Origin of the sequence: Bacillus sp. RIT 809, assembly GCF_016892495.1 — a bacterium.
Classification (GTDB): domain Bacteria; phylum Bacillota; class Bacilli; order Bacillales; family Bacillaceae_G; genus Bacillus_A; species Bacillus_A cereus_U.
This window is the reverse complement of record NZ_JAFEMR010000017.1, coordinates 57,288-114,958: the sequence shown is the minus strand read 5'-3', so window position 1 is coordinate 114,958 and position 57,671 is coordinate 57,288. Positions and strand designations below refer to the sequence as shown.

Below are 57,671 nucleotides of genomic sequence, written 5' to 3'. Positions count from 1 at the left end.
TTGTCTTTCCGATAATTTACGTATCGGACTTTCAAAATCAATTTCGAAATCTTGAACTTGATCATACGTAGGAATTAAACGAGCTATTAGTTTTCCACGCTTGCCACTATGACTCCCAGTACTTTCAATATCTGAGAAGTTATCTATCTAAGATTTTAAAATATCTCCAAAACGAAAAATTTATATCTCTACAGTTATTTATGAGAATTCAGCTCATTTTTTCGTTTTTCAGATGAGTGTATTTCTTAACTTGATAGCGATGTAGCGGCTCCCCTTTTAGAATAGTAGAGTATAAACATGAAAAAACTCCTAACAAATTTTGTTATGAGTTTTTTAAAATACATGATATTTTATTTGTCAATATTTCTTCAATCTTCATTATTGATTTTTATTGTGCCTGTTCTAGCACTAACCTTTAAAATATTTAACAGATTATCAGGTGTCTTGATTTCCAATTCATATTCAAATTTAGATTGTGCTAAGTTGTCATCTTCTAATTCGAATTCTTTTTTCACATTAATAATTTCTCCATTTGTATGAGCTAAAGAAATTTCACGAACTTGTTTCTCTGTGTAGTTTTCATTCTTTTTTGCATAATTGTAACCCATACCATAATATCCACCAACAATAGCAATACCACTTACTAAAATAGCAATTACACTTATAATTATTTTCTTTTTATGTTTTAACATTTTCATCCACTCCTTAATGATTAATCATCTATTCCAAATCTTACTTCAAGTGCATTTTCTGCTTGCTCTAATTGATCTTCAAGTATATCTTGTTCTCTTTCTTGTATTTGATATTGTTCAACAGTTATCGTTCCAGCATAATAATCTGCTTCTAGCTGATCATCAGATAGATCTATCTTGTCATCTAATTGGTCAATTTCTTTTTTTGCTGCTAAGTACGTATTTAAGTTATCTTCTTTTGCTCCAACTGGTTTCGTATTATTTGCCTTTTCTACAATAGATGTGACTTCGTTTTTGAAATCTTGTGTTTGCTTAGTATCATTCATAGCAGGCCCTGTTTTGTGTGGTTCTTGTTGTAGTTGAGCACCTTCTTTTTGTGATGTATCGTTTTCTACTTTCAGTTGTTGTACTTCTGTATCGTTATCAGCTTGAGTCGAACAAGCTGTTAAGAATAAACAAGACATTGCTCCAATCATCATCCATTTTCCCATTATGTTCTCCTCCCTTTACATGTGCACCTGATCCATGTCTTTATATTACTGAACAAACATTAAAGGAAGATTAATGTGCAAAAAATAAAATGATATAATTAAATAGTTTCTAATCTTTCTTTAATGTTTTGAAATTATAGTGATACATATAAATAAGAAGAAAAGGAGAATGTTAATGCGAGTTCTTATTGTCGAAGATGAACAAGACTTACAAAATATATTAGTAAAACGATTAAATGCAGAATATTATAGTGTCGATGGATGTGGGAATGGAGAAGATGCATTAGATTATATAAGCATGGCTACCTACGATTTGATTGTGCTTGACATTATGATTCCCGGAATAGATGGTTTACAAGTACTACAAAGATTACGCGCGGACAATAATACAACACCTGTCTTGCTTCTTACAGCTAAAGATACAATTGATGATCGCGTAACAGGACTCGACTTAGGTGCGGACGATTATTTAGTAAAGCCCTTTGCTTTTGATGAGCTGTTAGCAAGAATTCGAGTGTTGATGCGAAGAAAAACAGGAAATACATCTAATGTGTTTGAAATCGCTGACCTAGTGGTGGATTGCAATATGCATAAAGTAACAAGGGGCGACCGAGTTATCAATCTTTCCAGTAAAGAATTTGCTATTTTAGAATATATGATTCGTAATAAAGAAGTTGTGTTGACACGAGATAAAATTGAGCAACATGTGTGGAATTACGACTATGAAGGTGGCTCGAATATTATTGATGTTTACGTCCGCTATCTTCGCAAAAAAATTGATAGCCAGTTTGAAACGAAGTTAATTCATACAGTACGAGGAACTGGTTACGTATTGCGAGTAGAATCATGAAAAGACTATCAATAAAAATGAGAGTGACCCTATGGTATACGGGGCTAGTTGTAATTATTATGGCACTCGTGTTAGCTTTTATTTTAACTTCTTCAGATAAAGTTGTGCTCTTTAATATGAAAAATCAATTGAAGAGCACAGTAAAAGAAAGCATTGAAGATATCGAATATAAGCATGGACAGTTAAAGATTGACGATGAATTTGAAGCCTTAGAAGATGGAGTAAATATCATCATTTATAGTAAACAAGGTGAGCTGCTGGCAGGACATAATCCAACAACCTTTAATAAAAAGGTATCGCTTAAATCCGATGAAATACAAACCATTAAAGACGGTAATAAAGAATGGATAGTATATGATTTTCTCCATAATGTAGGCGGCGATGAGCAAGTCTGGGTTCGTGGAATAATGACCATGAATCAATTATCATCAACCATGAATACAATTATTGTGGTAACACTCATCTCATTTCCATTGCTTATTCTCATTGCAGCAGCGGGAGGATATTTTATTACGCAAAGAGCGTTTCGACCTGTGCAACAAATGAGTGATTCAGCCAGTAAAATTGGTGATGGTAAAGACCTTTCGAAGAGAATTAATTTACAAGGTTCATCGAAAGACGAAATGTATCATTTAGCACAAACCTTTGACAAAATGTTTGAGCGATTGGAGACATCATTCGAAAGTGAAAAACAATTTACATCTGACGCATCTCATGAATTAAGAACACCAACATCTGTTATTATTTCGCAATGCGAATACGCTTTATCGCAGAGGAATAATCCGACAGAAATGGAAGAATCGTTAGAAGTAATTTTAAGGCAATCGCGTAAAATGTCCGCGTTAATCTCGCAACTCTTATTATTAGCACGAGTTGACCAAGAAAAGCATAATACTTTTCAATTTGAATGTATCAATATGAGTGAATTAACGGAAATCGTTGTAGAAGAGCTTTCATTAATGGTTCAAGAAGCTTCGATTAATATAACAACAAATATAGAGGAAGACCTGTTTATTAGAGCAGATCAAACATTGATGATGCGTTTATTAATGAATTTACTAACGAATGCGATTGCTTATAGCAAAGCGAACGGCACTGTGAATATGCAACTGTTCCGGGATGAAACCAACATAATAGGTAAAGTCTCCGATAATGGCATAGGCATCAGCGAGCAACATATTGTGAAAATATGGGACCGCTTCTATCGAGTTGACGCAGCACGAACATCTTCAAACAATGGAAATACAGGTTTAGGATTGTCGATGGTAAAATGGATTATAGAACTACACGGAGGAGAAATTACCGTTGAAAGTGAATTAGGAGAAGGCAGTACTTTTACATTTAAACTACCTATTGAAAACCGAGCATAATGTATGCTCGGTTTTAGCTTTAGAATACAGATTGATTAAAAAGCGCTCTTCACTCCTTATTTAAAAGTAAATACAAAAACTCCATTTTGAAAAAAAGCGATCAAAATGGAGTTACTCTTTTTAGCTATATATGAGATTTTATAAAACCATCTACTTAAATCTATTTTCCAAGTATACCATTCAACAATCTGAAATATTCTAATCAACACAATCACTCAATTAACTAAAAAAGTCGGTTAATTGCATAACGCTTTTCTAACTTTTCTTGCGAAAGTTAGTGGATCATCAACGTCTTCGATATTAACGTAAATCAAATTTGGATTATCACATAACCACTCATTGTGTATAGACGAAACTATTATTCCTTGTTTACTAATTGTAGCAACAAATTCAGTAACTTCCTTTTGCAAGAGTGCTACCCGCCCTAGACATAATGCCCGTCCAGTTTTATTATCTCGTGATTCGAATGAGAAGGAAGTTGTTACTCTAAAACGTTTTCCCAAGATTGTTGCTTGTATTTCATCCCGATTTATTGTTGCCACGCATTTTCCACCGGCGAATCCTTCTTGACCGCCGATGATTCTTGCAAACTGTTGACAAATTGATTCCTCATTAATCGCCATACCTTCAATCATCCCCCCTTTTACTGTTAGGTTATGAATTCATACATAGGTCTGAAACGGTAATGAATCTATTCAGTTACAAAAAAGATGATGGCAATCTAACGAAATCTGTTAGCCAAATTATTCTTGATCCTATGAATTGCTACCAGAGTTTAAATGATGCAGAATTTTTTTGTTATGAAGTGTTTTTCCTTTTTAGCTTGAGGGGTATGGGGTGCTACTCCATCGCTATTAAGTTAAGAAACACATTCTTCCCCAAATGTTCAGTTACAAAATGTCTTAGACTATATTTAGTTGGTATAACTAGATTCCTCTATTCTTGTTTTCTAAATGTAACACTGAAAAGATTTAACCTTATCATTGGAGGGCACATAGATACATGACAATTGTTTAAACTAGATCATGAACTATGAAACAAATTTTTATAAGTAAAACCCCAGAAATCCAACGGTCTCTGGGGCTTTATTATATATTTAGCTCTTTTTGCTTTTTATTTTGTTTATATCTATAGAGCAATTTTCGACTTATGAGAGAAATCAGTAATAAAATCAGTACTAGTACGAAAAGTTGCATATATGATAAATTAAAATATTTAGCACCTGTAACAAGTAAAAGTGTAGAAATCGTACCTTTTACAATGAAAAAAATAATAATCCATAATCCGCCTTTTTTCCAGTTCATTTTTATTTTACCCTTTCCTACGTTTAAATTCTTGAAAAATTTAGTGATGGTTCTTGAATGTGACACCTTAATAGAAATCTATTATATTAATAAAAAAATAGACTTTTTCACAAAAATCATGTCCAATTACATGTGACGACTTCATAATAAATGAAAATGATATTCAGTGTCAATTTTATTGACTATTTGAATACCTATTTTTCATCTCAATCTCTTTCCAATTTGTTTCTTATAGGCAATGAATTCTTATCTTCAAACGAAAAACACCTCCATTAAATTTGCATACTTAGTATGCAAATTCAGGAGGTGTTTTTTCATATACCACTATTCAGGTTTACTTCAATCATGATTTCCTGCTTTTCTATAAATCTTTTAGTACACGATAACTGGATCATAAGTGTTCAAATTATCATACACAGTTTTTGCAACATTAGGAAGAAGGTTAACACACCCGCCTGATCCCCCTGTTAAATAGGCATTATTTGCCCAGTTTGTTCGCCAGCCGGCATCATGGAACCCTTGACCGCTATTTGTGAATGGAACCCAGTAATCTACTTTAACTGCATAATCAGCTTTACCTACTGCGCTGCCTTTCAGCGTGTATGGTGTTCGTTTATATAGGACGTACCACACACCTGGTGATGTATCTTCACTCGTGCTATGTTTACCAGTTACTACATTTGTTGTAACTACTAATTTTCCATCTTTGTAAATCCAAATTTGTTGCTCTGCAATTGAAACTTCCGCATACGTGTCTCCGATGCCATTATTCGATGTTGTTTTATAACCGATACCTTCCTTCTCCCAACCATTTCCATGAATATTAGAAGCAGATAGCGATTTTTCACCCTTTTCAAAAGCTTGTTGAACTTGTTTTGTTTCTTTTTCAACATCTAGTGCCCAGCCATAGCCTTGCCCTTTTACTGATATGACCGAACCAGAATGAGTTTTAAATGCGAAATCTTTATTTAACGTTGATTTAGCATTATTAATTTCAGCAATCTTATTCTTAATGTCGCTCGCATCGATTGTAACTTTCATATCCTTTGACATAGAGGCATTTTGAATTAAATCTTTTGCTTTTAAAGGATAAACTTCATTCTGCACTTTATACTCAACGGATTGCCCAAGAAGATTTTGTAGTGCTTCCTCCTCTTTTTTGACAATCGGATCGTCTTCTTTAATAGGCTTTATGTATGTAGACTTCAGATGAATTTCACTTTTATACTTCTGCTTGTCGTAATCTTTCAGTAGACTAGTAACGTCATACTGTTTTCCATCAACGCTCTTCGAAATAACAACTTTTCCTTGTTCAAGCTTCGCCATAGCATCTTGAGGCGCTTTTAATTTTTCATTCATAGAGATGAGCTTTTCTTCTACAAGTTTTTTCATCGTTTCACTACGATACTGATCCGCCTCGTCCGGTAGCAATGAATAATTTTTTTCCTTTGCGGAAGGGAAAAATGTCCACTGGCTTTTTAATAGTTTCTTAACTTGAGGCACATCTTTTTCCGTAAGTTCCGTTTTTGTATCTTTTTCATCTAAAATTTGTTGTTGATCGACATAGACTTTGTTTGCTAATCCAGATGTTTTTAATTGCTGTATTGCCTGATCAGCGCTCAGACCACCGACTTTTGTGTCGTTAATCGTAACATTCGAATTGAAGTGAGTTGCCTGATAATAACTCATTCCCCCAATGAGAAGTGCAATTATACCAACACCCGCTGCGATAAACTTCCAATTTGTAAAACGTTTGCTTGATCTTACTCGTTTTCTATCAACTTCTTCAACTGATTCATTTACTGTATTGTTGTTCATCAATCTTTCCCCCGTATACATTAACGTCCATCGATTTTAAACCAAAACCATTGACTAGTGTACCTTATTTTTCCTGAAATTTCATTATTTTTGACCAAATTTTATCGCATTTAATTGATCAAATTTGACTTTTCAATAGAACGACACATCAAGATGGTAGATAAAGTGAAACTTTAAATCGTGTTACTATTCATCTATTAACAAAAGAACAAACAAAGAAAAGGTTGAAGGAACACGCAAAAGAAGAAAAAAGGTATTACTAGCAAAGAACGAATTGTTACTATTCCCAATTTACGGAAAATTTGATATGATATTTTTATAAATAGAATATTTTACATTTTAGGAGGATGAAATGGAGAAAAAAACAGATTTTTCGTTGTCACTTTTGTTTTTTTGGATTAAAGGGTTTGTTTCAGTTGATTCAAGATTTGTAAAAGTATCAACAGGAAACACTATATTAGGATTTATTCCTGCTGGAAAAGATAATCAAAGCATTCCTTTGAAAAATATTAGTTCTACAATGATTTCTTCTCAGTATAGAATAAAACCTATTATATTAGGATTGATTATTCTTCTTATTTCCTTTAATACCCTAGGAAATAACTTTATATTCGGACTCATTTTACTATTAATCGGAATTGGTATTTTAGGTAGTGGTATGCAAAATGTATTGATTATTCAAAGGGCTGGATCGGATTATATTTTTTCAGTGCCATTCTTTGAAAAAGCTAAATTGGAAACTATTCAAGATTGTATTGCTGAAGCATTAGCTTATGATACAGATAAAACTGATTTAAATTTATTTTTCAATAAAAAATAAAAAAGACGATAGGATTTCCTATCGTCTTTTTTCACACTTACGCAAACAGAGACGTATTCGCATATAAAGCTGGTGAGCCACCTGAATGTACGAATAAAATGTTGTCTTCTTTATTAAATTTACCTTTTCTAATTAAGTCAATTAGTCCTGCTACTGCTTTACCTGTATAAACTGGATCAAGTAAAATACCTTCTGTTTTCGCAAGTAACTGAACTGCTTCTACCATTTCCGCTGTCGGTAACGCGTAACCTGGTCCTACATATTCATCAAAACATGTAACAGCTTCATGCGAAATAGAGTTTGGAATACCAACGTGAGCTGAAGTTTCATCTACAAGTTTTGCTACTTTCTCTTCTTGCTCCGCTTTTCCTCTACTTACGTTGATTCCGATTACAGGAATTTTGCTTTGCGTTCCGGAAAAACCAGTAATTAAACCAGCATGCATACCAGCGCTACCACTTACACAAACAACTGAACTGAAATCAATTCCTTGTTCAAATGATTGAGCCATAATTTCTTGCGCACAAGCAATATATCCCATTGCGCCAGTAGGGTTCGATCCACCAACTGGAATGACATATGGTGTATTTCCTTTTTCACTTACTGCTTTCGCTACTTTATGCATCTCTTCCATAAGGTCTGTTCCATTTGGCACAACAATTACGTTTTCAGCACCTAATAAATGATATAAGAAGTAGTTTCCGTTAAAGTCTGGCTTTTCTTCTGGCTCAAGCCCTTCTTCTAACACAAGAATACATTTCATTTTTTCTTTTACCGCAGCTGCAAGTGTGAGACGACAATGGTTTGATTGAATACCACCAGCTGTAATTAACGTATCTGCACCTTTTGCCTGTGCATCCGCAACTAGAAACTCTAACTTTCTCGTCTTATTACCACCAGCTGTTAAACCAAGTAAATCATCTCGCTTAAAATAAATAGTCGGCCCACCAAGTGCTTCAGAAAAATTGTTTAATTTTTCAATTGGTGTATATGATTCTGTATATTTTTTTCTCGGAAATTTAGCTAAATTCATCAATAACGCTCCTTTTATACTCTTTCACAGTAAATGTAACCATACTATTATTACATGGAAAAATGATGAAGTCACCTTTCCTGATTAAAAATGTAGGGAATTTCGAATACGGTGAATGAAATTATACGAACGATTTTTTCAATATATCGTTCATTACTTGCAACATATCAACGATTTTTCAAATATATCGATCGTAACTTGAAATATATCAACGATTTTCTTAATATATCGATTTGCCGACAAAAAATCACAAACAGAAAGACTTTCTCATCAATCAAAAAAGAACCCACATATTTAAATGCGGGCTCTCTCCAATCACCTATTTGCTGAAAAACGAAGAAGCTGTGTTAATCCCGGCTCTAAATTCATTTCTCCTTTATGACGAACATATACGATTTTATCTCCATCAAATTTTGGAGTGTCCCCTGGATTATACGTATGCCACTCATTCGTTCCTTCTATAGAGTACTCCATATATTCAGTTGCACCGGCAATTACGTTTTTACTATCATCAGCTGTTACATTTGGTGCCATTTGCGCAATTTTTGAATCACTAATTAATAATTTCTTAATATCCTTATCACGTTTATAATCGTAAGCCGTTACGACAACATCGTTACCGTATGCTTTCACTTGCAGTCCTTGTTTAAATGAATATCCATCTGGAGCATTCTTCTCGCCACCATTTGGTCCAGCTGACATCCAGCCTGTTTCAATTCCGCCCGTATTTACAACCGTAAATCCTTTTTCATCTCCGCCTTCAATTTTCTTTTTACCAGCCCAATCTGGTAAGTTTAAATCCCAATGCGTATGACTTGTGAAGAAAACAACTTGCGGATAGTCCTTTAATATATCGTACAATTTATCAATGTTTAAATAATCTTGTAAATACGGATTTTGTCTTGATCCAGATACCGTATCCGGTAAAACGTGATGAGAGAAAATGAAAATTGGTTTATTTTTATCTTTTTGACTATACTCTTCTAAATTTTGTTTTAACCATCCTAATTGCTCATCACTCATATATACCTCATCCCACATTTTCGAATCGTGGTATTTCATATATTTTTCAGTTCCTAAAAATAAAAGCGGATAACCGTCTAACTCTTTTTTATGATATACCTTATCTTGTCCGCTAAATTTTAAATATCGATTAAACAATGTTTCTTCCGTTACACCATTTGGCCATGTATTTTGAGAGAGTTTCCCATCAGCTGTCCATTTACCAGCGTAAAATTCATGATTCCCAACAGTTGACCATACATTTTCCGGATGCTTATTCTTGTTTAACACACGCTTTACATCATCATATTGTGACTGCTGTCCAGTTGGCGTTATATCCCCATTCATAATAAGCGCTCTAGAAAGTGGCGTTACTTTATTCATATCTTTTAATACGTGATCAAAATCCCCTAAATCCCCTTGAATGTCACTAATAACATTAAACATCGTAGCTGTTTTTCTTACTCGCTCTTTCTCTTCCGCGTGCATTGTAAATGTCGGTAATAATACCGCCATAACAGCTAATGAAGCAACTGCCTTTTTCATACAATTTCTCCCCCTAATAATAGAATGTATAAACTGACATGTTCTGTGTTCTCTTAGTTGCTTGTCCAATTCATATTATAAGGAGGGATTGTAAAGATAGATGGAGTAAAAATTTAAGTGTTTTTTAAGAGATTTTGTCTTTTTTACAATACCCATTCAACAATTGGCACCAATTGTTCTATTTACCTATTAATATTAAATGAGTGTAAAATCACACGATAAATCGCTTAGTTTGATACGTTGTGTTTTAATCTATTTTACATAATCTCAATAAAATACTTTACCTTTTCAAATTCTCTTCATTTAATTCGAACAACTCTGGTAAAATAAAACGCCCATCTTTTCTAATTAGTACATCATCGAACCAAACTTCACCCCCGCCATACTCCGGTCTTTGAATGTTTACTAAATCCCAATGTATCGCTGATTTATTCCCGTTGTCTGCACCTTTTAATGAATCTCCAATCGCTAGGTGAAAACTACCATTTATTTTTTCATCAAATAACGTATTATTCATCGGATGTAGTATGTAGGGGTTAAAAGCCAGCGCAAACTCTCCAATATATCTTGCTCCCTCATCCGTATCAAGAATTCGATTCATTCGCTCTGTATCATTTGCATATGCCTCTATTATTTTCCCCTGTTTAACATGTAACTTTACATTTTGAAACGCATAACCTTGTTGAACAGATACTGTGTTAAACGTTATTACTCCATTTACAGAATCTTTAACAGGTGCTGTATATATTTCGCCATCCGGGATATTATCCGTACCATCCCCCTTTAAAACACCTATTCCTTCAATAGAAAACTCCAAATCCGTACCTTCCCCAATAATCCTCACTTGTTTTGTCTTTTCCATTAATTCTTTTAACGGCTCCATAGCTTTGGACATTTTCTTGTAATCTAACGTACATACATCATAATAAAATTTTTCATAAGCCTCAGTACTCATATTTGCTTCTTGCGCAGAAGCCGCATTCGGAATGCGAGTTGTCACCCATCTCGTTTTATACACTGCTTCACTATGTGCTTTTCCAAATATCTTTTGATATAACTTCATTTTTTCTGCCGGTACATCTGCTAATTCATATGCATTTCTAGGACTACGGAGATTAATATAAACTTGCATTTTACTTAATCGATAACTCTCCCAATCTGCAAATAACTTAAATTGTTCTTCAGATCCTGATAGAATTAATTGCCTTGTAACAGAAACATCGCGCATTGATACATGCGCATATCCCCCTGCTTTTTCCACAGACTTAATAATTTCACGAACTACTGCGGGATCTATTTCAGTAACACTTTGAATTAACACATGATCACCAGGCTGCACTTTAGTCGAATGATTGACTAGTACATCCGCTAATTTCGATAGTTCTCGCTTCATTACGCTCTCGTCCCTTCACTATCGTTTCAATAGCTTAATAAAAAATAAAAGGCTCTTTTCGTAAAGATTGTTGCTTATAATTAAAATAAAGGTTAATTTTCTTAATACGGTATAGTATTTACAGCAGATTATTCAGCAAACGGGCAGGATTGTGAAAGTATTGAGTTCGAGATATCTTCCTAAAAACCATTACTATAATAAAAGGATGACAAAATTTTTATGGTTAGTATGATAATTTGGAAACAGAAGTCAGCTTAATCTATGAAAACCTTATCTGAGGAGTGATGTAGGTGAAACAAAATATTTACGATAATCCGAATTTCTTCAAAAACTACACAGCATTGCGTGAAAGTGGAATAAACGCTAATGACTTCATAGAACAGCCAGCAATCAAATCATTAATTCTGTGTTTGAAAGGAAAATCGGTATTAGACTTGGGTTGCGGTGATGGTCATTTTTCAAAGTATTGTATAGAAAATGGTGCAAAAAACGTAATAGGTGTAGACATATCCAAAAATATGATTGAACGTGCTAAAAAGTTAAATCAGGATGATAACATAGAATTTATGTGTCTTCCTATGGAGGATATGGGACTAACCAATCAAAAGTTCGACCTGATTATAAGTTCCCTCTCTATACATTACATTGAAAATTACTCGGCAATGATTCAAAAGATTAATGAACTATTAAAAAGCAGTGGTGAATTTATCTTTTCAACCGAACATCCAATAGCAACAGCTCGCAAAGGAAGCAACCATTGGATAAAAACTGAGGATGGTAATACATCACACTGGGCATTAGATAATTATCAAGAAGAAGGAATCAGAGTACACAACTGGTTTGTTGACGATAGTGTGGTTATTTATCATAGAACTGTTGCCACATTAATAAATACTTTGATTGAACACGGGCTTTCGCTGGATAAAATAATCGAACCACAATCAACTTTGGCAGGGATAGAGAAAATGCCAGATTTAATAAACGAATCGCGAAGTCCATCTTTTATTATAATCAAGTCAAAAAAAACAAAATAATATTTAAAAATATCTACCGCAATCTGGGAGCTTTTATTGAATTACAAAAACAGCTGTTTCACTAAGGAATGGCTGTTTTTTATACTTCACGCAGAAAATTCACAGTGATTTGATTAGAATTTTGACAGGCACTAAGTAGCATTTGATTTATCTGTTCTTTTTCCGCCAATTTTTTGCTTTGTTGAAGAAAGTTGAACCAATAAAGGTAATTGTCCAAGTATTTGGTTGCTACTCCTTGAAACCTATTCATCCACCCTTTTAATCGCTTGTGATAGTTGTTGACGTTTTGGAGATGGTAGATATAAAATAAATCATTAGAAATATAATGTATAAATTCCATAACGTAGGTATTGCAGCTACACTAAAATACAGAGTCCCAGGTAATAACCAACCTCCACAAAGGATCATCAAAATCTTTTTCCTAACAAGCACTGCAATAACTGCTAAAAAAGACGGAAGTAACAAAATAAAAAATACAGTGATATATACTTCCTTATCAAGCATTTGATTGCTATAAGGGTTAAAATATAGAAAAATAATTGAAAGGATAAAAATACTTATAGCTGCAACAATCGCTATATAAACGCTTAAATTTTTTTTCATAATTCCCCTACTTCCAACAGCAATTTACTCCTATATACCATACAGTGAACCATAGCACCGCTTACGCTCGAACTTCAAACATTACAGTTTTTATCCTCATACAATCCCTTATGCCTCGATATTCAGTCGCAATCTTACCAACTGATTGACTTATACCTTTACAACCATGCTACACTCCCTGTTCACTTTCGATTCCAGATAAGGTTGTTGGCATTACCCTAGTTTTCTTAGGGTATCGCTACCTATTTACGCAATATTTACTGCCCATCTTGGGCGCACAATGAAATGATTTCCTCCACCAAGTGTACCAATACTCTTTTGAGCACGTTGTAATGTGAACGGGGCTCTTACACTATCAAAATCAATTATTTTTGAAAATCTATGTTCCTTATCTCGAATACGAAAACCACTTGGGACAAATTTACGAATTGTTTCGTCTAAGTGATCGAATTTGATTTCCTCTTTCTTCTTATTAATCATAACAACTTCCATGCCACAACCAATATCGTACTTACCTCCCAGTTTCCTGAAAGAGTGGACTATACCTTCTCTACAGTCATCGAGATACGCAGTCTCTACCGTAGGCTCACCGTATTAATTATCCCTCTTCAACTCAAAATGGATGAGGAATAATTCTGTATCTCAGTCTGCTAACCTGATACAAGTCTCTGAACCATTCGATTATGTCACCATAACCACTGGCTGCTGATTGCCCTCGCCTTTTATCGTTAGGGGTCCCAGTCAATTGAGTGAGTAGTTTAAAGTCTGAGCCGATTAATTAACCCCGACTAAATTAGGCACGATTTTATCTTGAATCGTCATTGTTGTCCCAATCGTACAACCTGCGCCTGCATGTGTATCTGGCATAATACGAATCTTGCTATCCTTTACGAACTCTTGATTACAAAGATCAATAATTTGACCTGCTGCAGTTTCTTCTACGTTAGTAGTAAACACTTTCGCTTCATTGTATTTTCCTTTTGAGACTCCCACGACTAAAGTCGCAAGCCCGAATCCTTACGGATTTACGGGTGGGATTCTTGAATGACTAAGCGTTCGCAGTCCATTTCTGTTTTGAACAGCCTTCAAGATAAGGGCATCTCATTGCCCCTCCTAAACCAGACCATATAGGTGCTTAGGCTGATTGACTGTTACCATCAATCACAGTTGCGTAGCGAATATTCATCGCTCCAACGATATCACGATGTGTCTTAAACCCACATGGACACTTGTATTTTCTATCTCGAGCCTTATTCTTTTCAGCACATTTCGGACAACTTTGACTTGTATAAGCTGGATTCACATATTCAATCTGAATACCAGCTATCGTTGCTTTATAAGCAATAAATTGTGCCAAACGATAGAATGACCAAGTGTGTAGGTTCTTTTCGTTTTTACGGCTTGTTCTTGCCGTCTGTCTTATATTCGTTAGTTGTTCTAATCGAATGACAGAAATATGATTTGCAATCGCAAAATTAATAATTGCACGACTTATTTTGTGATCTTTATCTTGCATCCATCTTTGCTCTTTATCATCCATTCGCCGAATGGCATTCACTTTTTTATCTTTTCCTAACTTCTTACGAACACTACGAAACTTACGCTTCTTATATTTATTGTGCCTACCACTCCCAAAGAAACGAACCTTATCATCATCTGTGATTGCTACTGCAGGGACCTTGAGACCTAGGTCTACCCCTAAAACTTTCGTTCCTGCTCTTTCATTTGTAGGAAGTGTGACAGATATTTGGGCCATCCACTTATTCGATTTCTTTGTGATACGAAGTGTACCTAACTTATGTTTTAACAAATCCAAATTGCGATTTTTTTTATTGATTAATAAAGCACGGACCTTTAAACGAGTGGACTTTCCATTTACCTTAAACGGGATTGAAATATGAGTGGCTTCAAATGAATAATTTTGATTGTTCCATACACAAACAGGTCTCTTTAGAATCGGAATGATTTTATAATTACTTTTCTTTACTTTTGTAGCAAACAAACTTTTTGCGTCTTTAATCGCTTGATTCTTCACCGCACTTGGGATATTTGCTTCAATATCTTTTGTGCTTTTTTTCGTACTTTTCTTTGCTTTAACCATTTCTGATACAAGTGTATTTATAACTTTGATATATTCGTGACTACTTTGTTCCAATAAACGGATTTGCTCTTTTGTTGGAATCAATTTCACTTTCACTGTTAGGGTCTGTGACATACGTTTCATCCCCTTGTTTTTTGATTTTCAACATCGTTCATTTGATACATTTCTAGCAATAGAAACAAAATGAGAACGTGTCCATAAACTTTGCAACTGCATGAGACGATAAGATTTTTCTCTCAAACACTTTGAACCGTTCTTCTATAATCATTTATTCTCGTTACAATATATCTTTTATTCTCAGAAAATCACAACAAAAAGACCTAGAGAAACTACCTATACTTTGGATACTTAAAGTACCACGAACCTTGCGATTTTTAGTGGTACTCCGTATCCAACCTCACTTTCATCCCATGCCTAAAGGCAATGGGCTTTCTCGTTCGGAAAGGGCTGTAATTTCAACATTTTCTATTTCCCCTTTCCTTTAGTTTCCACAAAACAGTACTCATATATATGTAGCAATATATTTATAATTATATTTTCCATCACTACATTTAATTTCCTTGTTTTTCCTAAAAAAAAGACACAGAGATTTCTCCCCATGCCTACTTATAGCTTTAAAAATTAACTACTGAATATTTTTATTGCGCTCTAATTGATTTTGAATTCCTGACCTATCAATTTGAATCCAATACTCTGCAATTTTTCCATCTTCTACTCTATACACTGCACTTGCTATTTGAATTATTGGAAGTCCTGTAGGTTGATATCCATCAATTTCTCCTACATGCATACCTACTTGTTTCCAACGTACATATACTTTACTTCCTTGTACTAAAAATTCTTGAATTTCTAAAGAAAAATCACCATATACTTCAACCATCTCTCTTACATGTTCGGCATAATCTTCAGGTGTTCTACAAACTGTTTGTTCTTCTTCAGATACAATTTGATGTGCCAATACTTTTTCTGCCATTAATTGATTTGCATAGTCAGGATGATTCCCTGAACGTACTTCATCAAAAAATTTTCTAACAATTTGTTCTGGCGTCATTTTAAAACCCCCTTATTAAGAAATCCAATACTAATCATATCATAGCTTATTGTAATCTAACTATTAAAGTAAACTGATTCGTGTATACAATAAAAAGATAAAATCTCTTCTTTCTTAAGAAATTCCACTTATTCCCCCTGAAAATTCACAATAATAATTATCTACTTCTTCACCGCATGAATATAATGCACCGTTTCAAAAGCTTTCAAATAATCGTTTCGACCTTCAAAATATAATGTATGGATATCCTCTGGTGATAAGTGCTCATAAATGAGTAAGCCCGCCTTCTCTAACAGTACTTCCATTTCGGTATAAGAATAACACGCTGTCATCGGTTCTCCACCTACCGAAGCCATTTTCACCATTTTTTCAACTCGATTGGACAGCCCTTTTTCTGTAAATAAGTTTTCATCCGGATAATCGAAAACGATAGAACTTCCTACTGGAACCATTTTGAATAAACATTCTATTAAACTGGAAAGTTCCTCTTTCGCTAAATAGTACGTAACACCTAAAAGGCTAAAGAAAGTTTTTTTCTTTTCGAATCCTTCATTACGTAACTGTTCATAGGAAAATCCTTTCGTAAAATCCATTGAAACAAAATGAAGGTTATTTGGAATTTCAAGTTTTGCTTCTTCTACTCTTTCCTTCTTAAACTGTTGCGTAGAAGGATGATCCACTTCGAATATTCCTATTTTATTTTCTAATTCTCGGTGTCTGAAACTGAACGTGTCTAAGCCTGCACCAAGTATGACGTATTGTTTTGCTCCTAGTGTCATTTCATGTAGTAATACTCTTTCACAATATGCTGTGCGTGCCAAAGGTGTTGGTGATAACTGAATTTGCGTAATCCATTTTAATACTTCTTTCGGATCATCTTGAAACTGCTCTGCAATATCTTTATTGAAAAAATGTATCCCTTGAACCATATTCGTTTCAATATTGTTACGTTCTTTTGGTAAAATTAAATCTTTAGCTACATAATCATCAAAGATTTTAGGACTATCAAATTCACTATGATATGCCCTTCCGAAAGCTGATACTAGTGATGTTATACTTGCTTCACCTTTTTTCACGCACATACACTCCTTCATTTTCACAACAAAAATAGGGTTCCCCTGGCCAGGAGAACCCTATTATACACGTTATCTTTATATTGGTAAATTATAGCGTAAATAAGTTTTTTTGTCAAATTTTTAGCGCGCCATCACTCTAACGATTTGTGTATTCTCTAGCAGGAAGATTTCACCCCGCACAGAATATTCCTGTTTATAACAATATAAATGGAGGCCATTATGAAAAGATTAGTCATCAGCACAGTAGGAAAAACCCACAGTGGAAAAACTACATTCGCTAGGGCACTAGAAAAAGAGTTACCCCATTCTTTTATTATGGATCAAGACAACCAAGCTGAATTTATTAACACGCATTATGAAAAACTACAGCCCACAGAAGGACCTAATACTTTAAAGCATGGTCTTTCAAAATTCATTGTTAATTATGCAAAAGAACATACAAATTTACATCTTATTATTTGCAACTCAAATAGAAGCCGAAACGGACGAATGTATTTGCTGAATGAATTGTTTAAGAAAGAGGAATATGTACGCATATTAGTTCATTTTGACACCCCAGATGATGTACTTTATGAAAGAGTGGCTCTTAGTAAGCGAAGTACAAATATATTTCGAGGTAACTATTCCAGTTTCAAAGAAGTGCTTAATCGCCAACAGGCTGAATCACTTCATGAAGATATAGTAGATCCTGTAGAAAATGAAGCTGATTATTTGTTTGTTATTCGTAATAGCAAGGATGTAAACACCACTATAGAAGAAATTATTCATCTCGCTGAAGGTTCCTCCCTCCCCCTAAATAATAGATTTTAAACATTACATAATCATAGATTATTATGCAAATAATTCCTCTAGGCGCCGAACATAGTATATAATGATATAATAATCTGTTTTTATATGCTCAATTTTACACAATAGAGTGCATTCATAGGAAAGAGGTACAAAAATATGAAAACAAAACAAACAATTGCTGCATCTACACTAGCTTTAGCAATGATTGCGGGGTCTACCCCTACTCATGCAGAAGTAAATGATGCTACTGCTGGGCAAAGTACTGGAGATCGATTAGCTGAAATTAAGCAACATAGACAAGAGTTAGATGCGAAATTGCAGCAGCACAAAGAAAATGTGGATCAAACGTTAAATGAACTTAACCAAGTTAAGCAAACTGTCGATGAAAAAGCGAATGAACTGCATCAACATAAACAAGTAGCAGATGAAAAAATCGGCGAGATTAAACAACATAAACAAGAGTTAGATGCAAAACTTCAGCACGACAAACAAATTGCTGATGAGAAAATCGCTGAAATTAAAGAGCATAAAAAGCAAGTAGATGACAAAGTTGCTGAAATTAAAGAGCATAAGCAAACTGTTGATGAAAAGGTTAACGAGATTAAAGAACATAAACAAACTGTCGATGAAAAAGTGAATGAAATTAAGCAACATAAAGAGAACATCGATCAAAAGGTTAATGAACTTAAGGAAGTTAAAAAACATGTAGATGAAACATTAGCTGAGTTAAAGAAAGCGAAACAAACTGCTGAGGACAAACTTGCTGAGCTAAAAGAAAATAAGCCGAATACTGGGAACACGTTAGAGGAACTTAAGAAAATTAAAGGCAATTTAGATAGTCTTTCCGCTAACTTAGAACTAGCTAAACAAGATATAAAAAACAAACTAGCTGAATTACAAGAAGCTAGACAAGATTTACTAAATAAAATAAACGAAATGAAACAATCGAAACAAACTGTTTCAGATGATTTAACAAAGAAAAAACAAGACTTAGATATTAAAATCAACGACTTTAAACATACTGAGAAAAAAATTGATGACAAATTAGCTGAGGTACATACAACGCAGCAAAATGTAGATAACAAGATTAATGAAGTATCACAATCGAAACCAACGCAAACAGATAATAACAATACTAATGTTCCAGCGAAAAACACTGCTAGAGAACTTCCTAACGCTGGTAGTGAGCAATCAGGTAATATGGCTTTAGGAATGTTATCTGTCTTAGGCGGCGTTCTATTACTTACGCGTAATAAAATTAAAAAAGTTTTTATAAAGCAATTATAATTTATATTATATAATCTACTGTCTCTTCTTTAAGACCATTGCATCAGCTTCTTAAAGAAGAGACCAAATATAGATAAGTTTATGAACTAGCTATTCCTCTCAAATTAGATTCTCTCTATCCACATATCATTTCTTGTAAAGGCAAACCTTTCACTTTTCCATTATGATAATACAAAAAAACAAATATATTTATCAAATTCAAACTTAAATTAGTTCCATATACTTTAACAAAACTGAAAAACTTTCACTCATACTGCATTCACCTAAGTCTCGCTAATTAGGAAAATGTACAATTCTTTAACAATGCTACCTCTCAATTCATACACTACTAATAGAACTTGTGTAGCAATAAAATTTTCCAAATCATCTAGACTGCCACTACTCACCTTCTACTAGTGCCTATATGATATTTTCATCCTCCCTCCTATAAAGTTCTTATTCTTCTAATTACTACATGATCATATTCCATTGCTACACCAGAACGACATCTATAAATATTTATAAGGAGTGAAATACATGGGTTCAATAAAACTCACAGGACGAGTAATTTACAAAGGAGACCCTGGTTATCTAGAGGCGGTTAAGAACTGGAATCCTTACGTTGATGTCTTCCCTCTCGTCTTTGTTTTTGCACAAAATTCATATGATATCAGTAACGCAATTAAATGGGCTCGCGAAAATCATGTTCCCTTACGTGTCAGAAGCGGTCGGCATGCGCTAGATAAAAATCTTTCTGTAGTAAATGGCGGCATTGTTATCGATGTAAGTGATATGAACAAAGTTAGTTTAGATAAAAAGAATGGTATAGCAACCGTTCAAACTGGAATTCACGTCGGTCCACTTGTAAAAGGACTAGCTAGAGAAGGTTTTATGTCACCGTTTGGAGATAGTCCAACAGTTGGAATTGGTGGCATTACAATGGGCGGTGGATTTGGAGTAGTCTCACGAACAATTGGTCTAATAAGTGATAACCTTATTGCTTTGGAAACAGTAGATGCAACAGGCCAAATCATTCAAGCAGATCCATGTTGCAATAAAGATTTATTATGGGCTTCTAGAGGTGGTGGTGGTGGAAATTTCGGATACAATACTGAATATACATTGAAGCTTCACCGTGCCCCTAATACTGCAACAGTCTTCAATATCATTTGGCCATGGGATCAGTTAGAAACTGTTTTCAAAGTCTGGCAAGAATGGGCTCCTTTTGTAGACTCACGATTAGGATGCCTACTTGAAATTTACAGCAAAATAAATGGACTTTGTCATGCAGAAGGTATTTTTTTAGGTTCAAAAAACGAACTTATAAACTTACTAGAACCTTTAACAAGTGCTGGAACTCCAACACAAATTGTTATAGAAGAATTACCTTACCCAGCCGCTATAGATTTCTTAGATCCTGATGAGCCAATCCCTGGTCGATCTGATCAGAGCGTTAAGTTTTCTTCGGCTTGGGCACTTAACCTTTGGCCCGAAGAACCTATTTCAATTATGAAACAATTTTTAGAAGAAGCTACTGGAACAGAAGCTAATTTCTTTTTTATTAATTGGGGTGGCGCTATAAGTAAAGTACCTAGCAGTAAAACAGCTTTCTTTTGGCGTAGCCCATTATTTTATACGGAATGGACTGCTAGTTGGAAAGATAAGTCCGAAGAGGCTGCAAATCTAGCATCAGTTGAAAGAGTACGCCAATTAATAAAACCTTATGTAACTGGTTCTTATGTTAATGTTCCAGATCAAAACATCGAAAATTTCGGACAAGAATATTACGGATCAAACTTTGCTAAGCTTCGAAAAATAAAAGCAAAATATGACCCCGAAAATCTTTTCCGTTTCCCGCAAAGTATACCACCCTCTTCCTCTTGTTAATGTATGACAAAATAAATAAAGCCTCTTTACTTTAAATAGAAAAAGGAACTCTTACAATCGTAAGAGTTCCTTTTTCATCATACTAATTTGCCATCTCGAAGCGTTAATATACGATCACATACATCAAGCATTCTTTCATCATGTGTAATCATAATAGCTGCTTTTTGACTTTCTTTCACTTCACGTTTCATCATTTCAACGACTTCACGTGCGCGTTTTGAGTCTAAGCTTGCAGTTGGTTCATCAGCTAATATTAAATCTGGGTTGTTCATGAAAGCACGAGCGATTGCTACCCTTTGTTTTTCCCCACCAGATAGTTGATTTGGATAATGAGTTTTTCTTTCTCCTAATCCAAATGCTGCTAATAAGTGATTCGCACGCTGTTCAGATTCTTGTTTGTTATCTTTTTTAAGCTTAGCAATGTAAAGCAATTGTTCTTTTACATTTAAATATGGAACAAGATTTGCAAACTGGAAAATGAAGCCGATTTTTTTCAAACGAATGTCTGTCATTTCCTTTTGTGATAACTTCGTAATATTTTTCTCACGAATGTAAATATCCCCTTTTGACGGTGATAGTAATGCACCCGCGATTGATAATAACGTACTTTTCCCTGATCCAGAAGGACCGACGATTCCGATAAACTCTCCAGCTTTCACATCAAGCGACATCGGATGAAGGGCTGTTACTTCAGTATTCCCTTCTCCGTACACTTTACTAACTTTATCTAATTTTAATAATGAAGTCATTACATCCCGCCTCCAATTGCTTCTAACGCATCAACTTTTAATACTTGGTATAACGAAATAAGTGTTCCTAAAATACTAATTACGATAAAGATTGCTGCATATTGTGCAATCATCGGTGTTGTTAATAAGAACGGCATACCTGCTGGTAAAATTTGTTCTAATCCTTGTACAAGAACAATACTGATTATCATCGCCACAACTGATAAGAATAACGCCTGTACGACTAAGCTATTTGCTAAATAAGTGTTCTTTGTACCGATTGCTTTTAGTACACCTAATTGCTGCGTTTTCTGCAACGTAATTACGTAGAAGAATACACCGATTAGTAACGCAGCGATAACAAGTAAGAACGCAATGATCATCGTTAATGTTCCTTGCTCTTCTTTAAATCCTGGAATACTTTGTAATACTTCTTTTTTGTCGATAACATGTGCATTTTTAATTTCTTTATCTGTATTAAGTGCAATTGCACTATAATCTTTTTGGTTTGGTTGTGAAATAGCGCCCCATACGTCTTCATTTACATAAACGACTGGTGTATGGCTAAACATTTGATTTTTCGTAAATCCAACGATTTTAAATTCTTTCTTTGAAACAGGATCAATAATTGTATCCCCAATATCGATTCCTTTTTCTTTAATTGATTCATCAGCAACCATTTCGTTGTTTGCTGTACCTAACTTCTCACCTTCGACAATTTTCGGTTCTAAAAATGAATCGCGTTCACTTGAGAAAATAGCGACATCAACTTTTTTCGAACTACCTTTCTTTTCATAAGTTGAATTTTTTACACGAAACGGAACGGCCTCTTTCTCGCCCACTTGATTTACTACGTTATCTACATCATCTTGCTTAATTTGTGAACGAAGTAATTTATTTTCCGCATCATCCGCTAATACAAATTTATTTGCCTCCATATTTTGAATCGATGAAGCATTATCATATGATAATCCATTTGCTAATCCTGAAATTACAAGGACTAAAAATGATAATAACACCATAATAAGTCCGATTAATCCATATCTTAATTTTGATTGTTTTAATTCACGCAGAGCTAAAAACATTTCGCTCGCTCCTTCCTATTACTTTCTATGCACTTATAATAAAAAAGAAATATGAACGGAATATGAACAGAAGATTACAGAAGAAAGATTAAAGTGAAACTTTAATCAGTGGGAGGTTCATCCCCACTGATTACTAGTTGAACCAATCGGGCTTTTACGTGCAGTCGAACTCCCACCTAACTTCTTCGCTCCAGCTGAGTTTTGAGGTGGGAGTCTTACTGCACGTTAATGCGGGGTAAATTTTCAGAAAGTATTGAAAATAACTAAAATCCTTGATACAATTCAGTCAAATAATATTGACCGAGTAATTTAATTTGAGGAGTTGATCATTTTGAAGCCCATGTTAACACTAACTACTTATAGCCAATTAAAAGCAATAAGCGACCCACTACGTGTCGAAATGATGATGCGTCTATGCGAACGTCCTTATACAGGACAACTACTATCTGAGAAATTCGGCATTTCAAGGGCGAAAATTCATTATCATTTAAAAGAATTAGAAAAGAATGGTTTTATAGAGATTGTTTATACAGAAGAAAAGAATGGCATCATTCAAAAGTTTTATCAATCTGCCGCTAAAGGCTTCACCCCTGCCGCGAACCTATTACCTCATTTAGAAATATTAAGCGAATCCGGTCGCCAAATCTTTTTACAAATGACGGAAATGACGAAAAGCCATATTCTCGCTGCACCTGAAGAAGCTTTTACATTACGAAAAGTAAGTGAAAATCCAGCTGAGTGGAATTACGTTTCATCTTGCTGGGAGTTTGATGCTACGCCAGAACAATTTCAAGTGTGGGTGAAAAAGTTTTATGAAGTGATGTCTGAATTAAACGAGATCACAAAAGATGCAGATAAAGATCCAAATAGTAAATCTTATTACATTTCTACTACTGCACTGCAAATCGACGAACGAGCAATGCAACGATTCGTTAAAAAAGAAGAAAAATCGTAATACGATTTTTTTTACATAAACGGTCAAATTTATTTTACCGAATAATTTTTTTGTAAAGGAGTAGATAAAGTGGACATATTAAAAAACAGGAATTTCCTCTTATTATTTTTAGGGAGAATTTTTACAAACATAGGAGATAGCTTGTATTATGTAGCAGCGATGTGGCTCGTATATGAGCTGAGTGGTAATCCTTTTTATTCTGGATTGGCTGGTTTCCTTACATTATTACCTTCTGCATTACAATTTCTTACTGGTCCATTCGTTGATAGATGGTCAATCAAAAACACCCTCGTCATCACACAAGTTCTGCAATGCATTCTTATATTAATCATTCCTATTACACACTACTTCGATCTATTAACAGTTCAACTACTACTCATCATTATGCCCATCGTAGCCTTTATCGAACAATTCGCCTATCCCGCACAATCAAAAGCTTTACCACTTCTACTGAATAAAACACAATTATTAAAAGGAAACTCACTCTTTTCATTTGCATATCAAGGCATTGATTTAATTTGCACGACTCTTTCTGGAATATTAGTAGCACTACTTGGCGCAATTACTTTATATGTGATCGACTCCTTTACATTTGCTATTACTGCGCTTTTATTTATCTCGTTGAAAATGCCGAAACAAGCAGAAGCCAATACAGACTTCCCTTCTGAAGATAATACATCGTTTTCGGTTAAACAATATTTCTCTGAATTAAAAGAAGGCTTTTCAATCGTCTTTCGTTCTTTAATGGGCGTTTTCTTAATCGGTTCAGTTGTCGCTAATTTTTCCATCGGTATGACGATGGCAATACTACCTTCTTTTGCAGACTCTTTAGGTGGCGTAAAACTATACGGCTTCTTTTTAGCCGCTATATCCGCTGGTAGTCTCATTGGAGCATTATTCAGTTCATGGGTTGGTAAACGTAATGTTGGTCGTGTCTCCATTATTAGCTTTGCAGCTGGCGCTTTCTTTTGGTTCCTCTCTACGGTTGTACCTTTTCAATGGCTGTCTATTTTCTTATTTGGCCTAGCTTGGATACCAATTGGTGCCACCAACATATTATTTGCGACGATCAGTCAAATTGTAATTCCAAATCAATATCTTGGACGCATCAATTCAGTCATGCGAAGTATGGGCACAATTGCTATGCCGTTCGGCTCTTTAATTGGCGGATATACTGCAAATGTATTTAGTAGCCAACTCATTTTTGCGCTCGCTAGTATCGGGATTTTATTTATTTCTCTCGTATGGCTACTTCATCCGAAATTACGTTCACTGCCGAAAGCTGATGAAATTACAGCGGATACTTTTGGGGTTCGGTTTAAGGAAGAACATGGGAAAGGTGCGGCTTTATAGTAAAAATAAAGTATTATCTAATCCGTAATGTGTAGAGATAATAAAGTTATTTAATTTTAAAATCTCAAACAAGCATAACCCCGTTCTAAATTTAGGACGGGGTTAAAAATATAGTTGCTTAATTTTGTATGTAAGATACTTCACTACACTAAAAATAAAACAATAAAGTCGTTTAAAAATCTAAGTTTTATTCAACAATAACGCCTTTAATGGAATAACTAGAACGCTCAGTCAACGATTTGATGGCCATGCCCCCTGCATTTTCCTTAATTGAATAATTTGGCCTGTATGATAAGCATCATGAAGCATGATGTCCAGTAATTTGCCCTCAAGTGAGTTTTGTTCAAGCTCTTTTTCGGAAATTGCACTCAATACCTGTCTTAAATTACGTTGAGCATTTGCAGAACGTTCAACGACTTTCTTCCATTCCTTATCACCATTAGATTGATTGGTAAGATAAAAGGTTTCATCACCGTCGAGATTATGTGTCCATTCACGGCCTTCCAAGTTTGCAGCAAGTCTCTCTTTGTAATAAATGAGATGATTAACGTTCTCCCAAATGGTTTTAGTTGCCTCTCCATATGGTTTCCAGATAGCCTGTTCGGCTGTAAGTCCTTCTATAGCATGTTTAAACGGTGCATACCAACTCTCTTTATCGAATGTGGAATCTAGTCCGTTTAAAAACAAGTCAATTCGTTTCAAAGTAATATCCCCCTAAATAGTTAAAGTTTCAATAACATCCTTATAGCTCTGTAGGGATTCTACATTTTCAAATAAACTTCCTGCTAATCTTATTCCACAAATTGGCCCAATTGCGGAATAGAAGGACTCGCTTTTTTTAAATAACTTTTTGTCACTTTGCACGTAAGTGATAATATATCGACCAATTGCCAAAAATAAGAAGAGGCTGTTCCAAAACAACCTCTTCCCTTACAGTTATTTCGGAAGCTCAACCTGAACAGTCGTCCCTTCCCCTTTCGTGCTATATACCGACACGTTTCCGTTATGGAGTTCAACGATTTTCTGCACAATCGATAACCCTAAACCGCTACCTTCTACGTTTCTTGCCCTTGCTGTATCCACTTTGTAAAAACGATCAAATATACGATCCATTTCTTCTTTTTCCATGCCAATTCCGCTGTCTGATATAGAGATCATAACGCTAGACTCTAATTCTTCTACAGCAAATTCAACGGTCCCACCATCGTTTGAAAACTTAATGCTATTCGTAAAAATATTACTCCATACTTGATGAAGTAAGTTTTCATCACCTTTTATGACGATGTCCGGCACATCAAATTCGACGGCGATATCTTTTTCACGCCATTTCCACTCGAGCATAAAAATGACGTCTTTAATTTGCTTTTGTAAATGAAACTCTTTCATTTGTAGAACTTTCTCTTCTTTATCTAATGAAGCGAGCGTAAGTAACTGTTTACATAAACTAGACATCCGCTTACTTTCACCCTCAATAATTTTCAAGTAACGTTTTCTTTCCTCTTCACTCATATTCTCCGATTGTAATGTTTTCGAAAAACCTTGTATCGAAGAAAGCGGTGATTGAAATTCATGCGAAACATTAGAAACGAACTCTTGTCTCATTTGATCTAATTCTTTAATACTTTTCGTCATCTTTTGAAAATTAGTTGCTAGCGTACCGATTTCATCTTTTCGATTTTCATCTAATTCGATATCATATTCACCACTTGCAATCTTTTGAGTCGCTTTCGTAAATGTTCGAATAGGACGAACGATATAACCTGCTGCAATCGCTATAAAAATAATACTTAATAAAACGATAAAACCGAGTAGTACCGCTAAGAAAATTCTCATCTCGCCAAACTGTTGCTGAATGTCAGGACGAATAAATAAAGCGTACTGTTTATCACCGTGTTTTAATGGGACACCGACACTATTAATTAATTCATTATCGAAAAACCCTGTAATGAACAAGCGGGTTGGATATGTAGAAACGCCATTAAACGTTTCACCTTGCAATACTTTATGAACTGTATCATCACTAATTGTTATCTTACGAAACGCATTCCCAATACGCTTTCCATGATTTTCGTCATCTACAATATAAATTTCATATCCTAATTTCGCAATAGACTGTAAGTATGCCTCTTTATTTTCTTCACTTTGCTTTTCATATAATGATTTTACTTCCTCAGCATACATTAAAATCTTTTCACTATTGTAAGGTTTTAACTTCACTTGATAGTACACATTTGTTAATAAAAAGCCAATTATACTACTAAGTAGCATAATCCCGACCGTCATAAAAACAAATCTAGAATACAATGATTTCATCTTATTTCAACTCCAACTTATAACCGAGTCCGCGCACTGTCGTAATTTGAAAATCGTCTGTTCGTTTTGAGAAACGATCTCTAAGTCGCTTCACATGAACATCAACCGTTCGTTCATCCCCTTCAAAATCCATTCCCCATACTAACTCAATTAATTCTTCTCTTGAAAATGTTCTTCCGGGATAACTAGCAAGTTGTGATAATAATTCAAATTCCTTTAACGGAAGCAAAATCGTCTGACCGTTACACTTCACTTCAAACCCTTTTCGGTCAATTGTCGTCCCGTGCAGCGTAATAATATCAGCACTCAGCATTTGATAACGACGCAACAATGCTTTCATGCGGAAAATTACTTCAGCTGGTTCAAATGGTTTCACAATATAATCGTCCGTGCCAGAAATGAATCCTTTTTCTTTATCAACTAACTGATCTTTTGCAGTTAATAATATAACAGGTATATCATGATACTTCCTGATTTCTTCACATAACGTATAGCCATCAATAAACGGCATCATAATATCCACTATCGCAAGATGAATATTTTCTTTCTCTAATATGCCTTGAGCTACCTTCCCATCTTCAGCCTCAAAAACTTTAAACCCCTCTTTTTGTAAATGGTAATGTAACAACTCTCTAATATGCTTGTCATCATCAGCTAATAAAATATGTATCATCTTCATTAAACCCTCTCTTGTTCATCCTTCTACATTCTTACATTAAGAAACAATTGTACTTTTTGCAAGGAAAAGAAAAACAATTCCAGCATTAATTTTTTCATGGCAGTTAGCCAAATTTTAAAATCCATTACGTGAAATTATTTATGTTACTAAAGATACTACGCATTAGAACCGCAATACAGTACAACAGATCGTATGATAATGTATCTTTGGAATAAAGGTTCATTAATAATACCTACAAGCCAATATTTTACGATAAATAAAAAGAATCCATTTTGAAATAGATTTTAAATAGACTAAACTAAGAAGAGGATATTACGTTCAATATATGAGCGTATATCCTCTTTTCTTATAAACATTAGATTACTTATACAGATAATAAAAATAAAACTCTATATGTATACTGAATTCGAAAAAGTTTGTATAATTTAGGTAACTAACGTATCTCATAACGGAAAGCGTTGTGAGGTCTTTAGACTGGGCGTTAATTTTTTTAAGGGTGAAGTGCTATGAGAGTACAAGAGGTTCTCTTAGAGAATAACAACAAAGGATACATATTACTGGATCAAAAAGGATTCCCTGTAATAAATCATTTAGGAGGTGACAATTATTAATGAAACAACAAGAACGTATTATCTTTCGTGAGGTTCAGCGACCACAACAAATTTGGGTATGGATACTCATATTTGGGATCGCAGCACTGATGTGGTATGGATTCATTCAACAAATTATCCTTGATACCCCGTTTGGAGATAAACCAGCTCCCAATGGTGTGTTAATTGCTTTGTGGTTGTTTTTTGGGATTGCCTTTCCTGTATTAATGCTTGGGGTATTGAAACTGATTATAGAAGTCCGTGAAAAAGGTCTTTATGTTCGTTTTGTTCCTTTTCATTTTCAATATAAACAGTACCTTTTCAAAAATATATGTCACTATGAAAGCATTACTTACAGTCCACTAAAAAGATTCGGAGGATGGGGAATTCGTTTTAACCTTAAGGGTGAAACGGCCTATAACATGAATGGAAAGAAAGGTATAGAGTTAAAGTTGAAATATAACACAGTGGTAATCGGCACTCAAAAACCGGACGAATTAAAAAAAGCATTGGACTCGGCACAAAAAGCATAATGAAAATTAATCGTCAACAAACGGGTATCATTGTGGAATAAGAAAGGACATTACATATTAGTCATATAAAATATATAATGTCCTTGAATTTATTTGTTTTTTAAAAATTTAGGTCTTGATAATTAAGTGATCAAAATAGATTCTCATATTTTCGCATTAAGATTATTTCAATAAAAAATATTGCTCATTTTCTGCCTTTTTAAAAACTAATTCTAACTCTTATTAAGCCTTAGAAATATCAACAAACCCTTCCCCAAACACATCACGAACATCGTGTATAGCGATGAAAGCAGCCGGATCCGTAGTTTGAACAATCCGTTTTAACTTTATTACTTCTTGCTTATTGATAACAATGTAAAGAATGTCCTTCGGGGTTTTTGTATAATAACCATGACCTGAGTACACGGTAACCCCTCTGTCCATTAAGGTAGTCACCTTTTTGGCAATTTCATCCGGGTTATCAGAAATAATCGTAATGGCCTTTTTCGGATTCAAACCTTCAATTACAAATTCCATCACTTTCGTTCCTACATATAACATAATAATTGTCAGCATCAGCTTTTCTGCACCAATGATGAAATAAGATGAAAAAGCAACGATTAAATCGAAGAACAATAGACCATAACTAATGCTCCAACCTAAATACTTATGTGTCATCCTCGCTAAAATGGTAGTACCTGCTGTTGTTCCGCCAACACGAATAATTAGACCAATCCCGCATCCTATAAATATTCCTCCGAAAATGGCATTTACGAGCATTTCATCCGAAGTAATATACCAGCCCTCTGTCAAATGAAGAAATAGCGAGTTAGTAACTACAGCAATGATCGTATAAATTGTTGTTATCTTATTCAAAAATTTATAGCCAGCTATTAACAAAAACGCGTTTAGAATTAAGTTGACTAAGCCTGGTGACCATTCAAATAAATAGTAGGTAATAATCGTGATACCCGTTACCCCGCCTTCACCAAACTCGTTCGGGATAACAAACAAATTCACACCTAATGCAAAAAGGAATGCACCAATAATAATAAAAATAATGTCTGTCGTTCTTTTCTTCATACAGTACCTCACTTCTTATGTAAATATTTATTCTGTCATAAACTCTCACCATTATATCGTGGAATATTCAAATCGAACAGTGGTTTGTTTTTATTTTAATATAGGATGATAAACAAACTTTTCCTATATCCACATGTAATTAAAAAAGTAAAACAACTGTATTTATTATGTACTACAAATAAAATTTTGATTTCACACGCAATTGACGCTTAAAAATGTATATGAACACTCTCACTCGCACAAACTTCGAATACAAAACAAATAGGCGAAGCTATAGAATAGACTTCGCATCAAGCATTTGATCACAGAGATTTATATGAGATTTTATATTCATACACTCCAGAAATAAATTTACTTATCTTTCTCCATATATTCTTTAATCTTTCGTTCTTCCCACTCTTTTCCGAATATCCCAATTGGAAAAGTTGTCAAACCGTGTATAACGATACCGATTCCCCAACCTCCAAGTGGATATAAAAACCATAATTTACTTGAATCAGAGCTTATATTTATAAAAAAAAGCATCAAATTAACTAGTATATAGACCGTTAAATGAATGTAAAACGCTTTTAAATTCTCCATCCTTTTTTTAGCTCGTAAATAAACCTCATCTCGCTCCACCCTTAAACACCTCTTTCAATATTGTATTTTTTCACCTTCGCTCCAGTGTTAACATCATATTCTAATCGGAAATCCGTTATTCTCAAAAAAACATCAAACAAAAAAGTACCCAGCAAATTGTCATACACATGATCATTTGCTGGGTACTGCATGATACATTTGTTATTTACAGGCGTCTAATTAAGACCAAATCCAAACATCATCATTATTTTCAACGTTGCCCTTTACCTCATAAACCTTTTCGATATGATCCGTTGTGTTCCAGTTAATAGAACTTCCACCCCAGCCCACATACTTCATATCAATTTTCACTTTCTCACCCGTATTAAATACTTGTCCCTTTGTTAAGAAAACATCAATAATAACTTTCTTCCCATTTAGCGATGGATACTCAACTACGACATATTTAGTAGCACCGTCTCCCTCATCTTCCATCGTTCCTACTTTTGATACTTCTCCAATTACATAATCAGGTGAGCCATCTTCTTTCATGTGCATGCCTAACTTGTTTGTTGTATTTTCAACTGCAGTTGCAACCATATATTCTGTAAAATTACGCATCATAGATCCAGTAGCTTTTACTTCATCCCCTACTTTCACATTTGAAAGTGAATCAATATAAACACTAACAGGTTCTTCGTATTGCTTAGATTTAACGATAATCACACCATTATCCACTTCTACTACTCGCCCTTCTAACGTCGAGAAATTCGATTCAATAGAAGCAGCACTCGCTTTTGTTGCTTCTAATCCTGGTAAGTTCGTTCCTGATAATACTGCGATCCCTAAAGCACCTGCTAAAATTAATTTTTTCATACCCATTATGAAACATCTCCATTCATGATGATTTTATTTGTTCGATTGGCTACGACCAACCTGTAACCATTATAGTTACAGGTTATAAAGAATAGCAATCACTTTTCTCATGCAATGTTGCATACTGTATTTTTCAAATATTCAGTAATAGAACTAGATTCTCGAATTACAAAAGTTGATTCAAAGCTAAGATAACCTTATGAGCACGGTATAAAGAAATTAAAAGCAGTTTTCGGTCTTAAAGTTAGCGAATACCTTTATAAAAACTCAATCAAAATCTATTCAACCAATTGAAAAAATGGCTTTTGTCGAAATTTATTTTTATAAAATTCAAATTTCAAGGATGTTTTACAAAATCTTACACAGAATCATTCGTATATCGTAATGTAATTGGTAATTTTTTACGATTCATTTCATTTTATCTACCACGTTTAGACAAAATGGAAAAAACAATACAAAAGGAGAGATATAGATTGAAAAGAAAAATTGGTACAGCTGTTGTAGGATTATCAGTACTTGGTTTTGGTCTTTTTGGTGTAAACATTGGGGATGGAGGCATTGTAAAAGCTGAACACGGCGATGTTCCTGCTCCGAAATTAGATTCACATGGAGATTCATGGGCTCCTGCCTTTAATATTGGCGATACGCCTGCTCCGAAACTAGAAGCACATGGGGAAACAGCACCAAAGTTAGATGCCCGTGGCGACACTGGTGGCGCTCCTGCCTATAACATCGGGGATACTCCTTCTCCTAAACTAGATTCACACGGCAATACTGGCGGTGCTCCTGCTTATAATATTGGTGAGGGCGGCGGTGCTCCGAAGCAAGAGGGGCATGAACATTTTCCAACTCCGAAACTAGAAGCTCACGGTGAAACTATTTAACACAAAAACCCTAGCCATGTAGCTAGGGTTTTACCTTCTCATCCTATTCACATCTCATGCAAACTTTCTCAACTTTTATTTTAGTACTGTGCATGTGACATCATTTTATTAAGATTCTATAGTCGATCGTGGTCCCGTTTCTCCCTAAAAAATAGCCAGCACCATAAAAACACATGGACTGACAGGTTTTATCCATCTATAAAATTCAGAATATTATTTATCAATAAAAAATTCCAAATAATTACTTTTAATTGTGTTACCATTATAGTTGCAACTATATAAAAGAATATAAAGGGGGGCTATTATGAACATTTCATTAAAGGGACATACATATACAACAAAACATTTAGAAGCTTGGTACCATGCAATCTTAACGCAAAACGTTAAGGAAGCACAAGTTCAGTTTCAAGAAGCTACAAAAGAACATGAGGAAATGCTTTTGAAAGAAACCGAAACAATTCCACTCTATCATTTATATTACGCATTACTCCAGTTCCGACATACAGCTCTGACAGATGGACTATCAATCACGAAAGATAGTTTTCAAATCATAGAAGACCAGGAAAAACCAGAAGATAAACACTTATCTTATCTATATCATTATTATAAAGCGATTCATTTTGCAGCAATTAATCATTATCAAGAAGCAGAAGAATATTTCTTAAAAGCACAGGCACTTTTATCCGGACACAGTCAGATTGAACAGGCTGATTTCTATTACCGATACGCAGCTTATCATTGTCACCAACAACAACCGAGTTTTGCGATTGTAAATGCTTCTAAAGCATTAGAAATTTTTGAAACGCAACACGGATGTGAAAGAAATATTTCTTCCTGTTTAAGTGTACTTGGTGCTTCTTATGTAGACGTTGGACATTTTGAACAAGCTGAAGAAAGCTATAACAAAGCGTTAGATATTCTCCAGAAATTAAATGAAGAATCATTACAACTGTATGTACGCGGTAACCTAGGACATTTATACGCTAGCCAGAATCTATCTGAAGAAGCGATTCGTCACTTGACACAGGTCGTTGAAAAAATCCCTTCTCACTACAAAGCTATATTCTTACTTGCACAAGAACATGAAAAATTAGGACATACAGAAAAAGCGAACGATTACATTAAAATAGGAAATCAAATCGTGTCTAACTTAGATAATGAAGAGCACAAACATCACTTTGCTATATTAGAAGCTTTCATGAATCAAACTGAATTAGACAAAATTGAACCGATTGTTTTAGAAGGAATTGAATACTTCACTAAAGAATCTTTATATATCTTTGTTTCTGAGTATCTTGAAAAGCTAGCTCTTGCGTTTTATAACAAACAACAACATGAGAAAGCAAGTTTATACTTCTTTAATAGTACAGTAGCAAAAAAATCAAATGAAAGAGGGTTAAAGAAATGAAAAAAACAATTGGTAAAATCGCTTTAGGTATTGCATTTACGGGTATTGCTGCATTTGGCTTAAACGCAGGTTTCACAAACCAAGCTGGACATACTCACTTCCCATCTCCACCAGCTCCTTCTTTTTCTGAGGGACATACTGGAGGCGCTCCTGCTTATAGTATAGGCGACGGCGGCGCCCCTGCTAATTCTGAACATGGTACAGGTATTTAAGTTACCAAAATTGAAATCTATTTAGTTTTCAATTTCCATATCTATACGGAAACCATTCAATTTAGCAAATATTATGTATTCCATTGTGCTACACTGTAACCGAGAGAAATCTCCAATACATATGTGGTTTTCAAGTCTAAAAAAATACACCTATTAATTAGGTGTATTTTTATTTTACCTCTCTACCTAATAATCAAAGAATAATCCCCGAAAAACTCCCCTTCATTACTTCCTTTTCAAGTTGATTCCTACATATAAACATCGCAATAATCTTTGTGCGATTTTTTTCATCTGGTTCAAATTGTTCAATGGTTACGTCACAACGAATCGTATCACCGCTAAAAACAGGACGTAAAAATTCAAAATCCATTTTGCGAGCTAGTACGTTATAATCACCGCCAACTTTCGTAGGAAGCGTTGATGTTAAAAGACCTTGTACAACAAATCGTCCTTGTTCATCTGGTGTAATATGATGAATTCCCTCATCCCTAGATACTTCTGTAAATAAAACAACATCTTCTTTTGTAAAAGTTCGCTCAAAGGTGATTTTTTCGCCTACTTGCAATTTCATCGATACTCCTCCTTAAAAACAGTCCACAATTAACTAAACTGATGTTCCATTTGTTACAAAAGAAAAACCGAAATTAACAATCATTTCGGTTTTTCCAAACTACAGAAGTCTATATTTACTTTAATGAGTGAACAAACAACCCACTGCGAAGTTTCGGTTCAAACCATGTTGATTTCGGCGGCATTACTTCTCCAGCATCTGCGATTGTTAATAAATCTTCCATTGATGTCGGATATAATGAGAACGCTGCTTTATATTCACCGCTATTCACAAGACGTTCTAGTTCTTCTAATCCGCGGATTCCGCCGACGAAATCAATGCGTGAATCTGAGCGCGGATCATGTATTTCAAGCACCTGACTTACTAAATGATCTTGTAAAATCGATACATCTAAACGTCTAACAAGATCATTCGCATCAAATGTTTCCTCTTTCACAGTGAGCTTATACCACTTCTCGTTTACATACATTCCAAATGATTTTGGCTCATTTGGTTTATACGGTGAAACACCTGCTTCTTCCACATAAAAATATTGCGCCACTTGCTTTAAAAATTGCTCTACTGATAAGCCATTTAAATCTTTCACAACCCGGTTATAATCCCAAATTGATAATTCATCATGAGGGAATAAAACAGATAGGAAGAAATTGAATTCCTCTTCTCCTGTGTAATTCGGATATTGCTCTCTTCGCATAACTCCTACTTTTGCAGCTGATGCAGAGCGGTGATGTCCATCTGCAATGTACAAGTTAGGGATATCTTCAAATGCATTTACTAAAGTCGTAATTACTTCTTCATCTGCAATCTTCCACGCAACATGCTCGACTCCGTCTTCTGCCGTAAATTTATAAATTGGCGCATGTTCTTCTTTCCAGCTTGCAATTAAACGTTTCACGTCTTCTTTTGTACGATAAGTTAAAAAGATAGGACCCGTATTTGCATCGCACACATCTACGTGACGAATGCGATCTAGTTCTTTTTCATGACGCGTTCTTTCATGTTTTTTAATTGTATCGTCTTCATACTCGTCAATCGATGTACAAACGACAAGGCCTGACTGCGTTCTTCCTTGCATCGTCAGTTCATAAATATAAAGCGCTGGCTCTTCATCTTGAACGAACACTTCTTCTTGTATAAATTGCTTTAAATTTTCACCCGCTTTTTCATATACGCGATCATCATACGGTGAAAGTGCTGGATCTAAATCAATTTCTGCTTTATCAACATGTAAGAAAGAATATGGATTCCCTTTTACAACTTCTCTTGCCTCTTCACTATTTAATACATCGTAAGGTAAAGCTGCCACTTGCACAGCTTTTTCTTCTACTGGACGGATGGCCCGAAACGGTCGGATATTTGCCAAGTTCCTCTCTCCTTTACACAATCATTCGAACGGCTACAACACCTGTAATTTTGCTTATATTTTCCACAATATTCTCTTTAATTATATCATCAATACCATTATCAATATCAATCATTGTGTACGCCCAAGAATGTTTACTACGATTAATCATATCCGCAATATTAATATGATGTTCTGCTAAACATCCTGTAATTTGCCCTACCATGTTCGGAACGTTTTGATGCATAATCGTAATTCGTTTTTTTCCAATGTACGGAAGTTCTACGTTTGGATAGTTTACTGAATTACGAATATTTCCTGTCTCTAAATATTCACGTAATTGTCGAGCTGCCATTACCGCACAATTTTCTTCAGACTCAGACGTAGATGCACCAAGGTGAGGCGTCGCTGTTACATTTTTCATCTTTATAACATTTTCATTCGGGAAATCTGTTACGTAATGTGTAATAATATCTTCTTCTAACGCTTTTTGAAGAGCTGTTTCATCTACAAGTTCTCCTCTTGAGAAATTGAATAGACGCATTCCTTTTTTCATCGTCTCTATAGCGTGTTCACCAACAATCCCCTTCGTTTGGTTCGTAAGAGGAATGTGTAATGTAATATAATCACAAGTTGCAAAAATTTCATCTAAACTAAATGCTCTTTGCACTTGCGTAGAAAGACGCCATGCTGTTTCAACAGATATATATGGGTCGTATCCGACAACGTCCATTCCTAAAGCTAACGCATCGTTCGCAACTAAAGCACCGATTGCACCAAGACCGATAACACCTAGACGTTTCCCTGCTATCTCTGATCCAACGAATTGCTTCTTCCCAGCTTCAACAAGCTGTGGTACTTCTTCTCCATCCAACTCTTTCGTCCAGCTCACTCCATTTATAATATTACGGGAAGACATAATAAGACTTGCGATAATAAGTTCCTTCACTGCATTCGCATTAGCCCCTGGCGTATTAAATACTACAATCCCTTTTTCCGTACAACGCTCAACAGGAATATTATTTACACCGGCACCAGCTCTTGCAATCGCCTTTAAATCTTCTGAAAATTCTTCTTGATGTAAAGAATAGCTGCGAAGTAAAATACCATCTGGATGACCTACTTTGTCTCCAATTTCATAGCGATTCCCATCAAAAATTTGCAAACCCTTTTCCGCAATTTGATTTAACGTCTGAACACGAAACATATCCCCATCTCCCTATCTATTCTCAAGCTCGAATTCCTTCATATAGTCTACTAATTCTTGTACACCTTGGGTTGGCATCGCATTGTAAATACTAGCGCGCATACCGCCGACTGAACGATGTCCCTTTAGCGTAACGAAACCGCGTTCTTTCGCTTTTTGTAAAAACTGATTGTTAAGCTCTTCTGACGGTGTTGTAAACGGAATATTCATAAGTGATCGATACGTGGGATCAACTGGTGAAGTAAACAATTTAGATTCATCTAAAAAATTGTAAAGAAGTGAAGATTTCATTCTATTTTGTTCTTCAATCGCAGATACCCCGCCTTGTTCTTTCAACCACTCTAGTACAAGTTTCGTCACATAAATACTAAAGGATGGCGGTGTATTATATAGGGAGTTATTTTTACTGTAAGTTTCATAGTTTAGCATCGTAGGACAAGCACTACTTGCACTGCCAATTAAATCTCTTTTTATAATTACAATCGTTAAACCCGCTGGCCCTAAATTCTTTTGCGCACCCGCATATATGAGACCAAACTTCGTAACATCATATTGTTCTGATAAAATATTTGAGGACATATCCGCAACAAGCGGCACTCTTTCTACATGTGGAATATCCACATATTTTGTCCCCTCAATTGTATTATTTGTTGTAATATGTATATAATCTAGTTCTTCATCATTTGGTAAATCATCCATTTTAGGAATCGTAGTAAATTTCTCTTTTTCAGAAGAAGCAATCACTTGCACTTCCCCTACTTTTCCGGCTTCTTGCTGCGCCTTTTTAGACCATGAACCTGTCAGTACGTACCCAGCTTTTTTATACGTACTCATTAAATTTAACGGTATCATAGAAAATTGTAATGACGCACCGCCTTGTAAAAATAAAACTTCATAATCATCAGGAATGTTCATTAATTCACGAAGTAAGCTGCTGGCTTCATCAATAATGCTTTGGAAATAAGAAGATCTATGGCTCATTTCCATAACAGACATGCCTGTCCCGTTATAATTTACAAGCTCCTTTTGCACTTTCTCTAAAACCGGCAAAGGGAGTATAGATGGTCCTGCTGAAAAATTATACACTCTCTCCATCACCCAGATAACCTCCCTATTTCTCATTTTTATTATTTTTTAAACTTTCTGAATTATAACCTATATACAATACACGGTCAATTTGTTTTCCGTTATTACGGCGTAAGACGCAATGGAATCGCTTGCATGTGCAAATATTTTTTTATATAAAGTGAGCAGAAAACATATCAACAAAACAACAGCCTAGATGCATAGTGCTCTCCTTTCAAATTTGATAGGTTCTTCTCTTATCTATTTTACTTTTTATACATTAGAAAAAGAGCGAATCTACATTCGCTCTTTTCCACATATTTATGGCCCAAAGCTTATCATCCAACCTAACATAAATCCAAATATAGAAAACAGCAGCATAAAAATAAATAAACTACATGCCCACAATGCATATTTTCGACTTTTGCTTTTTGTGATCATACCTATGACTGAGCACACCACTCCAATACCAACTATTTGCAGAAAACTTTTACCTATAAATGTTTCTTGAATAAGCAATATAATGTTCAAATACAATAACGCTAGAAAGGCAATAATTAATGAAATAGTCCCCATCCACGTTTCCTGTTTATACATATGATTCTTTCCTTTTTTTAAGAATGCCAATTCCATAACCTCGCTTCACCTACTTTCAATTTTCTAACTTTTTCGTGGCTCATCAATTTTTCAACTTCTACTTTAGGCCCAGTTACAACTGCCCCGTATGTTTTTATCCCATTTTTTTCAAGGAAAGAAATACGCTTTGACAACTCTAATACTTTCGCTCTAGATAGCTTCACTGCTAAATTTTCATGCTTCTGTAATGACTTTAACACATCAATAAATTGTTCCTCATGAGGTAAATCACTTACAAAAGCACCACTTGGACTTGAAATCATTTCTGCTGGAAAGCCAATCGGGGCTACATACATACCCTCTTCATTCGTTTGCTTCTCCTCTAATCCTGTATTAACGGCATACCACACAATATCAATAGTAGGAAACATATTCGTTACCTCTTGTACACTTAATAATTCTCTAAAAGATACAAATGCTTCTACAACAGATTCTTGCGGAAGACCCTTTAATACCTGCGCTTCTTCGCTACTATTATAGGACGCATTATAATTATTAGGATGAGACAACACCTCGTTATCTATATAGGGGACTTCTGGAATTTTTTCATCTGTTGTATATTCACGGCTTACTTTCGTTGCTCTACTTAATACATAATCTGTTTTCTCTTCTCCTATTCGAATATCTTTCTTTCCTACCCTTTTATACAAATCAAAATGCAATTGCAAACTAAGCGGTAGCAATGTTTGCTCCATGTCCCTATCTTTCAAAAATACATTTGGTTCTGTTACACTTAACGTTTGATTTACTACATTCCGTATCTCCATTGCGTTTGTAGGTGCCACTGTATAATATAAGAGTGTAGATATATATAAAATAGGTTGAATAAGTAGTAAAAAAGTAAATACAATCAAAACATTCGTAATACGCGCTCTTTTTTTACCTATTTTCAACACTTGCTCCTGTTTTCCATCAGGAAGTGAAGCCGGTCTTTGATCAAGAGCTTCTTGTAACAATTCTTTATAATCATCTTGTTCAGAATGAGGTTTATCATTTGTCATTTTGACTCTTTTCCTCCTTTAACAATTCTTTTAATCTCTTTCTCCCGCGAAATATGTGACTTTTATACGTGTTTACCTTTAAATCTAATACAGTAGCACCCTCTTCGTACGTTAATTGATGTACGTCACATAATAAAATAGATTGTGCCTCTACCACTGGTAAAGTATGAATAATCTGAATTAATTTTTCATAACTATTTTTTGCGACTACATACTCTTCTGTAGATTCTCCTGCTTGTATTGTCTCTAATTCTTCCGTTCCTACAAAAGTTACTTTTTTCTCTTTCCTAACAAAATCAATAAACGTATGATATGCCACTTTAAATAGCCATGATTTTACCTTTTGGTTTTCATAGTCTTCTAGATAAAGATACGCCCGATAAAAAGTCTCCTGCATCAAGTCCTCCGCTACGTGATGACTACGAGAAAGGGAAAATAAATACCGGTACACATCGTTTATATAAACCTTATATATTTCTTCAATTTCCATCCCCCTCCTCCTTTCATATATAACACGAATAAGCGCGTTAAAAAGTTGCATTACTTTTCCTTTTTATATTTTTTATTTATTAAAAAAGAAATAAAGTGAAACTTTAATCAGTGGGGGTTTTGTTCATCCCCCACTAATTATCAGCCCTCACCAATCGGACTTTTACGGGCAGCCCGGCAAATAGCGGGATAACACTTATACATTTCAATAACTATTTACAATTATAAACAAAATATGAGATGTTATAACTGTAAATTCCTAAAAAAACTCCACATGTAGTATGTACGGAGATTATCTCATGGGTTATTTACAAATTATAGGTGAGGAATATTTGATGCTTACTTTATAAACATACAAAAAAGTGTTAAGTACATAATCGTACTTAACACTCTAGTAATAAAGTATAATAGCTACTTACTCGTAAAGAACCGATCAAAAATTTGATAAATAGCTGAAAGACCAAAGAGCCAATAAATAGTATCCACAAGCGCCGGCATAGAACCAAACCATTTCTCAACTACATTATAATCTAACGCTACAAACAACCAATTCAAACCGCCAAGAATCACCAAAATTACTGTAAGGTATGACAAAAATTTCATTATGATTGCCCCCTAGGTGATAAGATGGTGAAAGGCCTTTCACTAAAATATATGTAATGGATTCTAAAACTTACCTATTTTATAAAATTTATTTTCGATACCATCCATTAATAACTGCCTCTGCTTCTTTACTATGTATTTGATATGAATGATTACTATCATTAGAGCCAATAAACCAAATTGAAAAACCTTTAAAATACGGCTTCGGTTCTAATACATCTCGGTAAGCACGCCACCCGTTAAGTTGTACATCTTTTGAAAACACATTCGTAACATCTGGATTCCACGGATTTTGCAGTCCAAGTTCACGTGCTGGTACATTAAATCCACCAAAATATACTGGCTTTCCTGTTGTTTTATGTAATGTCTCAAGTTGCTGAACGACATTTTGGACACGATTATATACTGTCGTCGCAAATAAACTTTGTTTTACTTCTTCGTATGATGGATTTCTTTTTCCTGAAACTTCAAACCAACTATCAATACTTACGATGTCCACCTTTTTTAAATACGGGCGATTTATTTTCTCTTTAAATTTCGCCTCAAAAGAAGGATCAAAGCTTGCAGTTAACCACCAGTTCATTTGATACAAAACATTTCCTTTATACTGCTGGCGAACAAAATCGATTGTATCATTCCAATATCCTTCTGCATATTCCATATTCACGAAATTAGAAGCGATTTTCAGCCCATAAATATTGTACTTACTTGTAATGGAATTAAAAATATCTTGTAGAATAACCGTTTTCCAATTCCAGAAGAAATCATTAATATTACTTGGATTCCATTCTGTTTCTCCAACATTCCCCTGCTGAATATATGGGAACGGTTCCACTATAACTTGAATATTACGCTTTAATAATTCTTGAATTAAAATAATAGCTTGTTTCTTTTGTGCCTGATTAATTACCATATTAGCCGAATTCACATTCGGAATATCAACTTGGATCGGTACATTCACCGTATTCAAATTCAAGCGCTCTACATCAGCTAACACTTTCGCTACATTTTCTACTTCCCATACTGTTACGTTTCCTGATTTTATTTTTCCAGATTGAACAGTATTTACATCTGCCTGTACATTTCCTTGGAAACAAAAAGAAAACAACATGATACACACTCCTAAAATGCTTACTAAACTCTTACTTTTCTTCACAAGTTTCCCCCTATAATTTTTGACTTTCTTGATTATTTTATACAATGTTTCACATATATTCCAGAAAAAATTACATGAAGTTTTCATTAATAAAAGTGTTATTCATATAATTCTCCTAAAAATAGTAAGATAAATAAAAAAGAGCGGATTTCCGCTCTTTTTTATCCTTTTACGATTGAAATTATTGAATTCCTTCTGGTAATTTAATTGAATCAAACTTTTCATATGAATCAATCTTTATACTCACAACTGCATCCAATTTTTCCTTATCTGTACTAGCTTTTTTATCTGAGTTACTTTCACTCACTTTTATAGTTGTTCGCATCTCTTCAAATTTATAATCTCTTGTTATTATATATTCAATGTTAAACGCATCCATATTAAATCCTTCCGTTAATTTCTTCATATCTCCATTAATTTTTTGTAACGTATCTACCGCTTCTTTTCCCTTTAATTCAAGTGTAAGTTTATATGTGTCCCCATCCTTCTTCGCTTTCATTTTCTTAGCCAAAGCTTCCGGTAAATCTAACTCATTAAGTAAATTTTTACTGACCATTACATCATTTACATTAAATTGATCATTAGGTATCGTAACTAACTCTCCTGTATCAGGGTTTTTCACTTGAGCAGCGACCTTTCCATCTACTTCATACGTTACAATATCTGTACCACTTATTTTCATTTCAGCTCTAGAATTCTTCAGTTTCGGCTCCATCTGTATTTTCATTTTAATCTCTTCTGATTGGCTGCTCCCCTTCATTGACATAAGAGATGTCAATGTAAGATATTCCTCTTGTTTTAATCCGTCAGCTGCTTTTTTAAAAATATCTTTCGCTACTAACTCTTTTTCTTTTTTTACAGATACTGTTTTAGGTCCACTTATTTTTTCACTGCTACAACCAGTTGTTAAACCTACTATTAGCGCCAAACTAGATATTACAACCATTTTCTTCATAATGATCCTCCCCATTTCCCGCTTAAAAATATTTTCATCTCATGTATAGTAAATCAACTGAAATAAATATATATACAATAATTATTTAACCTCTAAACTAAACCAGTTATTCACTCCGTATACTAACGTACCTAATGCTCCTATTACACCAAAAACAACAATATTTATACCAATTGACGAACCGAATAAAACAGCCATCATTGACACCATCAGTAATAGCATGGCGATACTATTTATCTTAATTTCTACTATTTCGCCATCCTTTACTTTCTTTTCTTTACTTCCAAAAAAGAATTGTTTTACTTTAATATTCGCTTCACCTAATTCAAAAGGAAGCGTATATTCTTCGTTATTCTCAAGTTTCATTACTACTTCGTTATCTACCTTTACAGCAACTCTTGTTGCTCCGCCCATCATACCCGTTGCCCTTATTACTTTAATGCTCATATTAAATCCCCCTATTAGATTTCACTGCAACTATTAAGAAATTCCCCTTGTTGCACACTACTTCATCCTCAGTTCAATAAACATAATATTCCAAAAGATATTATAACAAGTCCCCGTCCAATATTTTGTCAAAATTTGTCGCGTTTCTACAAAAAGGATATTTTATCCATTATCATAGTAAAAAGACTCTTACAATAGTAAGAGTCTCTTTTATAAAGTAAAACCTTCATTAGCGGAAGGATTATTACTTCATAAAGCTGGGCCATCTGCAAATAGGAACATACTATCACTTCGGCTGTAAAGTTAATACTTTCCCTTCAATTCCATCTGTATTTAAAGTAGTCGTATGATACTCACCATTCACCCAATCATCTATTTGATCATGATACCAATCGCTTCTAAAATGTCCTGACTGTCCCGGCCCCACTATATGATAACCGTTTGACATATCTTTCGTATCAATGACAAATCTCCATGAAGCACCGTGATTTACAATACCGTTATCTCCGTAATTCGCTGCTTGAACCGTAACTTGACTTCCTCCAATTGGAACTGGTTTCTCACGATTAAATGCGAGTAGTGCTAATATACTAGATGATCTCGAAATTGGATGTGTAAAAGCAAGTTGATGGTAATCGCCCCACTTCCACTCTGTTACATTCGATCCATACTCCTTCTGTAATTTCTTCATTACATTCTCGTACGATGTATGCACAACTTCTGTGAAGCCTCCGTACTTCGTAAACCAAGCACTATTTTCACCGTTTACTTCTTTACGAATTAGTTCATCGACAACTTGTTGTTTCCCTTCAAATAACTCCATTACATCTTTCGGTACTTCTTTTGAAAATAACGTATTCGAAATCTCTTTCATTAACAAATGGAATATTAATGGTGCCGCTTCATCTTTACTATCGTAAAAGTTCCACTTTGTTAATTGTTTGACGCCTTCTTTCTCCACTTCATTTAAATCTGTTTTATTTAACTCTTTTAAAAATATAGGAGCAAATTCTTTCCCGTATAAATTCTTTTGATCCATCTGTAACTTTTGTAAATCTTTCACCGTATATTTTTCCTTCTCTTGTAAAAACTCTTGAATGCGCATTTGCCTATATGGCTGTGCCCACGTATTACTAATATGGTACGGATAATTATCATCAACAATTTTATTATTCGCAGTTGAAATGAACCCTTGTTTTGGATTTATTACTTTTGGAAGCTGATCAAATGGGATATACCCTTCCCATTCATATTCATCTGTCCATCCTGGAACTGGCAAACTACCATCGCCTTTTTTACGCACTGGTATATTTCCATTCGCTTTATAAGCAATTGTGCCGTCATTTGATGCAAACACAAAGTTTTGAGTTGGTGTATGAAAATCTTGAAGTGCAGTTTCAAACTCATTCCAGTCTTTCGCTTTATTCATATTTAATACAGCCTTTAATTCAGCGGAAGGCTCCAAAGCAGTCCATTTCAAAGCGAATACTGTTTTCGTTTTCTCTTTCCCCTTATCCGCAAACTCTGAAATTACTGGACCATGCCTCGTAACCGTAACGTTATACGGAATTGTTTTCCCGCCTTTTACTTTAATAGATTCATCAACAACCGTAGCCTTTTCCCATTTATCGTTATACAAAAATTCATTTTCATTATTAGGATTTCTCTTTTCAATATATAAATCTTGTACATCAGGACCAGTATTCGTAACACCCCATGCTATTTTGTCATTGTGACCTAATATAACACCTGGTACTCCAGCAAAAATAACGCCACTCACATGTAAATCTTTCATGTCAAGCCTCGTTTGATACCATATAGAAGGTGTCGCAAGCGATAAATGAGGATCATCCGCTAAAATCGGTTTACCAGACACACTCTTCCCACCGCTTATCACCCAGTTATTACTACCGTTAAACTCCGGCGGAATTACTGTCTTTGAAAAACTTTGTGCTACATTCACATTTGTATTTTTCAGTTCAGCTAGCAATCTAGGTGCATCTTTCGGATATGTAGGAAATAGCTCATTTGCTTGCTCTTCCGGAAGATTTTTCAACGCCCAATATCGAAATGCCTGTCCATGCCAATGTCCTCCTAAATCAAACGCCATATACTTTCCGATCGTTAAAGAATCAACCATTGACCATTCAGCAGGTTCATAACCTAATAGAGTAAACTCCACTGGCAATTTCTTTTCGGCCTTCGCCTCACGTATAAAAGCATTCACCCCATCAGCAAATGACTGCAGGGCATATTTCGCTTCCCCATCATATTGACTAACAGATGCTTCTGCCGCTCGCCGTAAACCGAGCGTTCGAAACAACTTATCTCTATCAACAGCTGCTTCCCCTACAACTTCACTTAACATACCAGAAGCTTGCCTTCTACTTAAATCCATTTGAAACAAACGATCTTGCGCTTGTACATACCCTTGCGAAAAATATAAATCATGTGCATTTCCCGCTTTAATATGCGGTACTCCTTTACTATCCCGCTTCACCGTAACAGCGTGTTGTAAATCCTCTAGCTTTATCGTTCCATCTATCTTTGGCATAGAACTAAGCGTATATATGTTCAAAAAAATCATAACGCAAATAAACAAAAAAAGAACGATACTACTAGACCAAATAAAAATTCTTTTTCCCCTATTTCGTTTCTTTTTTATGACGACTTCCATACAATCCCTCCTCTCTCAATCTATTCGCTTCTATTGTAAAAGAACCTTTTAGAAAAATTGAAAACCCCCTTCATTTTCCTACCAATGAAGGGGGTTTTTCTTATCGTCCGCTACGCCAGCTTTCATTATGACCAAGATTTGAATCGGTCGCTAATTGCACATCATATAACATTTCACTAAAGAAGCGCTTATCTACTCGTTTTGGTACAATGCGTCTCTCATCATCAATTTCGTCATATTCATATGAACCGCGGTTCACTGTACCCGCTTTATAAAATTGAATTTCAAATACACATACATCTTCTTCACCTTCATATCCAATCGGCGCTCCGCTAAATGAAAGTTCCGCTCCTACTCCAGTTCGAGTGTCTTCTTTATAAAATGTATAATAAACGCCGCCATCTTGAACCGATCCACGAGTCCATCCAAGTTTCGTCATCTTACCGAATAACGAGCGACCATTTAGTAAAATACCGCCAAATCTCTCAACAGCAATCTCATCATTTTCCTCTACTACAAATACTGGACGTTCAATTTGTAGGAACGGCTGGACAATTTTCGAATTGGTCAGTTGCTCTTTCCATAACTCCTTTTTCGCCCCGGATAATTCTAACGGATGAATGAAACCAATAACAGTTCCAGATGAAAGCTCATGATTCTCTCCTATCATTGAATAAAACGTATCATCCTCCGCATAACGGAACGTTTTAAGCAACTTTCCTTCCGTATATTCACCCCAAATAAGTGAAGTTGCAAATTGCTTCATAATTAGATTCTCCAGAAATACCGACTTCCACGAATCGTATGACCAATAGCGCTTTCGTGATAGAGCAGCTTCCAAACGTTGTTTCTGCATGGAAAGAGCGCTTCGAAGCTCTTTCTTTAAAGTGGATAACTCTTTCTTAGCTTCTTCAGCTTTTTCTACATCATCTTTTGCATTCGGCTTTGGAAGTGACTTCATACGGTTTCCTTCTTCTGTCTCTAATTCCATTTTCGACTCTGAAGTTAAAATAGCAGTAAAACATCTATTTCCAAAGTCAATCTTCTTTTCACCACGTATATTGAAGCCAAGGTTTGGTACCAGTTGATCTTCCAGCTCTTCTTCCGTTATACCACGTGTTTTCGCAGCAAGACTTAGTGCTTCTTTTGCCGCATTACGCACTAACTTATGCTTATATTTAAATGCCATTGCATGAATAGACGTAAGTGCAAGCTTAGAGGATGACAAACCCAGAGCGCGAACAGCATCTGCAGCAATCTTTCCTCTCATATCAAACACCCATTCATCGATTTGCTTTTTCAGTATGCCGACCATTTCGTCATCACTATACATTCCATATAACGAAAGGATTCCACGTTTCTTCACATCTGCATCTTGAGAAATCCATATTTGATATATTGTTTGCACATACTCTTTCAAGTCTTGTTCATTTAAAGTACTACCAATTACTTCAGCTGCCTCTTTCTTCTCAATAACAGAATCTGAAATATACTGCTGTATATAAGCTAACAGAATTGTTGCGTCTGCTATTTCATTTGAATCGCGAAGACAGATCTTTGGTTCAAATCCAATCCACTGCACAAGTGCATCTCTTTTTTGTTCCGTTACTATACGACTACAAAGCTCTTCGATATTTCTTGAATCTCCTCCTACTTTTCCCACTTCAAGTAATGGAGCAAACTTCTCGATAAAAGAGGCATTCTTCTTTTCTTGTAAAGCTTCCTGTACAAGTTGCATATATTTTTCAATCTTATAATCTATAAGTATTTCCATCACATGTTCACGGACAATTTTCTTTTTATTATTAAGTTCAACTGCTACGTATTCTACCGCTTCTACATCTTTTGAAAGCAGTTTAACTACAGACTCACGGATTTTTTTAGAAGAAGCGCCTAAGCTTTTGATTAAAATTGGACGCATTTTAACCATGTTATCCCTTGCTAACTCTTCTAAAATATATGCTTTGGCCACAGTAGAATACTCATCAAATCGTTCAATTATGTACGCTTGTTCTTTTACAATGACATGAACAAGCGCTTCCTTCGCCTTATTTCTCTCTTCACTGTAGCATGCAGCTTGTTCAACTGCATAAGCGATAAGCTTTTCCTTACTTAACCCATACGAAAGAAGATCTTCCAATACTTGTTTCGGTTCTATCCCTCTGACAGAACATTCGTAAAGAAGTTCATATAAATTAACACTATAATCATCTCCGAATTGTAGTGTAAGTACGGCTTCTCTCTTCGCCACATCATCTATATCCCAAAGGATTGCGACCTCTAAAACTGGCATACCCCAATACATACTTCTATATTTCGGATTTTTAAGTATTTGCTTCATATCCTCAAATGACAATTTCCCTAGCAAATAATCACGATATGTATCCCGCACTGTAGACAATTTAATTTGCAAAGCAGCCACAAAAAATTCTTCTCGCATTTTCCCTCTATTTAGCTCATGCCCTTTTTCAGCTAACATTTGTGCGATGATGAGATAATTAATTTTACTTAAATAATGCAAAGTACGTTGAACAAATTCAGGATTTTCTTTCACCATGAAGCATAGCAATTCATATTCATACGTCTTACAAAAATCTTCACTATTCAAATCATGTTGCCTCAGACGGTGCGCAAAAAATCTCTCCTCAGAAACCCAAAACTGTTTACAAAACATTTGAATCTCTTCATATGTTTTCTTATTTACACTACCTGTTCTTTTGTAGTTTTGAGGCTGGCCGAGAGTGTGACACATATAACGTGTAGCATAATTAATAAAACTCCACACATTTTTCTTCGCTAATATCTCAATATATCGTCTCGCAACATTTGAATACTTATGAACACAAAATAATAGTTGCCAAATATATTCTGGTAAAGCCCCACCTACAAATACTTCACTACCATCTTCACCTTTAATATACCGTTTAACCGCTTCAACCTTTTCCTTTTCTCCTAGTAGTTTCAATATAAATTCTGCATGCTCTTCTAATCTCTCATTCAATAAAGAACTATATGTACGAAACTTTTCATAATCTACATCAAACATTACGAGAAGTAATGTTAATTGCTGCTGAGTTGGTAAAGTGTATAATTGTTCATCTATATAGTTCGGATTCTCACTTATTAATTCTCTAAGAAAAACATCTGCTTCATTCACATAACTTGAAATATTGGATAAATATTTACATGCACTTGCTACAAGTTTCTCCAAAGGAAGTTCACTTTTTTCTAAATAAACCTTCATTTTAGGAAAACTTATATGTGCAAAACGTACTACAAGAACATTTAATAATTGCCCCTCGAGTATATGATAAAATAACCGAAAGAAAGCCGGATCTTGTTTATGTACTTTCCTAAAATCGCTTATAAACTGCTCCGCAAAATCGGCTCTCTTTTGATCTCTAATTGTCGTTAGTTGAATATCCTTTAAAATTGCTTCTTCTCTCGAATCTAAATATCGCAGTGATAATTGTTTCTGCTCTTCTGTCATATTAATATATTGAAACAACTTTGATGTACTGTTTGTCAAACTCTGTTCCTCCCGCATCTTTTTATCTATTTATAAAAGAAAAAATACCCATATATAATTCCTCTATCATTCAAAAATAGTATAGCATACAACCCGCTGAATACGAACGTATATTCTATATTAAATTTATATAAATTAAAAAACACTACTCAAAATACTTCTCCTTCGCTCCAAATTTCCCATCACACTCTTTTCTTCACTAGAATTCTCCAACTTTTTATTACACCAATTCCTCAAAATCCCCTGCACATAAGCAAGTGTTCCCTTATTATTTTCAAACGCGATTTTAAGCGCCTCTAGTACTGTCTCTCCTGAAACTTTTTGTATCCACTCCTTCAATTTCTTCACGATATATGGAGATAGACTACTTATATTTTGTTCGTAAAACTTATAAACTTTACTATGCGAAGTAGCCTCTTCTACCGTTTCTACCTCTTTCATATCTTCTTTCTCTTCAATAACTGCTTGTGAACCCTCTTCTTTCGGCATACCAAAATACTGTAGTAATAATGGAATCTTACATTCTTCTTCAAGACATTTACGTAAAAACTTATGTAGGAACTCTTTACTTTTCACAGTCTTTAACTCACGTAACACACACTTCTCTACATTCGTATTTAAAATAGGGTTATAATGTAGCCAATTTATTATGAATAACTCTTTCGTTTCCGCATCATATAAAATCTTCCCGTATTCCACAAACCGGTTCAATAACTTCTCAACAGTCTCCATACTGTAACCAGTTTCAAGCTCTGCCAAACGCTTTGGCAATATGTAAATACCACATTGCTTCGTTTTCGTACCAGTTAACAAATATATATAAAAATAACGCTCTTCTGGCGTTAAATCTAATATGAATTCATCTTGCCAAAAGTTCACCTGCACATTACGGTACACCGCCATCAGTTTCCCTCCACTCTTTGCTAGCAAATAGGAAAATTCCAATCCTTCAATATAAATATAGGAATGTACGGATGGTTTGGGCAGTTGAATTCAAAATTTTTCACTACTACAACAACGGTTTTGTTTTTTCGCGCGTTTTTGTTCTTGTAGTTGTTTTTGTTTTGTTTTTTCTTAGTGATTTATTACTTGGTAGGTGCTTATAAGGGGCTTTGAAGGGGGTTATATAGTGTTTGCATGCCCCTCTTATCTGATGTCTAATTACAAATGTCTCCAACAATCTTCATACATTGCAGACAACCATTATGACTCACCTGCTCATATTTACCGGAAAACAAAAAGCACTTGTTGCCTTCGTAGACAATTCAGTGCTTTAAGGTTGAAAGTTTATAAATAAAATTGTCTATAAGCGACATAGTTGATTGAAATACAATTCTGTTACATTTATTTTAATAACGATAATATGATACATACCGAATTATCTACAACTGAACGTTCTGGACGAGATTTCATTAACACTGTTAATCCAATTAATGAAGTGACTAGCGTTTGTGCTAATGCTTTAGCATTCACATCACTTTGCAGTTCTCCAGACTGAATACCTTTGGCGATTAATTCTTGAAATATAACTGAAAGATACATTTGATGTTCTCTAGTCAACACTTCAAATTTTTCATTATGAGGGGCAATCTCAACCATTGTGTTAATACAAAAACAGCCTTTATTTGATTCTCTTTTATATTCCTCTTCCACCATATTTTCAAAAAACATACGAATTGATTCTTTGACAGATTGTTCTTTTTGAAGTTTTGTTCGAACGCTAGCTGCGTGTAAATTCGTGTATTTCCGTAATGCAGCTTCAAACAGCCCTTCTTTATCACCAAATGCCGCATATAAACTCGGTCTTTGTATTTCCATTTTAGCAGTTAGATCACTTAATGAAGTAGCAGCGTATCCTTTCTCCCAAAAAAGTTGCATAGCAGCATCCAAAGCTTTTTCTTCATCAAATTCGCGTAGTCGAGCCATTTAACCCCTCCTCTTTCTTCAACTGTTTTCTAAATTACAAATCATCATTTTATGTACTAATCAGTATGTTATATATCATATTAAATTATAAATAATATGTCAAAAGAAACTGAAATCACTTTACAATTCACTTGACATAGTAACTTCTTCCTGTTTATATTTTACTTACGAAATAACATACCGTTCGGTACGTTATTTTTCAAAAAAACAAAAGGAGATGATATTATGAATACTAAAGAAAAAACAACAACTGCTCTTACTCAGAATAATGATCAGTTCCAATTACCTATCAATACAATCATGCCCGGCTATATAACTCTATTATTTTCAATAGCTTGTGGGATGGCTGTGGCGAATATATACTTCGCTCATCCTCTACTTGATTCTTTATCAAATGAGTTTAAGATCAACCATTCAACTATTGGTGTCGTTATTACGATTACTCAAGTTTGTTATGCACTCGGATTACTTTTATTAGTTCCACTTGGTGATTTATTAAACCAAAAAAGACTTATTATTGTTCAAATGCTTTTATCCGTTTTCGCTTTAATTGTGGTCGGAGTCGCTCCTTCAAGTACCGTACTTTTTATAAGTATGGCCTTAGTCGGAATTCTTGCGACTGTTACGCAGACACTCGTCGCATACGCATCCATCTTAGCTAACCCAAAAGATCGTGGGCGAATAGTAGGTTTCGTCACGAGTGGTGTCGTAATAGGAATTCTACTTGCACGTACATTTGCCGGAACATTAACAGATCTAGCCGGATGGCGTTCCGTTTATCTTACCTCTGCTGTACTTATGCTCTTCGTAATTGGTTTGTTATATCGTAATTTACCTAATCTTGAACATAAAAAAACAGCTATGACCTATCGTAAATTATTACATTCTGTTCTCTTATTATTTGTAGAAGAAAGGATCTTACGTATTCGCGGAATATTAGCATTGCTTATTTTTACTGCCTTCAGTATTTTATGGACTTCATTAGTTTTACCTCTAAGTGCTGCACCATATAATCTATCACATACAGCTATCGGAGCATTTGGTCTTGCTGGAGTTGCTGGTGCATTAGCTGCCACTAAGGCCGGACAACTCGCTGATCGCGGATTCGGAGAAAGAACTACTGGCATAGCCTTATCCTTATTATTACTTTCATGGCTCCTAATTAAATTAATGAACCCTTCTCTATTCCTACTAGTTATCGGCGTTATCCTTTTAGATTTAGCTGTGCAAGCTGTACATGTCACGAACCAAAGTATACTTTTCACAGTGCGTCCTGAAGCGAGAAGTCGGCTCACTGCTAGTTATATGATTTTCTATTCTATCGGCAGTGCTACAGGTGCAATTCTTTCCACAAACATTTATGCAAGCTACGGATGGAACGGAGTTTGTATATTAGGTGCATCTGTTAGTGCTTGTGCTCTTTTATTCTGGGCAATGACCTTACGACGATCATCACAACTAAAAGAAGACTAATTCATAAGTATATTTTTTAATATGTGTTTTTCTACAAGACTATAGAATACCCTTTACTTTTTAAAATAAATCAACGGCATTTTCATATAAAAAATGCCGTTGATTCCAAACTTTTATGTATGTGATTCGCCATTTCATGATAATAGATCATATACTAGCGAAATACGTCTATTACAAATGACCTTTAACTTGTCCGACAATCTCATTTATCGTATTTCGATCAAACTTATCACTAATTTCGTATGGCTTACGATCTCCTACTAATTGTACCCCTACGATGTCTTTGCGGTCCTTACCATATTGCACTTCAATAATAGATCCGCGCTCTATTTGTTTCCAAATGTAACCTGCTTCATCTTTATTATCTAAAATAATACAGTCCTCAATATTTTCATCAATCCCAATTAACTTGTTATCATCCATATACCCAACCTCGTATTGTAGACGTTCTTTCGCTTTTCCGCTTACTAATATCCCTTTGCTACCATATGAGTAATCCGTATAATCCTTTTTCTCCGCTTGTACCGCTTTCGGCTCTTTTGCTTCAGTTTTTTCAGCAGTTCCACAACCCGTAATAAGACCGATTGGTATAACCACCGTTAATACTACTCTAGTAAATTTCTTTATCACTTATAACCAACCTCACATGCTTAAGTTTAAATTTCATTTATTACCTTATTAAACAATAACATGATACTAAGTAGACAGAACCAAAGATAACCTATTATTTACATACTCACACTTTAATTAAGGACTATGCCATTTAAACCTAGTCCCTACATAACTTTAACTTTGCTTCACATACTTAATTGTATTGAATGACGTCTCATTAAATAATCGCAAGTTTTTCCCATCATAATCTTGAACTTTATATGTTATTTTCTTTTTTTGAATTGTATCTTCTACACTGTCTACTAAACGTTTATTGAGATGTAAATAGATTGTAAAAGCTTCCTTATCATACTCCCAAGTTCCTTCAATATAATTCTTTTTATTTGGATACTCACCTTTACCATATGTTTCAAATGTCTTATCACCTTTTAGAATGAGTGACATATTGAAACCGTCTGTTCCTTGGAATCCCCAGTTACCGATTAACTCCGTACCATCTTTCACATTCTTCATAACGTTATCCGTGTTAATTCCAGCTTTCTTATCTAACTCTTTCAAATCTTTCATAGATACTGTACCGTCACCGACTTTAATATCCCCTTCAAGATCTTTGAATGCTTTAAGCCAGTAAATATCTCCTTCTTTCACTAGCTTTTCGGATTTCTCGATTAACTCTTTATCAGTCTTATCACCTTTTTCTCTTTTTTCTTTTCGAGTGAATACTTCATTTATTAAAGAAAAAGACTCTCTAAAATAACTAATTGCTTTTTCAAAATCCTTTTGTTGATTTACATACTCTTTCGGCGGATCTATCGACTCAAATTTATCTAACATTTCATTCAATTCTTTCACACTATCTACTAGGTCTGATTTCTTTTTCTTACCGTCAAAAACCTCTCTTGTTATTTTATTATGCTCGGCAAACAACTTATCAAACTCTATCCCTAATTTATATACTTTATTAGGATAGTCTTCCTTCGAAACTTTTTCCTTCTGAATCTTAGACTTCGATTCTTTTACTTTAGACTCTTCTGTTTTCTCCTGTTTAGATGTGTTCGTTTTCTCAGAAACTCCACAACCAAATAACAACATGACTGGAACTGCTACCCCTAGTAGTTTCTTTGCGTTCATGAATGAATTCTCCTTTTGCTTGAATAGATTATTCGTACTATACTCATCCTCTATTTTTATCTTGTAATTAAAGTTATAATCGCAATAACTCCTAGAATCGGTCCCCAATATTCCATTTTTATAAAAAATAGTGAGTGCCTTTTGTTAAACATAACTTTTTCACCAGTTTCAGCATCTATATAAATTTTCCCACTTGGTTTATTAATATATTTCCCTAAATACCAAGACATAAGCCCTGATATAATAAACATTACTGCCATTGGCCAACTATGTTCTTGAAAATATGTAGCGTCTCCCGTTATAGATTCAAAGAAAACCTTACCCAAAAGAGTATTAATAATTACAATAATTGCGACTAAAAAACCCCAACCTGACCAAATAATCATTTGTTTCTCCTCCTAATGCATACAACTTTGTACCTTATGTTAATTTGAACTGCACACGAAAACATCTAATTTCCTGAATATACAGACTCTAAAAATTACACTTAAGCTATATTCATCAATTAGAGTCTAACTTTAATGTTCTAAATGCAAATGAACCAGACATAATTTGTAATATTGTCGGAATAAGTAAAAAGAATAATGACATAAATAACATAACTATAGGAATCACAATCATACAAACTCCATAAACTTTATTATTAACCTTGTTTACTAAACATGATAAAATGAATAGCCCTATTTGAACCGTTAAAATAATAGAATAATAAGCCAAAAGTTTGTAATCAAAACCTTCCATAACATTAATGGCTACAATTATTAAAATAATAGAAATTATAATTCCCAAAATACCACCAATTAAACCTAATACGAATTCAGGTGTTCTTTTCAATACAATCCCCCCTTCTATTAACCATTAACAATATGTATATTTTTCCTATTCACCATCATACCAAATATTTATTGGAAAAACTATACATATTCATTTTTTATTCTTCCTTACCTTACTATGATTTTCTCACAACTATAGATAGCTTGTAGCAGTTACAAAATCAAAGCCTTCAAAATTACTAACGGCATTGTCATCCTGAAAATTATAAATTAATACGATAGAATTATAGGATTTCTTTAATTTAACTTCTTCCTTAATTCGAGAAAGTATTTTATCATCATATGAGCATCCCGTTAACAACACAGAAATATCATCACTCGCTTCTTCTAACACTTCCTTTTCAATAAAATCCTCATCTACATCAATCATATCAATATTAAAATCAACAAAAAACCTTGCTGGTATAGAGTCTCCTTCTTCATCATATGTAACCTCCATATATACATCTAACTGATCTTGCGTTTCCATATTCCCTAACCATATTGAAACTATTCCATGTACTTCCATTAATAGCGTCCTCCACTATGAAAATATATTATACTTTCTCATTCAACTTACACTTTAAATATTCAGCAATTTTCATCTCTCCTCTTTCAACAGCAAACGTATAAGCGTCCATATCTTTCATATTATTACCAGAATATTTTATCGTTATATCTATACCATTCATAACTAGCAATTTAACGATTTCAAAATGACTGCTATATATTGCAGCAAACAGAGGATTTCGATCCGGCTCACTAGTGTCTATTTCAACTTGGTGTTTAATGAGATACTCTGCAATATGTAGATATCCTTTCGTAGCAGCTCTTTCAAGTGCATTTGTAGAAAAAGTCCCACACTTTGCATGAATATTAATTCCTGAATTGATTAAGTACTCTATTATTTCTAACTGTCCATGCGCTGTCGCTACATGTAACCACGTACCAAATGGCGTCACATATTCCAACATCTTAGGCTCTTTCTCAAGTAAACCTCTTAACGTGTCCAATTGACCACTCTTTATGGAATCTCTCATTCTTTTCGCAATTTGAATCTTATCCATTCTACTTCCCCTTTAATTCTTATCTTGTAGAAATAGCTTTGTAACTTATCGACCAATTTAAAACTCATGATTTTTATAAAAAAACATTTCTTCTTTCCATTCAGTTAAATGGGATTATTCAGAAATTCACTATCATACTTCTTGATTAAGACTTTATCATTTTCATCAATTGGTAATTCTCCTAAGTATTTATATTTCCAAATAATCATCTGATCACTAAAACTATATTCTGTATCGAACCAATTTGTATAATCGAAATGCATGTTAAATTTCCCACTATGTTCAAGCGACATCGTAAAGGCGTACCAAAGTTCTTGCTGATTATCTTTGAAAACATTTCTTAATTCTTTACTCAATATATATAAAGAATCTTCTTTTCTTTCAAATTTGTACTTATTGTGTTTACCTAAATTAAGTCTTCGATGTTACTATTATTTATTAACAAGGGGACCTCACGAATAAATAACACCACTTACAAGAAAATTCTTTTATTTTAATCCTCTATTAATCATGTAACTTATTTAAAAACTCCGTAAAATTATAAGCCACAAAAAATACATTTCCCCTCGCTACTTCCTCTGCTTCCTCAGCCGTAATCCCTTCGCTT

Annotated in this window: 56 protein-coding genes and 4 pseudogenes (1 of these 60 only partly in view); 14 read left to right on the top strand and 46 right to left on the bottom strand. The window is 34.6% G+C overall.

Annotated features, from left to right (window positions below):
• Positions 1-368: 368 nt before the first annotated feature.
• Together JTF23_RS18915 and JTF23_RS18910 are read right to left on the bottom strand one after the other, a co-directional pair.
• Entirely contained in the window at positions 369-692 is a 324-nt protein-coding gene (locus JTF23_RS18915; RefSeq protein WP_204209380.1) for a PepSY domain-containing protein, read from the bottom strand.
• Positions 693-712: 20 nt separating this feature from the next.
• Positions 713-1,183: a hypothetical protein gene (locus JTF23_RS18910; RefSeq protein ID WP_204209379.1), complete on the bottom strand. Its 471-nt coding sequence runs from the start codon at positions 1,181-1,183 to the stop codon at positions 713-715.
• Positions 1,184-1,358: 175 nt separating this feature from the next.
• Here JTF23_RS18910 and JTF23_RS18905 point away from each other — a divergent pair, with 175 nt between their 5' ends.
• Positions 1,359-2,033 (top strand): response regulator transcription factor, encoded by a 675-nt coding sequence (locus JTF23_RS18905; protein ID WP_002161191.1) that lies wholly within the window; start codon positions 1,359-1,361, stop codon positions 2,031-2,033.
• Entirely contained in the window at positions 2,030-3,403 is a 1,374-nt protein-coding gene (locus JTF23_RS18900) for a sensor histidine kinase (protein ID WP_002199968.1), read from the top strand. Before JTF23_RS18905 ends, JTF23_RS18900 begins: the two co-directional genes overlap by 4 nt.
• Positions 3,404-3,639: 236 nt before the next feature.
• Here the strand turns inward: JTF23_RS18900 and JTF23_RS18895 are convergent, their stop codons facing one another.
• The 3 genes from JTF23_RS18895 to JTF23_RS18885 form a co-directional block, all read right to left on the bottom strand.
• Positions 3,640-4,026, bottom strand: coding sequence for a DUF1259 domain-containing protein (locus JTF23_RS18895; RefSeq protein ID WP_204209383.1), 387 nt, complete (start codon positions 4,024-4,026; stop codon positions 3,640-3,642).
• Positions 4,027-4,491: 465 nt separating this feature from the next.
• Positions 4,492-4,707: a hypothetical protein gene (locus JTF23_RS18890; protein ID WP_002110681.1), complete on the bottom strand. Its 216-nt coding sequence runs from the start codon at positions 4,705-4,707 to the stop codon at positions 4,492-4,494.
• A 372-nt stretch (positions 4,708-5,079) separates the two neighbouring features.
• A complete protein-coding gene (locus tag JTF23_RS18885; protein ID WP_204209378.1) occupies positions 5,080-6,525 on the bottom strand; it encodes a L,D-transpeptidase family protein in 1,446 nt (481 codons plus the stop codon).
• A 352-nt stretch (positions 6,526-6,877) separates the two neighbouring features.
• On the opposite strand from JTF23_RS18885, the gene JTF23_RS18880 reads away from it, so the two are divergent.
• The gene (locus JTF23_RS18880; RefSeq protein ID WP_002110683.1) at positions 6,878-7,345 is read left to right on the top strand and encodes a hypothetical protein; all 468 of its coding nucleotides are present in this window, start codon (positions 6,878-6,880) and stop codon (positions 7,343-7,345) included.
• A 37-nt stretch (positions 7,346-7,382) separates the two neighbouring features.
• Here JTF23_RS18880 and cuyA read toward each other — a convergent pair whose 3' ends face one another.
• The 3 genes from cuyA to JTF23_RS18865 all read right to left on the bottom strand — a co-directional run bounded on the left by cuyA (position 7,383) and on the right by JTF23_RS18865 (position 11,319).
• The gene (gene cuyA, locus JTF23_RS18875; RefSeq protein WP_070139620.1) at positions 7,383-8,378 is read right to left on the bottom strand and encodes a D-cysteate sulfo-lyase; all 996 of its coding nucleotides are present in this window, start codon (positions 8,376-8,378) and stop codon (positions 7,383-7,385) included.
• A gap of 315 nt (positions 8,379-8,693) precedes the next feature.
• Entirely contained in the window at positions 8,694-9,926 is a 1,233-nt protein-coding gene (locus tag JTF23_RS18870; protein ID WP_088099252.1) for a DUF4073 domain-containing protein, read from the bottom strand.
• A gap of 280 nt (positions 9,927-10,206) precedes the next feature.
• Positions 10,207-11,319 (bottom strand): aminopeptidase, encoded by a 1,113-nt coding sequence (locus tag JTF23_RS18865; RefSeq protein ID WP_088099253.1) that lies wholly within the window; start codon positions 11,317-11,319, stop codon positions 10,207-10,209.
• 290 nt (positions 11,320-11,609) lie between these two features.
• On the opposite strand from JTF23_RS18865, the gene JTF23_RS18860 reads away from it, so the two are divergent.
• On the top strand, positions 11,610-12,353 hold the full coding sequence (locus tag JTF23_RS18860) for a class I SAM-dependent methyltransferase (protein ID WP_088099254.1): 744 nt from the start codon (positions 11,610-11,612) through the stop codon (positions 12,351-12,353).
• A 79-nt stretch (positions 12,354-12,432) separates the two neighbouring features.
• Here JTF23_RS18860 and JTF23_RS18855 read toward each other — a convergent pair.
• From JTF23_RS18855 to JTF23_RS18825, 7 genes and pseudogenes are all read right to left on the bottom strand, one after another.
• A pseudogene (locus JTF23_RS18855) lies at positions 12,433-12,654 on the bottom strand (IS1595 family transposase); the annotation flags it as partial.
• On the bottom strand, positions 12,612-12,956 hold the full coding sequence (locus JTF23_RS18850) for a hypothetical protein (protein WP_088099255.1): 345 nt from the start codon (positions 12,954-12,956) through the stop codon (positions 12,612-12,614). The pseudogene JTF23_RS18855 and the gene JTF23_RS18850, both read right to left, overlap by 43 nt.
• A gap of 279 nt (positions 12,957-13,235) precedes the next feature.
• A pseudogene (locus JTF23_RS18845) lies at positions 13,236-13,448 on the bottom strand (RtcB family protein); the annotation flags it as partial.
• Between the two features lie 285 nt (positions 13,449-13,733).
• A pseudogene (locus JTF23_RS18840) lies at positions 13,734-13,949 on the bottom strand (RtcB family protein); the annotation flags it as partial.
• A gap of 142 nt (positions 13,950-14,091) precedes the next feature.
• Positions 14,092-15,171 carry an RNA-guided endonuclease TnpB family protein gene (locus JTF23_RS18835; RefSeq protein ID WP_199715432.1) on the bottom strand — a complete coding sequence of 360 codons (1,080 nt, stop codon included), beginning with the start codon at positions 15,169-15,171 and terminating at the stop codon, positions 14,092-14,094.
• 511 nt (positions 15,172-15,682) lie between these two features.
• On the bottom strand, positions 15,683-16,108 hold the full coding sequence (locus JTF23_RS18830; protein WP_002066202.1) for an ester cyclase: 426 nt from the start codon (positions 16,106-16,108) through the stop codon (positions 15,683-15,685).
• A 161-nt stretch (positions 16,109-16,269) separates the two neighbouring features.
• Positions 16,270-17,190, bottom strand: coding sequence for a class I SAM-dependent methyltransferase (locus JTF23_RS18825; protein WP_204209377.1), 921 nt, complete (start codon positions 17,188-17,190; stop codon positions 16,270-16,272).
• A gap of 213 nt (positions 17,191-17,403) precedes the next feature.
• Here JTF23_RS18825 and JTF23_RS18820 point away from each other — a divergent pair, with 213 nt between their 5' ends.
• From JTF23_RS18820 to JTF23_RS18810, 3 genes are all read left to right on the top strand, one after another.
• Complete coding sequence (locus JTF23_RS18820) at positions 17,404-17,994, top strand: ATP-binding protein (RefSeq protein WP_204209376.1); 591 nt, start codon at positions 17,404-17,406, stop codon at positions 17,992-17,994.
• A 135-nt stretch (positions 17,995-18,129) separates the two neighbouring features.
• Positions 18,130-19,260 carry an LPXTG cell wall anchor domain-containing protein gene (locus JTF23_RS18815; RefSeq protein WP_204209375.1) on the top strand — a complete coding sequence of 377 codons (1,131 nt, stop codon included), beginning with the start codon at positions 18,130-18,132 and terminating at the stop codon, positions 19,258-19,260.
• Positions 19,261-19,776: 516 nt separating this feature from the next.
• On the top strand, positions 19,777-21,126 hold the full coding sequence (locus JTF23_RS18810) for an FAD-binding oxidoreductase (RefSeq protein WP_204209374.1): 1,350 nt from the start codon (positions 19,777-19,779) through the stop codon (positions 21,124-21,126).
• 77 nt (positions 21,127-21,203) lie between these two features.
• Here the strand turns inward: JTF23_RS18810 and JTF23_RS18805 are convergent, their stop codons facing one another.
• On the bottom strand, positions 21,204-21,875 hold the full coding sequence (locus tag JTF23_RS18805; protein ID WP_204209373.1) for an ABC transporter ATP-binding protein: 672 nt from the start codon (positions 21,873-21,875) through the stop codon (positions 21,204-21,206).
• A complete protein-coding gene (locus tag JTF23_RS18800) occupies positions 21,875-22,939 on the bottom strand; it encodes an ABC transporter permease (protein ID WP_002110700.1) in 1,065 nt (354 codons plus the stop codon). Before JTF23_RS18800 ends, JTF23_RS18805 begins: the two co-directional genes overlap by 1 nt.
• 331 nt (positions 22,940-23,270) lie before the next feature.
• Between JTF23_RS18800 and JTF23_RS18795 the strand changes: the two genes are divergently transcribed.
• Both JTF23_RS18795 and JTF23_RS18790 read left to right on the top strand, forming a co-directional pair.
• Positions 23,271-23,894, top strand: a complete 624-nt coding sequence (locus tag JTF23_RS18795; RefSeq protein WP_204209372.1) for an ArsR/SmtB family transcription factor — start codon at positions 23,271-23,273, stop codon at positions 23,892-23,894.
• Between the two features lie 69 nt (positions 23,895-23,963).
• Positions 23,964-25,247, top strand: a complete 1,284-nt coding sequence (locus JTF23_RS18790) for an MFS transporter (protein ID WP_204209371.1) — start codon at positions 23,964-23,966, stop codon at positions 25,245-25,247.
• A 231-nt stretch (positions 25,248-25,478) separates the two neighbouring features.
• Here JTF23_RS18790 and JTF23_RS18785 read toward each other — a convergent pair whose 3' ends face one another.
• The 3 genes from JTF23_RS18785 to JTF23_RS18775 all read right to left on the bottom strand — a co-directional run bounded on the left by JTF23_RS18785 (position 25,479) and on the right by JTF23_RS18775 (position 28,239).
• A complete protein-coding gene (locus JTF23_RS18785) occupies positions 25,479-25,949 on the bottom strand; it encodes a DinB family protein (RefSeq protein WP_002110703.1) in 471 nt (156 codons plus the stop codon).
• Between the two features lie 234 nt (positions 25,950-26,183).
• Positions 26,184-27,560 (bottom strand): sensor histidine kinase, encoded by a 1,377-nt coding sequence (locus tag JTF23_RS18780; RefSeq protein WP_204209370.1) that lies wholly within the window; start codon positions 27,558-27,560, stop codon positions 26,184-26,186.
• 1 nt (position 27,561) lies between these two features.
• A complete protein-coding gene (locus JTF23_RS18775) occupies positions 27,562-28,239 on the bottom strand; it encodes a response regulator transcription factor (RefSeq protein WP_002066188.1) in 678 nt (225 codons plus the stop codon).
• Between the two features lie 610 nt (positions 28,240-28,849).
• Between JTF23_RS18775 and JTF23_RS18770 the strand changes: the two genes are divergently transcribed.
• On the top strand, positions 28,850-29,362 hold the full coding sequence (locus tag JTF23_RS18770; protein ID WP_002033084.1) for a DUF6141 family protein: 513 nt from the start codon (positions 28,850-28,852) through the stop codon (positions 29,360-29,362).
• 222 nt (positions 29,363-29,584) lie between these two features.
• Here the strand turns inward: JTF23_RS18770 and JTF23_RS18765 are convergent, their stop codons facing one another.
• The 3 genes from JTF23_RS18765 to JTF23_RS18755 form a co-directional block, all read right to left on the bottom strand.
• Positions 29,585-30,424 (bottom strand): YitT family protein, encoded by an 840-nt coding sequence (locus JTF23_RS18765; protein ID WP_078181084.1) that lies wholly within the window; start codon positions 30,422-30,424, stop codon positions 29,585-29,587.
• Positions 30,425-30,775: 351 nt separating this feature from the next.
• Positions 30,776-31,045 carry a 2TM domain-containing protein gene (locus JTF23_RS18760; RefSeq protein WP_078174921.1) on the bottom strand — a complete coding sequence of 90 codons (270 nt, stop codon included), beginning with the start codon at positions 31,043-31,045 and terminating at the stop codon, positions 30,776-30,778.
• 180 nt (positions 31,046-31,225) lie between these two features.
• Positions 31,226-31,867, bottom strand: a complete 642-nt coding sequence (locus JTF23_RS18755) for a hypothetical protein (protein WP_131231419.1) — start codon at positions 31,865-31,867, stop codon at positions 31,226-31,228.
• Between the two features lie 467 nt (positions 31,868-32,334).
• On the opposite strand from JTF23_RS18755, the gene JTF23_RS18750 reads away from it, so the two are divergent.
• The 3 genes from JTF23_RS18750 to JTF23_RS18740 all read left to right on the top strand — a co-directional run bounded on the left by JTF23_RS18750 (position 32,335) and on the right by JTF23_RS18740 (position 34,365).
• On the top strand, positions 32,335-32,745 hold the full coding sequence (locus JTF23_RS18750; RefSeq protein WP_078181086.1) for a hypothetical protein: 411 nt from the start codon (positions 32,335-32,337) through the stop codon (positions 32,743-32,745).
• 304 nt (positions 32,746-33,049) lie between these two features.
• Positions 33,050-34,153: a tetratricopeptide repeat protein gene (locus tag JTF23_RS18745; protein WP_204209369.1), complete on the top strand. Its 1,104-nt coding sequence runs from the start codon at positions 33,050-33,052 to the stop codon at positions 34,151-34,153.
• Entirely contained in the window at positions 34,150-34,365 is a 216-nt protein-coding gene (locus tag JTF23_RS18740; protein ID WP_204209368.1) for a hypothetical protein, read from the top strand. Before JTF23_RS18745 ends, JTF23_RS18740 begins: the two co-directional genes overlap by 4 nt.
• A gap of 193 nt (positions 34,366-34,558) precedes the next feature.
• Here JTF23_RS18740 and JTF23_RS18735 read toward each other — a convergent pair whose 3' ends face one another.
• The 15 genes from JTF23_RS18735 to JTF23_RS18665 all read right to left on the bottom strand — a co-directional run bounded on the left by JTF23_RS18735 (position 34,559) and on the right by JTF23_RS18665 (position 51,969).
• Positions 34,559-34,936, bottom strand: a complete 378-nt coding sequence (locus JTF23_RS18735) for a hotdog family protein (RefSeq protein ID WP_204209367.1) — start codon at positions 34,934-34,936, stop codon at positions 34,559-34,561.
• A 115-nt stretch (positions 34,937-35,051) separates the two neighbouring features.
• Positions 35,052-36,299 carry a DUF1015 domain-containing protein gene (locus JTF23_RS18730; protein ID WP_204209366.1) on the bottom strand — a complete coding sequence of 416 codons (1,248 nt, stop codon included), beginning with the start codon at positions 36,297-36,299 and terminating at the stop codon, positions 35,052-35,054.
• 13 nt (positions 36,300-36,312) lie between these two features.
• Positions 36,313-37,485, bottom strand: a complete 1,173-nt coding sequence (locus tag JTF23_RS18725) for a 3-phosphoglycerate dehydrogenase family protein (protein ID WP_016105381.1) — start codon at positions 37,483-37,485, stop codon at positions 36,313-36,315.
• A gap of 12 nt (positions 37,486-37,497) precedes the next feature.
• Positions 37,498-38,580 (bottom strand): 3-phosphoserine/phosphohydroxythreonine transaminase, encoded by a 1,083-nt coding sequence (serC, locus tag JTF23_RS18720; protein ID WP_002110718.1) that lies wholly within the window; start codon positions 38,578-38,580, stop codon positions 37,498-37,500.
• A gap of 291 nt (positions 38,581-38,871) precedes the next feature.
• Entirely contained in the window at positions 38,872-39,183 is a 312-nt protein-coding gene (locus JTF23_RS18715) for a hypothetical protein (protein ID WP_002110719.1), read from the bottom strand.
• Complete coding sequence (locus JTF23_RS18710; RefSeq protein WP_002110720.1) at positions 39,165-40,187, bottom strand: anti-sigma factor; 1,023 nt, start codon at positions 40,185-40,187, stop codon at positions 39,165-39,167. Before JTF23_RS18710 ends, JTF23_RS18715 begins: the two co-directional genes overlap by 19 nt.
• On the bottom strand, positions 40,177-40,677 hold the full coding sequence (locus tag JTF23_RS18705) for a sigma-70 family RNA polymerase sigma factor (protein ID WP_033714735.1): 501 nt from the start codon (positions 40,675-40,677) through the stop codon (positions 40,177-40,179). The genes JTF23_RS18710 and JTF23_RS18705 overlap by 11 nt, the downstream gene beginning before the upstream one ends.
• A gap of 410 nt (positions 40,678-41,087) precedes the next feature.
• Complete coding sequence (locus JTF23_RS18700) at positions 41,088-41,279, bottom strand: DUF378 domain-containing protein (RefSeq protein WP_002084566.1); 192 nt, start codon at positions 41,277-41,279, stop codon at positions 41,088-41,090.
• An 88-nt stretch (positions 41,280-41,367) separates the two neighbouring features.
• Positions 41,368-42,435 (bottom strand): glycoside hydrolase family 113, encoded by a 1,068-nt coding sequence (locus JTF23_RS18695; RefSeq protein ID WP_078174929.1) that lies wholly within the window; start codon positions 42,433-42,435, stop codon positions 41,368-41,370.
• Between the two features lie 181 nt (positions 42,436-42,616).
• Positions 42,617-43,390, bottom strand: a complete 774-nt coding sequence (locus tag JTF23_RS18690; RefSeq protein ID WP_002199938.1) for a DUF6612 family protein — start codon at positions 43,388-43,390, stop codon at positions 42,617-42,619.
• An 81-nt stretch (positions 43,391-43,471) separates the two neighbouring features.
• A complete protein-coding gene (locus JTF23_RS18685; protein WP_078174930.1) occupies positions 43,472-43,837 on the bottom strand; it encodes a hypothetical protein in 366 nt (121 codons plus the stop codon).
• Positions 43,838-44,123: 286 nt separating this feature from the next.
• The gene (locus JTF23_RS18680; protein ID WP_204209365.1) at positions 44,124-46,514 is read right to left on the bottom strand and encodes a penicillin acylase family protein; all 2,391 of its coding nucleotides are present in this window, start codon (positions 46,512-46,514) and stop codon (positions 44,124-44,126) included.
• 100 nt (positions 46,515-46,614) lie between these two features.
• Positions 46,615-50,043: a DUF4132 domain-containing protein gene (locus JTF23_RS18675; RefSeq protein ID WP_078174932.1), complete on the bottom strand. Its 3,429-nt coding sequence runs from the start codon at positions 50,041-50,043 to the stop codon at positions 46,615-46,617.
• 135 nt (positions 50,044-50,178) lie between these two features.
• Positions 50,179-51,030 (bottom strand): DnaD domain-containing protein, encoded by an 852-nt coding sequence (locus JTF23_RS18670; protein WP_176108041.1) that lies wholly within the window; start codon positions 51,028-51,030, stop codon positions 50,179-50,181.
• A 357-nt stretch (positions 51,031-51,387) separates the two neighbouring features.
• Positions 51,388-51,969 carry a TetR/AcrR family transcriptional regulator gene (locus JTF23_RS18665; RefSeq protein ID WP_078174934.1) on the bottom strand — a complete coding sequence of 194 codons (582 nt, stop codon included), beginning with the start codon at positions 51,967-51,969 and terminating at the stop codon, positions 51,388-51,390.
• A 225-nt stretch (positions 51,970-52,194) separates the two neighbouring features.
• Between JTF23_RS18665 and JTF23_RS18660 the strand changes: the two genes are divergently transcribed.
• The gene (locus JTF23_RS18660; RefSeq protein ID WP_204209364.1) at positions 52,195-53,442 is read left to right on the top strand and encodes an MFS transporter; all 1,248 of its coding nucleotides are present in this window, start codon (positions 52,195-52,197) and stop codon (positions 53,440-53,442) included.
• A 171-nt stretch (positions 53,443-53,613) separates the two neighbouring features.
• On the opposite strand, the gene JTF23_RS18655 is transcribed toward JTF23_RS18660, so the two are convergent.
• The 8 genes and pseudogenes from JTF23_RS18655 to JTF23_RS18620 form a co-directional block, all read right to left on the bottom strand.
• Complete coding sequence (locus JTF23_RS18655) at positions 53,614-54,072, bottom strand: hypothetical protein (protein WP_078174936.1); 459 nt, start codon at positions 54,070-54,072, stop codon at positions 53,614-53,616.
• A gap of 156 nt (positions 54,073-54,228) precedes the next feature.
• Positions 54,229-55,185: a DUF3994 domain-containing protein gene (locus JTF23_RS18650; protein WP_078174937.1), complete on the bottom strand. Its 957-nt coding sequence runs from the start codon at positions 55,183-55,185 to the stop codon at positions 54,229-54,231.
• Positions 55,186-55,241: 56 nt separating this feature from the next.
• Positions 55,242-55,571 carry a hypothetical protein gene (locus tag JTF23_RS18645; RefSeq protein WP_002110737.1) on the bottom strand — a complete coding sequence of 110 codons (330 nt, stop codon included), beginning with the start codon at positions 55,569-55,571 and terminating at the stop codon, positions 55,242-55,244.
• 115 nt (positions 55,572-55,686) lie between these two features.
• Positions 55,687-56,019 carry a DUF4064 domain-containing protein gene (locus tag JTF23_RS18640; protein WP_002110738.1) on the bottom strand — a complete coding sequence of 111 codons (333 nt, stop codon included), beginning with the start codon at positions 56,017-56,019 and terminating at the stop codon, positions 55,687-55,689.
• A gap of 132 nt (positions 56,020-56,151) precedes the next feature.
• Positions 56,152-56,526: an immunity 22 family protein gene (locus tag JTF23_RS18635; protein ID WP_078174938.1), complete on the bottom strand. Its 375-nt coding sequence runs from the start codon at positions 56,524-56,526 to the stop codon at positions 56,152-56,154.
• A 28-nt stretch (positions 56,527-56,554) separates the two neighbouring features.
• Positions 56,555-57,064: an ankyrin repeat domain-containing protein gene (locus JTF23_RS18630; RefSeq protein ID WP_078174939.1), complete on the bottom strand. Its 510-nt coding sequence runs from the start codon at positions 57,062-57,064 to the stop codon at positions 56,555-56,557.
• Between the two features lie 104 nt (positions 57,065-57,168).
• A pseudogene (locus JTF23_RS18625) lies at positions 57,169-57,453 on the bottom strand (immunity protein YezG family protein); the annotation flags it as partial.
• A 115-nt stretch (positions 57,454-57,568) separates the two neighbouring features.
• A protein-coding gene (locus tag JTF23_RS18620) for an SMI1/KNR4 family protein (RefSeq protein WP_078174944.1) crosses the window boundary here: on the bottom strand, positions 57,569-57,671 show its end. Its footprint extends 386 nt past the window's final position; only the last 103 of its 489 coding nucleotides appear in the window; its start codon lies beyond the right edge, outside the window — the gene reads right to left on this strand; the stop codon is at positions 57,569-57,571.

Excerpts from the sequence above, each read along its gene's own strand:
- JTF23_RS18880 (WP_002110683.1), top strand. The coding sequence starts at position 6,878 with ATGGAGAAAAAAACAGATTTTTCGTTGTCACTTTTGTTTTTTTGGATT.
- JTF23_RS18885 (WP_204209378.1), bottom strand. The coding sequence starts at position 6,525 with ATGAACAACAATACAGTAAATGAATCAGTTGAAGAAGTTGATAGAAAA.
- JTF23_RS18740 (WP_204209368.1), top strand. The coding sequence starts at position 34,150 with ATGAAAAAAACAATTGGTAAAATCGCTTTAGGTATTGCATTTACGGGT.
- JTF23_RS18895 (WP_204209383.1), bottom strand. The coding sequence starts at position 4,026 with ATGGCGATTAATGAGGAATCAATTTGTCAACAGTTTGCAAGAATCATC.
- JTF23_RS18630 (WP_078174939.1), bottom strand. The coding sequence starts at position 57,064 with ATGGATAAGATTCAAATTGCGAAAAGAATGAGAGATTCCATAAAGAGT.
- JTF23_RS18775 (WP_002066188.1), bottom strand. The coding sequence starts at position 28,239 with ATGAAGATGATACATATTTTATTAGCTGATGATGACAAGCATATTAGA.
- cuyA (WP_070139620.1), bottom strand. The coding sequence starts at position 8,378 with ATGAATTTAGCTAAATTTCCGAGAAAAAAATATACAGAATCATATACA.
- JTF23_RS18755 (WP_131231419.1), bottom strand. The coding sequence starts at position 31,867 with ATGGGTATGAAAAAATTAATTTTAGCAGGTGCTTTAGGGATCGCAGTA.
- JTF23_RS18725 (WP_016105381.1), bottom strand. The coding sequence starts at position 37,485 with ATGTTTCGTGTTCAGACGTTAAATCAAATTGCGGAAAAGGGTTTGCAA.
- JTF23_RS18810 (WP_204209374.1), top strand. The coding sequence starts at position 19,777 with ATGGGTTCAATAAAACTCACAGGACGAGTAATTTACAAAGGAGACCCT.
- JTF23_RS18780 (WP_204209370.1), bottom strand. The coding sequence starts at position 27,560 with ATGAAATCATTGTATTCTAGATTTGTTTTTATGACGGTCGGGATTATG.
- JTF23_RS18830 (WP_002066202.1), bottom strand. The coding sequence starts at position 16,108 with ATGACGCCAGAACAAATTGTTAGAAAATTTTTTGATGAAGTACGTTCA.
- JTF23_RS18820 (WP_204209376.1), top strand. The coding sequence starts at position 17,404 with ATGAAAAGATTAGTCATCAGCACAGTAGGAAAAACCCACAGTGGAAAA.
- JTF23_RS18700 (WP_002084566.1), bottom strand. The coding sequence starts at position 41,279 with ATGAAATTTTTGTCATACCTTACAGTAATTTTGGTGATTCTTGGCGGT.
- JTF23_RS18660 (WP_204209364.1), top strand. The coding sequence starts at position 52,195 with ATGAATACTAAAGAAAAAACAACAACTGCTCTTACTCAGAATAATGAT.
- JTF23_RS18690 (WP_002199938.1), bottom strand. The coding sequence starts at position 43,390 with ATGAAGAAAATGGTTGTAATATCTAGTTTGGCGCTAATAGTAGGTTTA.
- JTF23_RS18905 (WP_002161191.1), top strand. The coding sequence starts at position 1,359 with ATGCGAGTTCTTATTGTCGAAGATGAACAAGACTTACAAAATATATTA.
- JTF23_RS18825 (WP_204209377.1), bottom strand. The coding sequence starts at position 17,190 with ATGTGCGTGAAAAAAGGTGAAGCAAGTATAACATCACTAGTATCAGCT.
- JTF23_RS18910 (WP_204209379.1), bottom strand. The coding sequence starts at position 1,183 with ATGGGAAAATGGATGATGATTGGAGCAATGTCTTGTTTATTCTTAACA.
- JTF23_RS18680 (WP_204209365.1), bottom strand. The coding sequence starts at position 46,514 with ATGGAAGTCGTCATAAAAAAGAAACGAAATAGGGGAAAAAGAATTTTT.
- JTF23_RS18635 (WP_078174938.1), bottom strand. The coding sequence starts at position 56,526 with ATGGAAGTACATGGAATAGTTTCAATATGGTTAGGGAATATGGAAACG.
- JTF23_RS18770 (WP_002033084.1), top strand. The coding sequence starts at position 28,850 with ATGAAACAACAAGAACGTATTATCTTTCGTGAGGTTCAGCGACCACAA.
- JTF23_RS18805 (WP_204209373.1), bottom strand. The coding sequence starts at position 21,875 with ATGACTTCATTATTAAAATTAGATAAAGTTAGTAAAGTGTACGGAGAA.
- JTF23_RS18800 (WP_002110700.1), bottom strand. The coding sequence starts at position 22,939 with ATGTTTTTAGCTCTGCGTGAATTAAAACAATCAAAATTAAGATATGGA.
- JTF23_RS18915 (WP_204209380.1), bottom strand. The coding sequence starts at position 692 with ATGTTAAAACATAAAAAGAAAATAATTATAAGTGTAATTGCTATTTTA.
- JTF23_RS18900 (WP_002199968.1), top strand. The coding sequence starts at position 2,030 with ATGAAAAGACTATCAATAAAAATGAGAGTGACCCTATGGTATACGGGG.
- JTF23_RS18745 (WP_204209369.1), top strand. The coding sequence starts at position 33,050 with ATGAACATTTCATTAAAGGGACATACATATACAACAAAACATTTAGAA.
- JTF23_RS18665 (WP_078174934.1), bottom strand. The coding sequence starts at position 51,969 with ATGGCTCGACTACGCGAATTTGATGAAGAAAAAGCTTTGGATGCTGCT.
- JTF23_RS18870 (WP_088099252.1), bottom strand. The coding sequence starts at position 9,926 with ATGAAAAAGGCAGTTGCTTCATTAGCTGTTATGGCGGTATTATTACCG.
- JTF23_RS18685 (WP_078174930.1), bottom strand. The coding sequence starts at position 43,837 with ATGAGCATTAAAGTAATAAGGGCAACGGGTATGATGGGCGGAGCAACA.
- JTF23_RS18710 (WP_002110720.1), bottom strand. The coding sequence starts at position 40,187 with ATGACAAATGATAAACCTCATTCTGAACAAGATGATTATAAAGAATTG.
- JTF23_RS18765 (WP_078181084.1), bottom strand. The coding sequence starts at position 30,424 with ATGAAGAAAAGAACGACAGACATTATTTTTATTATTATTGGTGCATTC.
- JTF23_RS18735 (WP_204209367.1), bottom strand. The coding sequence starts at position 34,936 with ATGAAATTGCAAGTAGGCGAAAAAATCACCTTTGAGCGAACTTTTACA.
- JTF23_RS18645 (WP_002110737.1), bottom strand. The coding sequence starts at position 55,571 with ATGATTATTTGGTCAGGTTGGGGTTTTTTAGTCGCAATTATTGTAATT.
- JTF23_RS18890 (WP_002110681.1), bottom strand. The coding sequence starts at position 4,707 with ATGAACTGGAAAAAAGGCGGATTATGGATTATTATTTTTTTCATTGTA.
- JTF23_RS18865 (WP_088099253.1), bottom strand. The coding sequence starts at position 11,319 with ATGAAGCGAGAACTATCGAAATTAGCGGATGTACTAGTCAATCATTCG.
- JTF23_RS18715 (WP_002110719.1), bottom strand. The coding sequence starts at position 39,183 with ATGGAATTGGCATTCTTAAAAAAAGGAAAGAATCATATGTATAAACAG.
- JTF23_RS18705 (WP_033714735.1), bottom strand. The coding sequence starts at position 40,677 with ATGGAAATTGAAGAAATATATAAGGTTTATATAAACGATGTGTACCGG.
- serC (WP_002110718.1), bottom strand. The coding sequence starts at position 38,580 with ATGGAGAGAGTGTATAATTTTTCAGCAGGACCATCTATACTCCCTTTG.
- JTF23_RS18815 (WP_204209375.1), top strand. The coding sequence starts at position 18,130 with ATGAAAACAAAACAAACAATTGCTGCATCTACACTAGCTTTAGCAATG.
- JTF23_RS18650 (WP_078174937.1), bottom strand. The coding sequence starts at position 55,185 with ATGAACGCAAAGAAACTACTAGGGGTAGCAGTTCCAGTCATGTTGTTA.
- JTF23_RS18835 (WP_199715432.1), bottom strand. The coding sequence starts at position 15,171 with ATGTCACAGACCCTAACAGTGAAAGTGAAATTGATTCCAACAAAAGAG.
- JTF23_RS18850 (WP_088099255.1), bottom strand. The coding sequence starts at position 12,956 with ATGAAAAAAAATTTAAGCGTTTATATAGCGATTGTTGCAGCTATAAGT.